We start from the raw sequence: 57,206 nt of genomic DNA, 5'->3' as shown, positions 1-57,206 counted from the left end.
TTCGTGACGGGCGGCGTGACGCATCTTTTGCCGCAGGCGCTCGGGCATCAAAGGGCGATGGAGTTGTGGCTGCTGGGCGAACGCCAGAACGCGCAAAAGCTCGCGTCGATGGGCCTCGTCAATCGCGTGGTGCCGCGCGATGCCGTGCTCGACACCGCGATGGAACTGGCGACGCGCGTGACGCAGCGCTCGGCGTCATCGGTATCGAAACTCAAGCGGCTGGTGGTGAGCGAGTTGTCGGATGCCCTCTCGCGCAGTCTCGACCTCGAAAGCGCGGCGACCATCGAGGCGTTTGCCGATCCCGACGCCGCCCGACGCGTCAAGGCGTTCGCCGCCAGAAAGGGAGCCTCGCGATGAACCCGAAAGCCCTGACCTTCGATTACTTCGGCACGCTCGTCGATGTCGATCGCGGCGGCACGGCCGGCATGGCCGAAGTGATGCGCAGGCTGTCGGTGGAAACGGACGACAGCGCGTTCGATGTGTATCTGGACTGGGACATCCGCAACGTGCGGTTGTATCGCGGGCAGGCGTACGCGCGCTATCGCGAGGTCGCGCAACAGGCGCTCGCGGCGTGTCTCGATGCACGCTGGCCCGGCGCGCGCAGCGGTCACGCCCTCGATGCGCTGACCGATCTGTTCCTCACGCATCTGGTCGAGGCCTCGCCCGCGCATGCGGACGCGCAACCGTTTCTCGACTGGGCGGCGTCGCGCTATCCGCTCATGCCGATCACCAACATGGACAGCGATCTGTGGCGGCGCACGCAACTCACGCGCTATTTCGAACACGTGACCACGGCGGAAATGGCGCGCGCCTACAAGCCCTCGCAGGCGATCTTCACGCTCGCGCTGGACCGTCTCGCGCTCGATGCCGCCGACGTGCTGCATTGCTCGCTCGCGAGCTGGGCCGATATCGACGGCGCGAAGCCGCTCGGCATGGCGGTGGCGTGGATCAATCGCGGCGGCGGCACGCTGGGCGACTGGCAGCCGCGTCCCGATTTCGAATTCGACACGCTCGCGCCGGTGCGCGACGTTCTGGAAGATCTGTCATTCACAGCGACTGGGGAAACGAGATGAAACCGATGAAAACGGCGTTGGCATTCGTTGCATGCATGGCCGCCATGTTCGGCATGGCGCGCGGCGTGACGGCGCAGGAAGTGGTGAAGATCGGCGTGGCCGGACCGCTGACGGGCAGCGGCGCGCAAAGCGGCAAGGACGACGAGCGCGGCGTGCGGCTCGCCATCGACGAACTGAACGCGAAAGCGTTCATGATCGCGGGCAAGCCCGTGCGTTTCGAACTGATCTCGATGGACGATCAGGGCGACCCCAAGGTCGGCGTGAACGTCGCTCAGAAGCTCGTGGACGACGGCGTGGCGGCGGTCATCGGCCATTACAACTCGGGCGTGAGCATTCCGGCGGCGCGCATCTACAACGATGCTCACGTCGTGATGATGACGGGCGCATCGTCGAATCCGCAACTCACGCATCTCGGCTATCCCTACGTGTTTCGCCTCGCCACCAACGACAACGTGATGGGCGGGCGCATGGCGCTCTATTCCGCGAAGGTGCTGGGCGCGCAGCGTGCCGCCGTGATCGACGATCGCACCGCGTACGGCGTGGGCGTCGCCGATGTCTTCGTCGAGAACGCGAAAAAGTCGGACATGCAGGTGGTCGCGCGGGAATACAGCACGGACAAGGCGACCGACTTCAAGGCGATTCTCACGCAGATCAAGTCGCGCAATCCACAAGTGGTGTTCTATGGCGGCTACTATGCGCAGGCCGCGACGCTCGCGCGGCAGATGAGCGAACTCGGCATCAATGCGACGCTGGTCGGCGGTGACGGCATTTGCTCGCCGGAGTTCGACAAGCTCTCGGCGGGTGTCTCGGACAAGCGCATGTTCTGCGCGCAGGGCGGCGCGCCGCTCGACACCTTGCCCGACGGCAAGAGCTTCCGCGCGCGCTTCAAGAGCGCCTTCAACGCGGATGTCGATACCTACGCGCCCGCCTTCTACGCCGCCACGCTGGTGGTCGCCGATGCGATGCAGAAGACCGGTTCCACCAAGCCCGAAGTCTTCGTCAAGGCGCTGCGCGAGCAGGCGTTCGCGAGCATTCTCGGACCCGTACGGTTCGATGCGAACGGCGACTGGGTCGATGCGCCGGTGACCGTGTACAAGCTCGACGGCGGCGCGCTCACGGCGATTGCGCAGAAGGATTGAATGCGTCGGCAGCCCTCGGGCGACGTGATTTTGTACTGATATAGTCGAAAGCGTTGCCCGACCCTTCGCAGGTTAGACATGGCCACCGTCGCGCCCGATCCCGACACCGCCACACTGGAGAGCGCACTGGCTTGCACGCGCTGGCGCAGCGCGCGCCGTCTCGCCGCCATCGAGGCGCGCGCGTGCGTGTTCACGCTGGATCGCGCCGGGCATGTGCTGGAAGGGTTCGATGAGATTGCCGCATCGCGGAGCTTGCTGGACGACTTGTTCGCGCAGTGTCCGGCCACGCGCCTCGCCGCGCTCGCGGAAGCGGCCACGTCGATGCCGGCCGAACGTTGCGCGACGCTCGCGTTGCCCGGCGGGCCCGAATCGGCGCCGCGCGCGTTTGCCTTGCGCGTCGAAGCCCACGGCCGCCGCGTGTTCCTGATCGCGCTGCACGCGAAGCCGGCCGGACCCGCGCTTGCGAATTGGATCACGCTGCTCGGCGCCACACTCGACGTGCTGTTGCAGCGCACCTTCGATCTCGCCGCCTACGACACGCTCGTCGAGGAGCAGCGCGCGATCATCGATCATATTGGCGACGGGCTGATGGTGGTCGGTCAGGGTCAGGTATTGCGGCATGTCAATTCGGTCGCGGGGCGTATTCTCGGCATCGATCCGAAAACGAGCATCGGCCGCACGCTGACCGAGGTGATCGACTTCGAGCCGATCATCGCGCCGATCTACCGGACCGGCGTGGGGTATGTGGACCGCGAGCTCATCATCGATTCGCCGGCGCGTCATCTGCATCTGCTGGATACGGCCATTCCCATCAAGAACCGCTGTGGCGAAGTGGTGTCCGTCGTCAACACCTTCCGCGAGATGCGGCGCGTGCGCAAGATCGCCGGCCGCTATGCGGGCAATCATGCGCGCTTCACCTTCGATAGCGTGGTGGGCTCGGCGGGCGGCATGCAGCACGCGCTCGATGCCGCGAGGAAGGCGGCGCGCGGTGCGTCGAACGTGCTGCTGTCGGGCGAGAGCGGCGTCGGCAAGGAAGTGTTCGCGCAGGCCATCCACAACGCGAGCGTGCGTGCCACGCAGCCGTTCATCGCGATCAATTGCGCGGCGCTGCCGCATGCGCTGATCGAAAGCGAGCTGTTCGGTCATGCGCCGGGCAGCTTCACGGGCGCGGCGCGCGACGGACGCCCGGGCAAGTTCGAATCCGCCGATGGCGGCACGGTGTTTCTCGACGAAATCTCGGAGCTGCCCATCGACGTGCAGGCGAAACTGCTGCGCGTGCTGCAGGAACGCGAAGTGACGCGCATCGGAGACACGCGCGGCATTCCGGTGGACGTGCGCATCGTGTGCGCGAGCAATCGCGATCTGGCGTCGATGGTGCGCGACAAGACGTTCCGTGAGGACCTTTACTATCGGTGCAATGTCATCGAGATCGTCATTCCGCCCTTGCGCGAGCGCAGCGCGGACATTCCCGCGATGGCCGCGTTCTTTCTCGAACGCTACTGCACGCGCATGCACAAGCCGACGCCGCTGCTGAGCGATCAGGCGATGAAACAACTTCAGGCGCACGACTGGCCGGGCAATGTCCGGGAGCTCGAGAATCTCGTCGAGAAACTAGTCAATTTCAACGAGGGCGAGTGCATCGCGGACGTGGCTTCGTTCCTGCATCGCGAGGCCGCGGCGGGTGTTGCTATCGATACGGCGCGCGAGCCTGCGCGCGCGGAACCCGTTTCATTGATGCACGCGGAAAGACAGGCGATCGAGACCGCGCTGGTCGCGTGCCGCTACAACGTCACGAATTGCGCGAAGCTGCTCGACGTGTCCAAACCAGCCTTGTACGCCAAGATGAAGCGGCATGGCATCCGGCTTGAAAGGTCGATCAAAAGCTGGACGTGAAACCTGCTCGAAATCATCCCTGCGCCCGGTTTAATTTTTTCGATTCCCTGTCGTTAACGAGAAAGTCTGCGCTGGGGAAAGAGGTTAGGCGGTAATCGTGTTCGATCCATGAGCCAACTTCGTTTCAACCCGTCATCGGCGCATATCGCCGCAACTCTTACTGGCGGGTGATGATGCTCAACAATCCGATCAAATACTCCTTTACCCCGGCCGACGCGCAAGCAATCGAGCGAAGCATGGGGCGAATCGCCTTCGCGCCCGATGGCAGCATTCTTCGCGTGAACGAGCGATTCCTGGACCTTTTCGACTACAAGGGTTGGGAACTCGTCGGACGCAATCGCAGCATCTTCAGGCCGCATGCAACGGGTGCGAGCGCGCCGGACCAGATCGACACCGTGCTGGAAACCGCCGAGGCGTTCTTCGGCGAGATGCAGCAGTTGAAGCGCGATGGCACGTCCTTCTGGACCGAAGTCTCCTGCATACCGATCGCAGCCAAGAACGGCGCGGTGGCCGAGATCGTCATGCTGGTGCGCGATGTCACCGCCCGCATGATGTCCGCCGCCGATGAAGCCGGCCAGATCGCCGCCATCAACACTTCGCAGGCCGTCATCCATTTCGCGATGGACGGCACGATCCTTCAGGCCAACGACAAGTTTCTCGATGCAACCGGCTACGGACTCGATGAAGTCGTCGGCCGGCATCACCGGATGTTCGTCGCCGCCGACGAGGCCATCGACCCGTCCTATGCCGCGTTCTGGGCGAGTTTGCGCGACGGCTCGCACGCGTCCGGCGAGTACCGGCGATTCCGCAAGGACGGGCAGGCCGTCTGGCTGCGCGCGACCTACAATCCCATTCTCGATCTAGAAGGGCGTCCGTTCAAGATCGTCAAATATGCCGTCGATGTCACATCGGAGAAGCAGCAGAACGCCGATTTCGAAGGCCAGATTGCCGCGATCGACAAGTCGCAATGTATCGTGACCTTCGCGCCGGACGGCACCATTCTCGATGCCAACCGAAACTTTCTCGAAGCAGTCGGTTACACGATGGAGGAACTCGAAGGCCGCCATCACCGCATGTTCGTCGATCCCGCCTACGCGCATAGCCTCGACTACGAGATCTTCTGGAGCGATCTGGCAGCCGGCCGTCATCGCAGCGGCGAGTTCCGGCGCATCGGCCGCGACAAGCGCGACATCTGGCTGCAGGCGATCTACAGCCCGGTGCTCGATCAGGAAGGCCGGCCCTTCAAGATCGTCAAATACGCGACGGTGGTCACGCGCGAGAAGCTGCGGCAGGCCGACCATCAAGGCCAGATTGCGGCGATCCACAAGTCGCAGAGCGTCGTTGCCTTCAATATCGACGGCACGGTTCTCGACGCCAACGACAACTTCCTCGACCTGACGGGCTACCGGCTGTCGCAAGTGATCGGCCGCCATCATTCCATGTTCGTCGCGCCCGAGGAAAGGGAAGGCGAAGACTACGGGAAGTTCTGGCAGGCGCTCGCCGCGGGTGAGTATCAGGCGGGCGAATTCAAGCGCGTGGGCCGCGATGGCCGGGAAATCTGGCTGCAGGCTTCCTACAATCCGATCCTCGACATGAACGGGCGCACCTTCAAGGTGGTCAAGAACGCCGTCGATGTGACCGAGCAGAAGTTGCGGCAAGGCGATTACGAAGGACAGATCGCCGCGATCAACAAGTCGCAGAGCGTGGTTTCGTTCGACATGGAAGGCAATGTGCTGGAAGCGAACGACAATTTCCTCACGCTGATGGGCTATACGCTCGCGCAGGTCATGGGCCGGCACCACAGCATGTTCGTCGACAAGGATTCCGCCGCGCACGCCGATTACGCGCGCTTCTGGGGCGATCTGCGCGAGGGCAAGTTCCTGTCCTCGAAGTTCAGGCGCATTGCCGCGAACGGGTCCGAAGTCTGGATTCAGGCGTCCTACAACCCGATCTACGACCTGAACGGCAAGCCCTTCAAGATCGTCAAGATCGCCACCGATATCACCGCCGACGTTTCGCTCGCCGCCGATCTCTCGCGCGCTCAGAAAGAGGTGCAGCACGACCCGGCGACCGGCCTGCCGAACCGGCTCGGCCTGCGCAAGTTCATGCGTCAGGTGCTCTCGGCGACCGATAGCGAGCTTGCGCTGTTCTACCTCGATCTCGATCACTTCAAGCCGATCAACGATACCTTCGGCCACGATATCGGCGACCTCGTGCTGCGCACCGTCGCGGCTCGCCTGACGGGCGAGGTGACGGAAGGCCAACTGGTCGCGCGGATCGGCGGCGACGAGTTCGTCGTCGCGGCCTCGAACCTTTCGCGGCCGCAGGTGGTCGAGCTTGCGGAGCGGCTCATCGAGTCGGTGTCGCAGCCGATCGCGCATGGCGAGCGGTGGCTCGAAGTCGGCCTGTCGATCGGCATCGCGTTGACGCCGCAGGATACGCTCGAAGAAGACGAACTGTTCCGCTTCGCCGATGTCGCGCTCTATCGTTCCAAGGGCAACCAGCGCGGCACCTTCACCTTCTACGCCGAGGACGCGGAAACCTCCGCCGAGACCGAGCGGCATCTCGCGCACGACATGCTGATCGGCATCAAGGCGCGCGAGTTCGATCTGGCCTGCAGCGTGCGCTGCTCGGCGACCCACGCGATCGCGGTCGAAGTCCAGCCGTGGTGGAATCACCCGACGCTCGGGCGGATCGGCAAGGAAACCTATCTGCGCGTGGCCGAGCAAAGCGGTCTGGTCGTTCCGCTTGGCGACTGGATCCTGCGCGAGGCCTGCATGCTCGCCACGCGCCAGCCCGAGATCACCGTTTGCGTGCCGGTCTATCCGAAGCAGCTTCTGACCAGTGACTTCGCCGAGACGCTCACGCTGGCGTTGCGAGAAAGTGGCGTGGACGCGCACCGTCTCGAACTGCGGCTCGAACGCGGCACCGCCCGCGTCAACACCGAAAGCCTTCGCTCCGATCTTCTGAAGCTCCGCGCGATGGGTCTGGAAGTCGTCGCCGATAGCGTGCTGGCCGGCGAGAATGCGCTTTCGAACCGCGCAAGCTGGAGCATGGACCGGGTGATGGTCGACGCGCGTCTGGGCGCCATCCTGAAGCGCCAGGGGCATCCGCTCGCCGCCGAGATCGCGAAGATCGAGGCGGACGACGTCAAAGCGACGATCCGTGGCAAGCGTTGCTTCGAGATCGACGCGAGGGCGGCGCTGCACAGCTTCGTGATGCTCGATACGACCAACATGTCCGACCTTGCGGCAGTGCTCGGCGTGAGGCAAGCGACTGCCGCGTGAGAGCAAGCGCTAGCGCTTATCGATCACCCGCGCGATCCGGCTTCCGGAGAACTGGATCGCCTGCACCAGCAGCACGATGACCACGATCGTGAACACCATCGTATCGGTCTCGAAGCGGAAGTATCCATAGCGGATCGCGAAGTCGCCGATGCCGCCTCCGCCCACCGCGCCGGCCAGCGTCGAGAAAGACAGGAAGCTGATCGTCGCGATCGTCAGCCCGTACACGATGCCCGAGCGCGCCTCCACGAGCAGCACCTTGAAGACGATCTCGGGCAAGGTGGCGCCCATCGAAACGGCAGCGGTAATCACGCCGCGATCCACATCGAGCAGCGATTGTTCGACGAGCCGCCCGTAATAGACGATCGCGACGATCGACAGCGGCACCGAAGCCGCGACCGTGCCGAGCGAGGTTCCCAGCAGAAAACGCGTCACCGGAATCAGCGCGACGATCAGGATCATGAACGGGAACGAGCGCACGATATTCACCAGCACGTCGAACAGCGCGAACAGCCGTGGACGTTCGATCAAACCGCCCTTGCGCGTGAGATACAGAAACGTGCCGACCGGTATGCCGATGAGAACCGCCGCGCCCAGCGCAATGCCCACCATCAAAAATGTTTCGCTCAGCGACACGAGCAATTCGGGCAGCCGGTGCGCGATATTCTCGACGGCTGCATGGATGGAATCAGGCATAAGCGCGCCTCGCTTCGAATGAGTTGTCGATAGCGCCATCGCGATGACGCGTGAGCAAACGGCCGATATCGCTCACCGGTCGATAGGCATGGTTGGCAAGCGCGAACGTCTCCACGAGCCGTCCCGCTTCCATCACGCCGACCTTGTTGCATATCTCGTTCACGATCGACATTTGATGCGTCACGATCACGACCGTCACGCCCAACTCGCGGTTCACCTTCAGCAGAAAATCGAGAATCTCCTGCGACGAGTGCGGATCGAGCGCCGATGTCGGCTCGTCGCACAGCAGCACCGAGGGACGATTCGCCATGGCGCGCGCGATCGCCACGCGTTGTTTCTGACCGCCGGAGAGCGTCGCCGGATAGGCATCGAGCTTATCGAGCAGACCGACGATGGACAGACACTCGCGCACCCGCGCCTCACGTTCGGCACGCGGAACGCGCGCTATTTCCAGCGGAAACGACACGTTCGCCGCGACCGTCTTGTTGTTGATGAGATTGAAGTGCTGAAAGATCATCGCGATGGATTGCCGCGTCCGGCGCAGTTCGGCGGGCGGCATGTCGGTCAGATCGCGGCCCTTGAGTCGCACGCTGCCGCTCGTCGGCCGATCGAGCAGGTTCATCAGGCGGATCAGCGAGGATTTGCCCGCGCCTGAAAAACCGACGATGCCGAAGATATCGCCTTCGCTCACCTTGAGCGATACATCGGCCACGGCTTCGACGCGTTGATCGCGCGTTTCATAAACCTTGCCGACTCTGTCTAGTTCGAACATGCGCGCCTCTCGAATGGAATGTCGAAATGTCGGTTGATCAGAACAGCGGCTTTACCGAGTCGCCGAATTTCTGCGTCATGAACTGGCGCACTTCCGGCGTGGTGAGCGCCTTGGCGAGCTTCTGCACGGCTTCGTCGTTCTTGTTGTCGGGACGGGCGACGAGACCGCTCGGGAAGCGATCGACTTTCTCGGTGATGAGCGCATCCTTCGCCGGGCTCATGCCGAGTTGCAGGATATAGGCGGCGTTGATCGCGACGAGATCGGCATCGTCGAGCGTGCGCGTGAGCATGAGCTGATCGACTTCGCGAAACTTGAAATGATGCGGATTGCTTGCGATATCCGCCTGCGTCGCCTTGATGCCCGCGCCGGGACGTAGGGTAATCAGGCCATAGTCCGCGAAGAGTGCCAGCGAACGGCCGCTGTTGGCGGGATCGTTGGGAAACACGATCAGGCTGCCGTCGGGTAAATCCTTGACCGATTTATAGCGCTTCGAGTAAGCACCGAACACCGACGTGAACACAGGAACCACCGGCACCAGATGCGTCTCATGATCGTGATTCGATTGATCGAGATAGGGGAAATGCTGGAAGAAATTCGCATCGAGTTGCTTCTGGTCGGTCAGCGGATTGATCTGCACGAAGTCCGTCATTTGCACGACCTGAACATCGACGCCTTGCTGCTTCAGATCGGAGTGATCCAGCGCAAACTTGAGAATATCGGCGTAGGGCGCCACGCCGCCGGTCGCCACTTTGAGCACACGCGGTTTGGTGGCTTGCGCGCTCGCGCTGGTCGCGAGCAGTCCGCTTACGAGTGTGGCGAGCGCGAGTTTGAGTACGGTGCGGTGGAGCATGAGCGTGTCCTATCGGCCTTTGATAAATAGTTAGAAATTTCGCCGATCCCGCGTCGGCACATCGAGCCCGAGATGGTCGCGCAACGTGGTGCCTTCGTATTCGGTGCGGAACAGGCCGCGCCGTTGAAGTTCGGGAATGACGTGATCGACGAAATCATCCAGACCGCCCGGCAGATACGGCGGAAGAATGTTGAAGCCATCGGCGGCATTGCTTTCGAACCAGTGCTGCAAGCGGTCGGCCACCTGCGCCGCAGTCCCGATAACCGTGTGATGCCCCGCGCCATTGCACACGTGTCCGTACAGTTGCCTGACCGTGAGATTGTTTCTGCGCGCCAGATCGAGAAGCAGCTTTTGCCGGCTGCGATGGCTTTCGGTGACGGGCAACTCGGGCACCGGGCCATCGAGCGGATACTCGGACATATCGACGCCGATCAGCGTCGATAAGATGCCGAGCCCCGCATCGGGATGAATGAGTTCGAGCAGCGCACGATGTTTCTCCGCGGCTTCTTGCTCCGTGCGCCCGATAAACGGCTGTATGCCCGGCAGAATCTTGACGGAAGAGGGCGCGCGGCCGAGCGCTGCGACCTTGTCTTTGAGGCGCGTGTAATACGCCTTGGCTTCATCGAGCGTTTGCGCGGCGACATACACGGCGTCCGCCGTGGCGGCGGCCAGTTCGAGACCGTCATCGGACGAACCCGCCTGAAAAAGCACCGGATGCCCTTGCGGCGAGCGCGCGATATTCAACGGACCGCGTACCGAAAAATGATCGCCACGATGATCGAGCACGTGCATCCTGGCGGGATCGAAATAGCGGCCGGTGTGTTTGTCGCGCACGAATGCATCGTCGTCCCAACTATCCCAGAGGCCTTGCACGACCGACACGAATTCGCGCGCGCGGCTGTAGCGGCTGGCATGATCCGGATGATGCTCGCGACTGAAGTTGCGCGCCTCGCCATCCGTGAAGGAAGTGACGACGTTCCAGCCCGCGCGCCCGTGACTCAAGTGATCGAGCGTGGCGAACTTGCGCGCGACGTGATACGGCTCGTTGTACGTGGTCGATGCCGTCGCCGCCAAACCGATTCGCGATGTGACCACGGACAGCGCGGACAGCAAGCCGAGCGGCTCCAGATTGACGGTGATCGGCGAGCGGCTCAGTTGCTCGGTGGTTTCGCGTTCGCGCAGGCCGACGGCATCGGCGAGAAACAATACGTCGAACTTGCCGCGCTCGGCCGTCTGCGCGAGTGTGCGATAGACGTCGAAATCATGGTCGCCGCCGAGTTTCGCATCGGGATGACGCCAACCCGCCGTGTGATGGCCGTTGGGTTGAAGCAGCGTCGCAAGATGCATGCGACGATTCCGCGCGTCGGTCATGGAGTCGGTCTCGTGGAAGAAGCGGGGCGGGGAGAGGGTCTTTCAAGACTGAAATTGCAGGATGGGTTCAAAGTCTAGGCAAGGGATACGCGTGACCCAACCAAGCAATTTCGCTTAGCTTTGCGATGCCAAAGGAATGTCCACGGAGTCGAAGCGGGGCTTAAGAATCCACGCAAGCAGCGATAAGCTTTTCGCTCATCGCACTTAGCGTGGTTATCGCAACTAGCGTGACGCCGATATCACGCTCTCGCGAGCGGTTCGTATGCCTTTTCGGGTATGTCTGCGAGTCTGGACGTGTGAATCTGCCGGCTGACGCCATAGAACTTCTGGAAGCTCATGATCAGCGGCGACCACTTGTCGGGATCGATTCGATTGGCGTGACCTTCCATAAGCAGGTCGGGATGAACATGCACGCGCTTGATTCGCACTTCGATCAGACTCAGGAAGCCGCGCAGTTCGTCATTGTCTTCACCCATGCCATGTGTCGCGGCGACGACCGCTTCGAGCTGGATAGGGCACTCGAGCGCGCGCGAAGCGCCGACGGTGTCCGACGCCACTTTCGTCATGCCCGCGCGGCCGAATTTGTCGGGCTCGTAGACATAGCCCAAGGCTCGTTTGAAGTCGGAAACAGGATACGTGCCGGTCGTGCGCGCGATGCGATCGACCGCGCCCACTTCGCTGACCGATGGAAGATTCAGCACGCATTCGCCGGTGCGAAGCAGGTTGCGCGTGGTCTGCGATGCGGACGCGATACCCAGCACGCCTCGCCAGCCGAGCCAGAAAGCCGACGAGTTGGGCGCAAGATTGTGCGTACCGTCTTCGTTGACGGTGCTGATCAGAACAACGGGGGTGCCGAGATAGAGGATGTGCGGTTCGGCGACGACGTGGGGTGCATTCATGGGTTTCGTTCTCCGAGAGTGGATGGTTCATGATGCGGCCGGGTCTCGCCGGATACGCTCCGGTTCTTGCTGTGTTAATTCGTTCAGAACGGAGCAGCGTTGCCGTTAACATGAACAGGAAGCACGATCACGGCTTCCGTTTCAAGAATGTTCAGCCCGCCTCGTGCGGGCTGTTTTTTTGAGTGCGAGACGAAAGCGTTCGTAAATTGACATAAGACAAATTAGCGGTAATTTTGATTATCTCAGCCACATTGAAATGTCCCATCTCACCGAGGCTCGCGTTCTCCCTCGACCAACCCCGACAGCCAGTCCCGAAACGTCCTCAACGATTTCATCCCCGCCGAAGCCTCCGGATAAACAAGGTAATAAGCCTTGGGATAAAGCCAGACCCGATCCGACAACACAACGAGCCGTCCCGCCGCCGTCTGATCCGCCGCCATGTATCCGGGCAGCAACGTCACGCCGAGTCCCGCCGCCGCCGCGTTCATCGCCATCGACATGATTTCGTAGCGCGGTCCTTCCTGTCCCGCTTCGCCCGCGATGCCTTCGCGCTCGAACCAGCCTTGCCACGCATCCGGCAAGGTCAGATGCTGAATGAGATCAGCGCGCGGCGTGCTCGCGCCGAGCCTCGCGCCATGCCGCTCGATCCACGACGGCGCGGCATACGGCAAAAGCTCCAGCGGCGCGATGAATTCGCAGTGCAATCCCGGCCGCTGCCCATCGCCGAATTCGAGCGATGCATCCACGTTCGTCGAGGCGAAATCCACCGCGCCCACCCGAGTGCGCAGATTGAGCGTGATCTCGCCATGTTCCCGCGTGAACGCAGGCAGGCGCGGAATCAGCCAGTAATTGCCGATCGACGAACCCACCGACAGCGATAACGCGCCGCCACGCCCTTTGAGCGCCATCACGTTGACGGTGGCCCGTTCGAGCCGTTTGAGCAGCGGCTCGATTTCCGCGATGTACTCGCGCCCGGCGTCGGTGAGCGTCATCGCGTCGCGGCGGCGCACGAACAGCGCCACGCCCAGACGGTCTTCGAGCATCTGAATCTGCCGGCTCACGGCACCTTGCGTGAGATGCAGTTCGCGCGCCGCCGCCGTGAAGGAACGCAGGCGCGCGCTGGCTTCGAAACACAGCAAGGACTGCGTGGATGGCGCGTGGAACATGAGATGGGATCAAAAATAAAACTCATGTTAGCGCGGACAAAAAAGCCTGCTTCCGGCCTCCCGCCCGCAGTTGCATGATTTTTTCTCACGCTGACCGCAGAATTAATGGTTTGTCGCGCGCTTATTGCCGCTCCATCATCGTTTCCATCTGCCACACGGAAGCCATGAAGACATGCTGGATCTCGTCATAGAAAACGGCACGCTGATCGACGGAACGGGCGAGGCGCGTCGCGCGTGCGACATCGGCGTTTCAAACGGGCGCATCGCGATAGTCGGCCATCTGCGCGCAACGCCCGCGCGTCATCGCTTCAATGCGGAGGCGCGCATCGTCGCGCCCGGTTTCATCGACGTTCACACGCACGACGACCGTCTGCTGCTCGATCCGGTCACGGGCGCGCATCCCAAACTCTCGCAGGGCGTGACCACGGTCATTACCGGGAATTGCGGCATCAGTCTGGCGCCGCTCGTCACGCAGCGTCCGCCCGCCCCGCTCGACTTGCTCGGCGACGACGCCTGGCGCTTCACGCGTTTCGCCGATTACCTCGATGCCCTCGAAGCCTCGCAACCCGCGCTCAACGCCGCGTGTCTCGTCGGCCATTCGACCTTGCGCGTGCGCCACGTCGCGGACCTGGACCGCCCCGCTACGTCCGACGAAACCGCGCACATGGCGCACGATCTCGCCGATGCACTCGAAGCCGGCGCGCTCGGTCTTTCGACCGGCCTCTACTATCCACCCGCACGCGCGGCCAGCACGCAGGAAGTGATCGACGTGGGCCGTCCGCTGAGCGCCGCACGCGGCATCGTGACCATGCATCTGCGCGACGAAGCCAACGCCATCGACGACGCATTGCGCGAGGCGCTGCATATCGGCCGGGAACTGGCCATCGACACCGTTGTTTCGCATCACAAACTAGTTGGCCGCGACAATCACGGCCGCTCCGCCGCGACGCTCGCGATGTTCGAGGACGCGGCCACGCATCAGTCCGTCTGCTTCGACTGTTATCCGTACAACGCGTCATCGACCATGCTGCTGCCCGCGCGTGTGAAGCAGTCCGACGACGTGCTCATCACGTGGTCGAAAGCCGATCCGTCCGCCGCCGGGCAATCGCTGTTCAAGCTCGCTGAGACCCGCGACGTGCCGCCCGAAGAACTCGCGCGCCGCCTCGCGCCTGCGGGCGCGGTGTACTTCGCCATGAGCGAGGAGGACGTGAGCCGCATCCTCGCGCATCCCATGAGCATGGTCGGCTCGGATGGTCTCGCGCACGATATTCAGCCGCATCCGCGTTTGTGGGGCGCTTTTCCGCGCGTGCTCGGCCATTACGCGCGCGAGCGGCAGTTGTTTTCGCTCGAAACCGCGATCCACAAGATGACGGGCTTGAGCGCGCGCCGTTTCGGGCTGCACGAACGCGGCGTGATCGCGGCGGGCCGCTGCGCGGACATCGTCGTGTTCGATGAACAGCGTATCGCGGATCGCGCCACGTTCGAGCATCCGACGCGTGAGAGCGCGGGCATCGACGCGGTGTTCGTCAACGGGCGCCTGGCCTATCGCGATGGCGAACCGTGCGACGTGCATGCAGGACAAGTCATTCGCCGCAATCGCTGAAACTTTTATTCGGAACGCTAAATGTCCTCAACAAGCGAACACGCCGCCCTCGCGGTTTCCGGCACGCGTCTGTCGCCCGCTTATTCGGGCGCGCGCAAAGCCTTCCTGCTCGTGATGCTCCTTGCATCGTGGATACTCGCCAACGCCGACCGCATGGCGATGAGCATTTCCATCGTGCCGATCACGCAGGACTTCAATCTCGATGCACGCTCGGCGGGCCTCGTGCTGAGCGCGTTCTACGTGAGCTATTCGCTGATGCAACTCGCCGCCGGATGGCTCGGCGACCGCTTCGGTTCGCGCATCGTGCTGGTGTTCTCGGTCGCGTGCTGGTCGGTTTTCACGAGCATGACCGGCTTCGCCTCGACGTTCGCGGCGCTGTTCGCCATTCGCGTGTTGTTCGGCATCGGCGAAGGCGGTTTCGGACCGGCCAGCACGGTGACGATCGCGGAAGCGTTTCCGCTGGCCGAACGTGCGCGCGCCAAGTCGCTCGTGATCGGCGCGACGTTTCTCGGCAGCGCGGTCGGGTCCAGCGCGATTGCCGCGTTGATCCACGCTCATGGATGGCGCTATGCGTATCACGTGTTCGGGGTCATCGGCATCGCGGTTGCAATCGTGCTGTGGATGGCGATCAAGCCAGCGTCACGTCGCGTTCGCACGTCCTCGCAGCCGGGGTTCCGCGCGCTGTTCAAAACGCCCGTGCTGCGCAAGACCATGCTGATCTTTTTCTTCAGCAACATCGTCTATATCGCGCTGATCTCGTGGATGCCCGCGTTCCTCATCCGCACGCGCCATATCGATATCCTGCACGCGGGGCTGGCATCGTCGGTGCCGTATCTCGTTGCCTTCGCGTGTCTGAACGGCGTGGGCTGGCTATTGGACAAGGCAGGCGCGGGCCGCGAACGCCAATTCATGGTGACGGGCGGCGCGATCATGACCGTCTTTCTCGCCGCGATGGCGCTGGCCGATTCCCTCACCTCGCTGCTTGTTTTATGGACCTTGTGCCTCGTCGGCTACACGATGGTGTACGCCACCGTGTTCGCGATTCCGCTCAAGCATGTTCAGGATGCATCGATCGGCACGGCGGCGGGCATCATCAATTTTGGCGGACAGGTCGCGGCGGCGATTGCACCGTTCATGATCGGCGCGCTGGTCGATCTCACGCCGGGCCGCTATCTGTGCGCGTACGCGGCGTTGCTGGTCGCGGCCCTCGGCACCGTGCTGGTGGCGCTGACGTGGCGGCCGGGCAGCGCGTCATGAAGCACGAATGGCCGATGGTCGAAATCATCAGTTATCCGGACGATGCGCATGCCGCGTTTCATCTGCTGCGCACGTGCCGGACGCTCATCGCGCGCGGCACAGATGCAATCGTTCTTTCCGGCGCTTCGGAGCCTGCCCTGATCGCGGCATTGCAAACCGAACTCGATGTCCCGGTGCGCGATATGCACGCGCCGCTGAGTCACGGCGACTTGCAAAGCTGGGCGAGACACGCGCTTGCCGAACGCGCGGCGCAACGCTTTCGGCTGGGCATCGTCGGGGGAATCGGTCCGGCGGCGACGGTCGATTTCATGGCCAAGATCGTGCGCCATACCCCGGCGCGCACGGACCAGCAACACGTGCGGATGCTGGTCGATCACAACCCGCAGATTCCCGACCGCACCGCGCATTTGCTGCATCGTGCCGCCGATCCGTCGATGGCGTTGTTCGCAGCATGCGTGCGGCTGGAAGACGGCGGCGCGAACGCGATTGCCATGCCGTGCAATACCGCGCACGCGTTCGTCGGCCGGATTCAGCCGCATCTCGGCGTGCCCATCGTCAACATGCTCGATGAAACCATCGCGCATATCGTCCGACGTCACGGCGAAGGAATCCGCGTGGGTCTGCTGGCGACATCCGGCACGATCGAAAGCCGCGTCTATCCCGACGCGGCGGGTTCGCGTCTCACGATCATCACACCGGATGCGCCCTTCCAGCGGCGCGTGATGAACGCGATCTACGGCCCGAACGGCGTGAAAGCAGGCGCGAGCGTTGATGCATGCCGCGCCGACATCGACGCCGCCATCGCGCATCTCGCCGCACGTGGCGCGCAGGTCATCGTGCTCGGATGCACGGAGCTTCCGCTCGTCATCGCCGAAACCGATGCTCACGCGGTGAACGGCGCCACGGTCGCGCTCGTGGACCCGACGAGCGTGCTCGCTCGGCGTTGCGTGCAGTTGGCGACGAACGCGCCCTGACGCATTTGTTCTTTTTTTAAACCAGGCGATGCAATTCGGCGTGGCACGATCACGGGACAATCGCGAGTAGAAACCCAGCCAACGGAACAAGCGAATCGATATGCGGATCATGGTTTTGGGCGCGGGCGTCATTGGCCTGACGAGCGCTTATTTTTTGAATCGCGCCGGACACGACGTGCTCGTCGTGGACCGGAATTCAAGCGTCGCGAGCGAAACGAGCTTCGGCAATGGCGGCCAGCTTTCGTATAGCTATGTCGCGCCGCTGGCGGGTCCGGGCGTGCTTTCGAAACTCCCCGCATGGCTGATGCGCGCGGATTCGCCTGTGCGCTTGCGCCCTTCCATCGCGCCGGAACAATGGTCGTGGTGCATGCAGTTCGCGCTCGCCTGTACGCGCAAGCGAAGCGAACTGACCACGCGCGCCCTGCTCTCGCTGTCGTTTCTGAGCCGCGAACTCATGCATGAAATTGTCCGCGATGAACCTTCGCTCGATTTCGATTTTCGGCGCTCCGGCAAGCTCGTCGTGCATCGCGATGCACACGCCATGCAAGGCGCGATCGATCAACTCGCGTTCCAACGCGCGCTTGGCTGCGAGCAGGAAGCGCTGGATGCCGATGGCTGCATCGCGCTGGAACCGGCGCTCGCGGGCATTCATGCGCAGATCGCGGGCGGCATTCTGACGCGCAGCGAGGACAGCGCCGATTGCCATTTATTCTGCACGGGGCTCGAAGCGATTCTGCGCGCGCGTGGCGTGCAATTCGCGCTCGATACACCCGTTGACGCGCTGACCGTTTCCCGCGCGGGGCATGTCGTGGCGCACAGCGGCGCGAGCGCGCTCGACGCCGAGCAGATCGTCGTCGCGACCGGCGCGGCGGCGCGGCAGTTGCTTCGTCCGCTCGGCGTGCGTGTTCCGGTCTATCCGCTCAAGGGCTACAGCCTGACGTTCGCACTTGGCGATGACACGCGCGCGCCATCGATGAGCGTCACCGATTTTTCGCGCAAAGTCGTCTATGCGCGCCTCGGCGACCGGCTGCGCGTGGCCGGCATGGCGGATCTCGAAGGCTATTCGCTGGCAGTCGATGCCGCGCGCATCGCCACGCTGTACAAAGAGACGGCCGCGCTGTTTCCGGAAGCGGCGGCATCGGCCGGACACGTGCGGGAATGGGCTGGGTTGCGGCCTGCCACGCCGCGCGGCACGCCTGTCATCGGTCCCACGCGGTATCGAAACCTGTGGCTGAACGTGGGGCACGGTGCGCTCGGCTTCACGCTCGCGGCTGGCTCGGCTGCTTTGCTGACCGATTGGCTCGGTTCACGTCAGGATGCATCGATGGCTGAGTTGTTTGCTGTCGCGCCTTAATGGCCCATGCGTTTGCGCATCGCCCGGCAATGATCGACGAGATTCGCTTGCGTGAGGACGTAGCGCTTCAGCGGTGTATCGATATCGTAGAAATAGATGCTCGCGATGAAACCATAAAGGCCCGCGTCCGTGCTTGATGGCTCCGCGCCGAACACGAACGGCCCCTTTCCGAGCACATGCGCGATCGCCTGTAGATCCGCCAGTCCGCGCGCATAGACGCCTTCAGGCTCATAACGTCCGATGCCCTGATAGCGGTAGCGCTCGAAGTTATAGCGGCGTGCGTTTTCCAGCATGTCTGCTGTCAATTCGGGATGAGTCGTGAGCAATGCGTCGCGGAACGCAGGCCAGAAGCGGTCGTCGCGCCAGCGTGAATACGACATCACCCAGTAGAGATCGTCGAGCGTGCGCCGCAAAAGCAGATCGACCGAAAGCTGTTCTGGTGTCGATGCATCGTTTAGCCGCGATCCGTGGCGTTGATTGATGTGCGCGATGATCGCATCGCTATCGCCGATGATTTCGCCGTTGTCGTCGATATAGGGGAGTTGGCCGCGCGGTGCGGCGCTTGTGTCTAATACATGTTGATGAGTGAATGGCAGGCGGCTCAAGGTCAGGAACGCGAAGACTTTCAGGCCATAGGGGTTGTTGTCTTCCAGGCCGAACAGATGAGGGTATGAGTAGAGTGTGAGCATGATGTATTCGTGGTTTGCTGTTTTGTCGTGGAAGGGGCTTCTGTTGTTTGTGATGTTTATTCAGTAGCCGCCTCCCCGGCGGGGGGGTAACTTTCTTTGCTGCTACAAAGAAAGTCACCAAAGAAAGCAGCTTTTTACCCCATGCACGATGGCTGGAAAGGGTTGGTCTGGATTAACGATACAGTGGCCGCGTTAGGATGTCCCACGTTTCGTTAAGCGTGTGGGCAACCTCGCGATTACGCGCTCTATTCCTTGAGTCTTAGTGGCCCGCAGTCATTCTTTCGGCCATGCGCTGCGCGCGCCGAGAACTTTAGAACGGAATCCCGCAGCCTATCAGCGCCCAGCCACCTCACACTTCCCCGCAAGATTGCTATTCGGCCCTACCTTGGTTAGTGCTCCGACTAAAAGGTGGCGCGCATTGGTATGCACACTTTGCCCAGAAGCGCTTACCAAGCTAGGGCCCAATGGGAGAGGTGCGATGCGGTGTGAGGTGACTGGGCACTCATACGCTGCGGGATTCCGTTCTTAAGTTCTCGGCGCGCGAAGCGCATGGCCGAAAGAATGACTGCGGGCCACTAAGACTAGAGAGTTGGAGCGATCAATCGCTAGGTTGCCTAAGCGGCAAGTCATGCGTGGCAAGTCCTATTGCGGCCACTGCATCGTTAATTCAGACCACCCTTTCCAGCCAGCGTGCGGAGGGGTAAAAGCTGCTTTCTTTGGTGACTTTCTTTGCAGCAGCAAAGAAAGTTACCCCCCCGCCGGGGAGGCGGCTACTGAATACAAAGCACAACCAACAGCAGCCCTTTGCGCGAAAGAACAAAAAAACCAAGTCAGCAACGGCTTCTGATTTATCGACCTGTTCGAATCGAGCATTCAGTTTGCCTAGCGTGTGTTGGCTCGGCGCGCTCACTCTCACACGCGGTCGATGTATGAGCATTCCTGATTATTTCGGCCAATAAAAATATTTTCATTTATTTTCAATGGCCTACGTATAAAAAAGCACCGTGCCATTCACCCTGGCATACCTCTCGCATTAGAGTCCTCGAGCGCAAAAAACCAACCGCTCTCACCCAAACCCAACCTGCTTAAAGGAGCTTCAAAATGATCACGATCGCCAACATCGCCGCTGAAAAAGACCTCGACCGTGCCGACATGGCTGCCGTCAAGGGCGGTACGTCGTTCTTCTCGAATTCCGCTGTCAACGCCAACGCGCAAATCGGCGGCGTGTCCTTCGGTTCGGCTCAGTCGAACATCGCGCCGGTCACGCAAGTCGACGCTTCGCAACACACCAGCGTCGATGCAACGACCATCAACAAGTCGCTCACCTCCATCGGCAGCCTGATGGCTGGCGTGAAGCTCTAATTCAAGGCTCCAAAGGAGACCATCATGCTGACGATCAAAAACCTGTCTGCCGAAAAAGACCTCGACCGCGCCGAAATGGATGCTGTGAAGGGCGGCTCCTCGCTGTTCTCGAACAGCGCCTTCAACGGCAATCTGCAAAGCGGCGTGTCGTTCGCCAGCCCGCAGATCAACGTCGCGCCGGTCACGCAAGTCGATGCATCGCAACACACGAATGTGGACGTGAAGAACGTCACGAAGTCGGTGGACTCGCTCGGCAGCATGCTGGGTGGATTGAAGCTGTAATGCAAACGAGAGGGAAAGCCAGCGCGCCTTCCCTCTTCTCCATTCAGTCAGCAAAATCCGTGGATGACGACAGCGCCCTCCACGCTTGCGTTTCCTGCGTCACATAAGCGTTTTTCGCGGCGATGGCCGCCAGCGTGTCCGTGCCGAGCGGGAGACGCAGCGGCGGTTCCGCTGCATCGACGAGTGTGATCAACGCCGCCGCGAGCTTGCTCGGATCGCCGGGCTGATTGTGATTCATCTGCACGGCCTTGCGGCGAACTGCGCCCGAGGTTTCGTCGTAGTCATCGATCACGTCGGGCGCGACCAGCAGCGAAGACGCATCCAGAAAATCCGTGCGGAAATAGCCCGGTTCGACGACCGTCGCGTGAATGCCGAGCGGCTTCAGTTCGGCATGCATCGCTTCCGTGATGCCTTCGACCGCAAATTTCGTCGACGAATACACGCCAAAACCCGCCGCCGCCCGATAGCCGCCGACAGATGAAATATTGATGACGTGGCCCGAGTGGTTCGCGCGCATCGACGGCAAGACGGCGCGCGTGACATTCAGCAGACCGAATACGTTCGTGTCGAACATGCGGCGGACATCCTTGTCGGCGGATTCTTCGACCGCGCCCAGCAGACCAAAACCGGCGTTGTTCACCAGCACATCGATTCCGCCAAATTTTTCGACGGCCAACTGCACAGCGGCCTTTGCCTGCGCCTCGTCGGTCACGTCGAGCGCAACAGGCAGCAGCGCGGGCGAGTCGCCCAGACGCTCGACGATGGCCGCGACGTTACGCCCTGCGGCCACGACCGCGTTGCCATCCGCGAGCGCGGCTTCGGCGATCAACGCACCGATGCCGCGCGATGCGCCGGTAATGAACCATACGCGCTTGAATGCTCCCATGATGTTTCTCCCGTGTGTGTCGATGAAGTGATGCCATCGTAGGCGCGCCGATTGACACGGACTAGCCGTATATTGACGGAGAGATAATCAACGTTTGTTTGCGAATCGGGGCTTCCGGCATGAATGAAATCCGTGCGATCACCACCTTTGTGCGTGCCGCCGCGCTCGGCAGCCTGCGCGCGGCAGCGGTCGATCAGGGCATCTCGCCGCAGGCCGCGAGCCACGCGGTCATGCAACTGGAAAAGGAACTGGGCGTGCGGCTCTTTCATCGGACCACGCGCAAGCTGAGTCTTACCGAGGAAGGCCAGCGGCTGCTCGACAGCGCGGAACCGGCGCTCGCGATTTTGTCGTCCGCGCTCGACGAGGCCCGTCGTTCGAAGGAGGAAGTGGCTGGCGCATTGCGCGTGAGCGCGCCGCGCGCGTTCGGTCTGCCGGTGCTGTGGCCGTACTTCGAGGAATTTCATCGGCGCTATCCGAACGTGCAACTCGAAGTGCAATTCGACGATCATTTCACCGATCTCGTGACCGACCGCTCCGACGTAGGATTTCGCGGCGGTCCGCCGCCTTCGGGCGGTTCGATCGCGCGGCGGCTGGTGCCGATTCAGTTGATCGTGTGTGCATCGCCGGACTATATCGAGCGTCATGGCGCGCCGCAGAGCATCGATGAACTGGCGCGGCATCGCTGCACCGGATATCGGCGTGCGAACACCGGCAAGCTCGCTCAATGGCAGTTTCTTGTCGGTGATGAGATCGTCTATCGCGACGTGGCCGCCGCCATTTGCGTCAACGATACGGAACTGGAAACGCAGGCTGTGCTATCGGGTTTGGGTATCGGGCAACTGGGCAGTTTCAATGCCGCAACGCATATTCGAAGCGGTCGTCTCGTTCCCTTGCTGGTGCCGCATGTCACGGAGTACGGAGCGATTTATATTTACTACAAGCATCGGACCGAACAGTCTTTGCGCGTGAGGAGGTTTATCGACTTCATGGTCGAGGGCATGGTGGGGAATCGAGACTTTTTTCTTGAGGCCTCGGAGCTTTGCGCGGGGTGAATGGGGTTGGGGTTTGTGTCGAATGTCTTGGAGAGCTGCTGTGGTTTGCAGCGGATATATGTCGTGCAAGGGGCTTCTCTTTTTTGTGCTGTTTATTCAGTAGCCGCCTCCCCGGCGGGGGGGTAACTTTCTTTGCTGCTGCAAAGAAAGTCACCAAAGAAAGCAGCTTTTTACCCCATGCACGATGGCTGGAAAGTGTGATCTGGATTAACGATGCAGTGGCCGCAATAGAACTTTCCACGCATATCTGATCGCTTAGGCAACCTCGCGATCACGCGCTCGAATCCTTTGGCCTTAGTGGACCGCATTCATTCTTTCGGCCACGCGCTGCGCGCGCCGAGAGCTCTAGAACGGAATCCCGCAGCGTATCAGCGCCCAGCCACATCACACCGCATCGCACCTCTCCCATTGGGCCCAACCTTGGTAAGCGCTTCTGGGCAAAGCTCGCACACCAACGCAAGTCACCTTTTGTCGGAGCACTAACCAAGGTAGGACCGAATAGCAATCTTGCGGGGAAGCGTGAGGTGGCTGGGCGCTAATAAGCTGCGGGATTCCGTTCTTACGTTCTCGGCGCGCGAAGCGCATGGCCGAAGGAATGAATGCGGTCCACTGTGCGTTGGTTATTCGAGCGCGTAATCGCAGGTTGCCTAAGGGGCAAGTTAAGCGTGGCACGCCCTATTGCGGCCACTGCATCGTTAATCCAGACCAACCCTTTCCAGCCATCGTGCATGGGGTAAAAAGCTGCTTTCTTTGGTGACTTTCTTTGCAGCAGCAAAGAAAGTTACCCCCCCGCCGGGGAGGCGGCTACTGAATAAAAAGCCCAAAAACCAGCAGCCCCTTGCGCAACGGTCTGTTATGCGTGGAAGGTCCTATTGCGGCCACTGTATCGGTTAATCCAGACCAACCCTCTCCAGCCAGCGAGCATGGTGTAAAAAGCTGCTTTCTTTGGTGACTTTCTTTGCAGCAGCAAAGAAAGTTACCCCCCCCGCCGGGGAGGCGGCTACTGCAATAAAACCCCAAAAACCAGCAGCCCCTTGCGCGCAAGAACCGAGCACTGCCGCCTACACCGCGCGCCGAACATCACCCCGGCAACAACCCCGCCGCGCGGTATGTCGCAATCAACGAGTCATACACCCCGATGTCCCCACGACTCCGCGCCATAAGCTGCGCCCCCGCCACCGCCGCGAAAATAGCCCGCGCCCGCGCTTCCGCTTCCTTCGCAGCAACGAAACGCCCTTTGATGAGCATGCGCCTGAGCCACGCAACGTTCACATCCCCAAACGCCTGCACTTCCACTTTGACGAGATCCGGCAAATCATCGATTTCCGCCGCCATGAAACTGCACAGACAAATCCGGTTCTCGCTTTCAAGCGCACGGCGGAACGTCCCCGGATACGCATGCAAACACGCAGCCGCATCTTCCGACTCGACCCACATACTCTCCAGATGCGCACCCGCATCTTCCCAGTAACGCCTGGCGACCGCCGCCGCAAGATCGGCCTTGCTCGGGAAATGGTGATACACGCTCGCCGCCTTGATGCCGACTTCATCGGCGAGATCGCGGATATTCAATCCGCCATAACCGTGCGCCTGCGCAATCTTCGTAGCCGCCGCGAGCAATCTGTCGCTTGAATTCGTGCTGGTCTCGTTCTTCACGACGCGCATCCTCGATCAAATTCGGTGTTGACGTCTCGAATTATAGCGCCTATCGTTCACCCTAACGAACGTTAGGTAGGACTGGCCGCTTGCTTCTTCATGCGGCCGTTCGTTGCCACTCAACCGAATTTGAGGAACACACCATGACCGCCGAACTGACTCGCCTCGACGCGACCCGGCTTGCCGAACTGATCCGCACGCGCGAAGTGTCGCCCGTCGAAGTCGTGCAAGCCCATCTCGATCGAATCGATGCAGTCGATCCGAAAATCAACGCCATCGTCGCGCGTGCGGACGATGCGCTCATCGCCGCGAAATCCGCCGAAGCCGCCGTGATGTCGGGCGCGGAACTCGGCCCGCTGCATGGCGTGCCGTTCACCGTGAAAGATTCGATCGATACCGCAGGCGTGCTCACGCAACGCGGCTCGCCCATCTTTCGCGGCCGCATTCCGGATACCGATGCCACGAGCGTCGCGCGCCTAAAAAACGCAGGCGGCATCCTGCTCGCCAAGACGAATCTGCCCGAGTTCTCCTATTGGGTCGAGAGCGACAACTTGCTCAGCGGCCGCACGAATAACCCGTGGAATCTGGCGCGCACGCCGGGCGGTTCGAGCGGCGGGGAATCGGCGGCGATCGCGGCGGGCATGTCGCCGCTCGGGCTCGGCACGGACCTCGCCATTTCGGTGCGCGGGCCCGCTGCGATGACGGGTATCGTTTCGCTGAAGGCCACGCACGGACGCGTTCCGATGACCGGCATCTGGCCGCGCGTGCCGCGCCGCTTTTGGCATGTCGGGCCGATGGCGCGCTCCATCCGCGATCTCGCGCTGGCGTTCTCGCAACTCGCAGGACCGGACGGACACGATGCATTCGCGTCCATGGCCGCGCCCTTCGATAACGGCGTGGGCCGCGCGCCGTATCGTCAGCTTCGGGTGGGCTGGCTGGTCGAGCCGGGCTTCGGGCCGATCGATCGCGAAGTCGCGGCGACCGTCGAAGCCGCTGCCGCCGCGTTGAAGGACGCGGGATGTATCGTCGAGCCGGTGCGCATTCCCGCGCTGGAACGCGACTTCGCGCTGGACGTGTTCAGCCGCCTGCATGTGATGGAGATGAAGCCAGCCTTCGTCGAAGCCACCGAAGGCCGCAGCGACAACGAGCTGTACCTCATGGCGAAAACGATGCTCGGCTTACCCGATACATCGATGAAGGATTACATCGATGCGGAACACGCCGCCGAGCGCCTGCGCGATGGCTACGCCGAATACTTCAGCCGCTACGATGCGCTCATCACGCCCGTGGTGCCGATTACTGCGCATGAGCATGGCATCGGCAGTTACACGGTCAACGGTCAGACCGTCGATATCACGCATGTGATGGGCGCAACGGTGCCGCTGAACGTGACCGGCCTGCCCGGCTTGTCGATGCGCTTCGGCACCAGCAAGGATGGTCTGCCGATCAATGTGCAACTCGTGGGCAACTGGCTGGCGGAATCGACGATCCTGCATCTGGCGTCGCTGCTGGAATCGATGTCTCCCGTTCGCGATCTTCATCCTGCAATCTGAGCGCGCGAAGCGGAACGACGGCATCGCGCCGCCGTTCCGCTTCGTTCGGACTACCGATGCTTCACTGCTTCGTCGCTTGCCATTGAAGGACCGGATGCGTGACGCCCGCGGGCATCGCCCAGACGCCGCCTGAGCCGAATTCATATCCGCTGAAGCTGGATGGCTGACTCATCTGCGCCGTGGTGAGGCCATTGGCATTCGAGACAGGCGTGCCGGTGTTCGTGACGACTCCATTCGCCTGCTGCGTCGTTTGCTTGTTCCAATAGACGTTCGGCGCGATGCTCCCCTCGTTCGACACCGCGATGCCGGCAGTCTGCGCGCCCGCCGCGTTATCCGAGGTGACCGCGCCAGTCGCGAAGGACTCGCTGATGACGCCGCCCGGACCGTTTTCGTTCACGAGGCCGCCCGCGCGGAAAACGTTCGTGCCGCCGGGAACCGCCGTCACGGCTGCCGTGGAATACGACTGCGAGATCACGCCTGCGTTGTATTGGACGAGGCCGCCCGCCGCGTAGCCGGTCGCGCTGCCGGTCGAAAACGATTGCACGATGGTGCCAAAGTTCGAGACGACCAGACCGCCCGCGTAACCCGCCGTTCCTGCATCCGCGCTGCTGGAAGAACGTTCGATCAGCCCGAGATTGACGCCCACGAGACCGCCGGTTTCGTTGAAAGTCGGCCCGCCGACGTGACCGCTCGAATTCGCGTAAGCGATCGTGCCAAAGTTCTCGCCGGCGATCATGCCCATGGCCGTATCGATAGAAAGCGCGCTGGTGGCGGAGCCGGACACGTTGATGTCTCGCACTACGCCATTCTTGCCGACCACGCCGAACAGACCACCGAAGGCGCATCCACAGATCGGCGAGAGATAGCTGGTGACTGCATTGATGGTCAACGAATGACCGAAGCCATCGAACTGTCCGGTAAACGACGTCGCGTCCGTGCCGATCGGCGCCATCGGGCTTGCCGTGAAGTCCTGTCCGAGCGCGAAGTTACCCGACAAATTGCCGTACACCTTCTGCAAGTCCGCGGTGTTGTTCACGAGCTTGTAGCCCGTGATTTGCGTGACTTCGCCGCTGTACGGTTGCGCGCTCCATTGCGTGTTCGACAGCATCGTGCCCGGCGTGTAGCTGCCGGTCATGTCGTACAACGCGCTGACTAAGCCCGTGCTCTTCGACCAGTCGATCTTGCCGAGATTCACGACGCTCCCGCCATTGTCGATGCTGCCCGAATCCGCGCGCAGCACGAGATCGCCGCTGCTCGTATTGCTGATCGAACCCGTCTTCGCGATGCCCACATTGCGCCCCGCGCCAAGCGTCAACGTGGCGTCGCTGTTCCAGCCGATCGCGCCATTCAGCGCGACGCTCGACCCGCTGCCTTTCGATTCGAGATCCACCGATGTGCCTTTATTCAGGCTTGCCGACAATGCATTCGCCGTCGTCTGATCGATGGTGTAGCTCACCGGCACCGTGAAATTCCATTGGCCCGCCGTCACCGTCGAATCGCCGATGTTCAGCGTCGTGCCGCTCGAATCGACCGTGCCGCCGCTGCCGTCCGCATTCGTCGCCGTCACGCTGTCGTGGATTTGAACGTGGCCCTTGTCGGCGACGAGCCAGACGTGGCCATCGCGCGTGGCGGTGCCGGTTGCGCGGATCGCGGAGGTGTTTCCGGCCAGCGCGTAGACATTGCCATCCGCCGCCTGAAGATTCACTTGCGCCGCGTTGATCGCGCCTGCGTTCGATACCGTGCCGCCGCTGCCTGCCTGAACGAAAACTTGCTGACCGCTCGCGCTGTCCTGAAGCAAAACTTGCGAACCCGCCGCGAGTTCAGCCGTGCCCTTGGGCGCGCTGATCGTGCCTTGATTCGATACCGTCGAGCGCGCGATGAGGAACACATCGCCGCCGGTCGAACCAATCTTGCCCATGTTCACGACCGCGCCATTGCCGCCATTCGCAAACGTTAGCGCGCCGCCGCTCATGAAAGCCGCGTTGGTCGTATCGAGCGCAGACGCCACGAATCGCCCGCCCGTCGTCACCACGCCGCTCGTGCCGATCACCACGCCTTGCGGGTTGATGACATACACGCTGCCGGTCGCATTGAGCGCCCCGAGTATCGACGATGCCGCGCCGCCGCCCGTCACGCGATTGAGCGTCGCGCCGCTGCCGTTGTTGATGTTGACCGTCTTGCCCGCGCCGATGTCGAAGCTGTTCCACGTAATCACGCCACGCGTGGACGTTTGCCCGATGTCGACCGACTGCGCTCCGGTCGTAATCGCACCCGTACCCGCGACGAATGCGCCGCCCACGGGCAAAGGTTGCGCGGCATGAGCGCCGGCGCTTGCAAAACCAAGCGTCAACGGAACCAGCACGGCGAGCGGCCGCAGCGATAAAACCGAAAGGGATGAAAGCCGCGATTGCGGTTTGAAATGCGCCAGCACACTCGTAACGGAACTACGCTGCATAGGCCCTCCGGGCGATGTCGATCGTGTGTCGCTTTCTTTGTCCACCGATCGAGGGCATCCGCTACACATCAAAGCGGGATCATCGACGTACGAGCAGGCGCACGATGTTAGCACCTGCATAAGTCCGATGAGTGGGTGCTGAACTTTTATTTGCCCGCCGCTGGCGCAAGCCGGAATGACCGCTCCGCTTACTGCGGAACCACGCCGTAATACGTGTGGCATGTCTTGCTGCTGTCGAAGTCGGCCGCCAGTTCGAGCAGTTCGGAACCATCCACGGAAGGCAGCAGCGTGTCGGAATAGTTAGGACACGGATTGGAATAGGCGTCGGGAACCGGAACGGGCGCGGGCTCGACGGACCAGTTGCCCGCGCCATCGACCGATGAGTTCACGAACAAAAGCTGTCCGTTGCCGGGCGAAACCGTTCCATTCGCTTCGTATAGCACCTGACCGACAGCCAGCAACGCGCCGTTGCCGCCGCCCTTCGGCGTCCAGACACTCGACGGCGCATGCTCGAAATACTGCCCCGTCGATGACACGATCTTGCTGCCCAGGTCCGACGGCGTGCCGAAGTTCCAGCCATCGGTCGATGTTCGCGAATACGCGGCGCATTGTTGGGGCACGCCGCACACCTCGTAACTCATGAAGTAATGTCCGTTGGGCAACTTGCTGACGCGGGCCATGCCCGGCCGCGTGGCAGGAGTCGTGGCGGCGACCGTGTCGCGCATGTCCTGCCACGTCTTGCCGTCGTACGTGCGCATCTGGACCAGTTTCTGGCTGCAACAGGGATCGGTCTCGTCGGAGTAGAACATCACGAGCGCGCCATCGCTGGCGATGCTTAATTCGGGCTCCCATAAGCCGCCGGTTTTGCCCGCGCCGCGAATGGCCGGGGTGTGGTAATACGACCAGTTCGCGCCCTGATCCGTGCTGATATAAATTTCGATGGCGGGCGTCGTCCCCGAAAAATACGACCCCGCGCTCAGCAACGTGCCCGCCGGAAGCGCGCCGACCGCGACCGGCAGTTCGAAGAGCGTGGAGCAGCAGCGCTCGCTGTTGCCCGCCGCCGCCGCGACGCTGCCGAGCGGCGTAAAGGTCGCGCCGTTGTCCACGCTCTGAAAGACGCTGTGCGCGCTCAGACCTGCGCTCACGTCTGCGCCGACGCCCGTGCTCGCGATCAATTTGCCGTTGGAGGACGCCGGACCGTGGCTCAGCCGGATCACGCGGGGATACCAGCCGCTGCCGGCAATCGCGGTCTTGGCAACCGTGACGGGTTGAGCGGTTCCGGTGGCTTCGCCCGGGCCGAAAGAAACCGAACCGCCGCATGCGGCCATGACAGCGAACAGACAGGCCAATGCAACGAGGAAGATTCGCTTCACGATCATGCTTTCACCTCCTGTCATGAGCGATGCACGCTGAACTCAGCGTGCGGTCGCGTCGAAGGGAATCATTCGAGCACGGATGCGCGTGGCGAGAGCGTCATTGATCGCGGCTTTCGTGCCAGCTTCAGAGAGGTGCCGGTATGTCGTGAAGAAACGGCGCGATGTTGGTCATCGCGCGGGACACGTATTCGTCCTTTTCTCCGACCGGCGCGACGTAATGCATCGCGCTCCTGGCTTCCTCCACTCCGGCCAGACGCGCGATGATCCACGCCGCGAGATACTGCGACGCGAGACATCCGCCCGCCGTCGCCACATTGCCATTGACGAAGAACGGTTGATTCAACACTTCGACGCCCGCTTCCTGCACCCACGGCTTCGTCGTCAGGTCCGTGCAGGCCGGCACGCCAACAAGCAAGCCGAGTTTGGCGAGGATCAGCGTGCCCGAGCACTGCGCCGCGAGCAGTTGACGCGCCGGGTCAAACTGAAGCTGGCCGAGCAGCTCCGGATTAGCCACGACCTCGCGCGTCTTCATCCCGCTGCCGACGATCACCGCGTCCGCCTTGCCCGCCTCTTCAAGCGAAATATGCCGTTCGATGACTACGCCATTCATCGACCTTACATGCTGCGCCGGACTGGCGATCGAAACGCGCCAGCCTGCATGCTTGACCCGGTTGAGGATACCGAGCGCGATGAGCGAATCGAGTTCATTGAAACCGTCGAAGGTCAGGATGGCGATGTGCATGGCGTTCTTCGTTTTTCCGCGCTTGGATCGGGACAGCATAGCGGATGGAATGAAATCGCCGCAAACGTCAAATAGTTCGGCCCGAGCCTAAACTCCGCCCGTTTTAGTCCGATGACCAGATATGTCGCGGTCATCCGATCCGCGGCCGACAGCGCCAAAAGCGTTCGAACCGGGTCGAGGACATCATGGATATCAGTCAAATGGCGGCGCTTTACAGAGAGCTTCAGGCGCGGGCGGTGGCCGCGGAATTGTCGCGGAGGGATGCTGAAAGTGCTGGAGCGCTTCGCGCGGAGGCTTCGGGAATTGAAAAGATGCTCAAGGCTGCGGGGTATGATTTGAATTCGCTTGTGGTTTTGTAGGGGGCTTTTGTTGTTCTTGTCGTGCGAGGGGCTGCTGTTGTTTGTGCTTTTTATTCAGTAGCCGCCTCCCCGGCGGGGGGGTAACTTTCTTTGCTGCTGCAAAGAAAGTCACCAAAGAAAGCAGCTTTTTACCCCATGCACGATGGCTGGAAAGGGTTGGTCTGGATTAACGGGTGCAGTGGCCGCAATAGGACTTTCCACGCATAACGAGCCGCTTAGGCAACCTGGCGATTGCGCGCTCCAATCCCTAAGTCTTAGTGGACCGCATTCATCCTTTCGGCCATGCGCTGCGCGCGCCGAGAGAGTAAGAACGGAATCCCGCAGCGTATCGGCGCCCAGCCACCTCACGCTTCCCCGCTAGATTGCTATTCGGCCCTACCTTGGTTAGTGCTCCGACTAAAAGGTGACTCGCGTTGGTATGCACGCCTTGCCCAGAAGCGCTTACCAAGGTAGGGCCCAATGGGAGAGGTGCGATGCGGTGTGATGTGGCTGGGCGCCCATACGCTGCGGGATTCCGTTCTTACTCTCTCGGCGCGCGTAGCGCATGGCCGAAAGAATGAACGTGATCCACTAAGACTGAAGGATTCGAGCGCGAAATCGTTAGGTTGCCCACACGCTTAACGAAACGTAGGACGTCCTAACGCGGCCACTGCATCGTTAATTCAGACCACCCTTTCCAGCCAGCGTGCATGGGGGTAAAAGCTGCTTTCTTTGGTGACTTTCTTTGCAGCAGCAAAGAAAGTTACCCCCCCGCCGGGGAGGCGGCTACTGAATAAAAAGCACAAACACCAGCAGCCCCTTGCACGACACATAAACAGCAAACCTCACCCCCTCCCCATCATCGCCCCCCGCAGCATATCAATCAACCGCCTATCCTCCTCAATCCGCGCCTGCTCGAATGCAATCTGAGCCTGATTGCCCACCCGCTCGGCCCAGCGCTGCCGTTCCTGCGCGAAGATCACACGTTCATGCACCGCACGGATAGCGGGCCAAAGCGCTTCTTCTGAACGCGCCGCATAGCCCTCTTCGAGCGAGCGCTGCGTGAAGGCATGTCCCATGTGACACCGGTAACGCAGCGGCAGATCGTGGCGGATGCGCCAGAGCGTGCCGCCGCAGACGGGACACGTCAACGCCGAACGCTCGCCCAGATCGTCGAGTTCTTCGGGCGTGGCAAGACCATTGGCGGCAATACGCGCCTCCAAATCAAACATATCGAAGGGTTTGTGCGGCGTACTCTCCGAGGTCTGCGCCACGACCTCCCGCGTCGAATCGACGATGCAGCTCGCCAGATCGCGCGCCTCGCAGATCACGTCCGCCCCGCACGATTCGAGCGCCGCGCGCGGCATGCTCGGCGCTTCGCAATCGGCCGGGTCCTGCACGATCGCAAAGCCGCCGCGCGCGCGAATGGCAGCGAGCCCGGCCGCGCCATCATCGAGATCGCCGCTCAAGACCACGCCGACCACCCGAGGCCCGAACGCGACGGCAGCACTTCGAAACAACGGGTCCGCCGCCGGCCGCGAGAAATTCTCCTTCGCGCCATCGCTGAGCCAGGTGCGAGAACGATCGATCACGAGATGCCGGTCCGGCGGCGCGACGCGTATCGCGCCATATTCGACCGGCTCGCCGTCGCCCGCGTAACGCGCGCCGAGCGGTCCCCAGGCGGTGATCAGTTCGGGCAGAACGCTGCCGTGCCGCCCAATGTGCAGCACGACGAACACCGCCGCCGCGAGGTCCGCCGGCAAGCTCTCCGCGAGGCGCTTCAACACTTCGAAGCCACCGCGCGAAGCCGCGATAACGACGATATTCCTCGTTTCCATGATGCTCCCGAACGCCGCTCACGACTCACATCGCAACGACACGCGCGCTCATTGATCGATATCGCGCCGCGTCAGGGGCGCCCCCCGCTGCGCCACGGCCGCCTTTCCGCCCGGCCGCGCCGTGATGTCGATCAGCGTGAGCACCGCGCCGTCGATGCGATCGTCCGAAGTGCGATACGGCAAGAGCCGCATGAGATACCAGCGGCCATCGGAACTCTCCACTTCGCGCTCGATCAGCTTGAGCGATTCGAAGGCCATCTTCACGTCCTCGGCCAGCGACGAATACATCAGCGAGTGCGAAATATCGAACAGCGAACGGCCGATATCGACATCGATCAGCTTGAACACACGCGTCGCGCTGATCGTGAAACGCTTCACGCGAATCTGTTTGTCGACGAAAACCGTGGCGATCTCCGTCGAGGCAATGATGTTCTGCAGATCGTCGTTGGCTTTCGCGGAGTCTTCCACGCGCACCTGCAATTCGGTGTTGACCGTGGTCAGTTCCTCGTTCACCGACTGAAGCTCTTCCTTGCTGCTTTCGAGTTCCTCGGTCGCCGAACGCAGTTCTTCGTTGATCGCCTGCAATTCTTCGTTCGACGCCTTCAACTCCTCGACCGTGATTTCGTGCTGCTCGATGATCGTCATCAATTGCTCGCGCGCGTGCTGCAGTTCGCGTTCGAGTTGCACGAGCATCGGGTCCTGACCGCGGCCATCGGGCGAACCCTCGTCGGCCATGTGATCCTGAACCTTGTCGAACAGCACGAGGAAAAAGTCCGAGTTGACGCCCGCGTCGTGAAACGGCCGCACGGTCATGTTCACCCAGATCAGTTGCCCGTCGAGCGTGAGCTTCACGCGCCGCGCCTCGACGCTGCCGCCGGTCTGATGCGCGCGAAACAGCGTCGTGCGCAGGTCCAGCCGCAGTTCGGGCAACACCAGCGCCATGATGTTCGACGACAACTCGCCGCCGCCGTGCCGCAAAAACACGCCCGCGTTGGCCGACAGATGAACGATGTTCGAATCCCGATCCACCACGACGCTCGGCGGCGCGTATTCCTCCAGCACTCGCTGATGCAGCGCCGCGAACGAAAAGCCCCGCCGCTCCGGCGATTGCGGACCGGATGGCATGGGCATGGGCGTCATCGCGACGGACAATTCATCGCGCGTGCGGTTGTCGTTCACGCCGAGCGGCGGAAAAGAAACCGGCGAGCGGGCGCGATTCGGAATCGCGCGGGCGCGGTAGATGCGGCTTTTTTTATCGACGACCACGAACAGATCGTCGGCCGTGTCCGCGGATTCCGCCGTGCCGAGGAACAGATAACCGCCCCGGCGCAAAGCGAAGTGGAACAGTTCCAGCACTTGCCGCTGCACCGCGCGGTCGAGGTAGATCAGCACGTTGCGGCAGGAAATCAGATCGAGATGCGAGAACGGCGGATCGCGCAGGAGACTGTGCATGGCGAACAGAATGCGCTCGCGTACCGGCTTGATGATCTGATAGTGGTTGCCGTTCTTCTTGAAGTAGCGGCGCAACACTTCGCCCGGCATGTCTCCCGCGATGGAGCCGATATACGACCCCGCGCGCGCCTGCGAGATGGCCGGTTCGTCGATATCGGTCGCGAAAATCTGAAAGCCCGGCTCGGTCCCGAGCCCGTCACGGGCCTGCGCGAGCAGGATGGCGATGGTGTACGCCTCCTCGCCGGTCGAGCAGCCCGGCACCCAGATGCGCGCCTGCTTCTCGCCTCGCGACGAATCGCTCAAGGCCGGCACGACTTCGCGTTTCAACGCGTCGAAGGCCTCGCGGTCGCGGAAGAACTGCGTCACGCCGATCAGCATGTCGCCCAGGAGCGACGTGGTTTCCTCGGGATTGAGGCGCAGGAAATCGCGGTAGGCGGTGAGGTCGCGCACGCTGTTGACCTGCATGCGGCGCTCGATACGTCTTAGCACCGTCGCCAGCTTGTAATGCCGGAAGTCGTGTCCGGTGCGCACGCGCAGTTGCATCAGCACATCGCTGAGCGCGCGTTCGATGGCGACCACGCTGGGTGCCGGGTCCGTCACCGACCGCTCGCCATGCTCGGTAATCTGCAACGGCGTGCGCCTTGCATTGCGCCATAGTTCGAGCAACTTGTCCGGCATCTCGCTGGCGGGCAACACGAAGTCCACCTGCCGCGTCACGATCGCGTGTTGCGGCATCTCGGCGAACTCCGCATCTTCCGGTTTCTGCGCGAAGGTAATGCCGCCCATCTCCTTGATCCGATGCAAACCCGCCGCGCCGTCCGAGCCCGTTCCCGACATCACGACGCCGATCGAGCGCACGCCATGCGTCTGCGCCAGCGTGCCGAAGAAGTGATCGATGGTCGTCGGCACGCTGGAGCGCGCGCCGATCTTGGTGGCGTTCAGCAAGCCGTCCACAATCTCCAGACGCTTGCCGGGCGCGTTGATATAAACACGGCTCCTTTCGATGGCCGTGGTCTCGGCGACCTGACTCACGTGCATGCGGGTCACGCGTTGGATCACCTGATCCAGATGACTCATCTGATCCGGCGGAAGATGCATGATGACGACGAACGCCATGTCCATGTCGCCCGGCGCGTGCTCGAAGAAATTGAGCAGCGCGGGAATGCCGCCCGCGGATGCGCCCAGCCCTACCACGGCGAAAGGCAGCGGTTCGGGTCGCGTGGAATCGGCGTCCGCGATTTTCGGGTCCGTCATTGCGGGTGTTCTCCACCATTTTTATCGGAATGAAGCGCACGATTGTAGTGTATGCAATGCGTGCCGAACCTTGGCGTCCAGCGTTCGCGCTGTCGATTCGTGCAGCGAAACAATCGCCGTGCCCGTGGCTTGGATACGCGCCAATGGCCGCGTGTTCAGGACGTGACGCTTTCGCTGGCGTGCGTTGGAACGGAAGGCGTTTCTTCCATTTCGATGGTTGTCAGCGGGCCGTGCGCGCTGCGCAGACGCATGATGGTCTGCCGTGAGGTATGCAGATTCCGGGCGATGGCCGTGACTGACGACCCCGCGCCCAGCGCCTTCAGCGCCTGACGCTGCTGTTCGTCCGAAAGCGAGTTCGGACGTCCCTGCGCAACGCCGCGTTCGCGCGCCACGCTGGCCGCCGAACGCGCCCGGTGGCGGCGGGTGACGCGCTCGAGTTCGTCGGCGAGCTTGAGCCCGTGTACGAAACTCTGCCCGGCTTCCGAACACAGATCCACGTGTCCGCAAGCCAGACAAATGGCTGAAATGCGCCGCCGTTCCAGCACGTTGAGCGTGGCGACCACTTCCGCCACGCTGTTTCCGAAGGCCCAGAGCTTGGTGGTGACGAGCGTGTCGCCGGGCTGCAGGCGGCGAGACACGGCTTGAAAGGCATCGCGCAAGGCGACCGAAACCATGCAATCGCAATGCTCGACATAGACCGCGCTCATGTCGACGCAATATCCGGCCGAATCGATTTCGAACAGGTCACGCTCGTGGGTGGGCGTGTCGTCGCTTTCCTCGAAAACATAAACGAGCCGTGGCATGCGGGTGTTCCTTTCGGTTTGGTTCTTTCGTTTCGCTATGCAGCACAGGGAGATTCCGGTTTGTGCCCTCGCAGTATTGCACGGCGTGGAAAGGAGGTGTTTAGTACGCAATACACGAGTTACGGACAGGTGGTTGCCGTGTTTGGGATTTCGTACGGGTTGCATCGTGGGGGGTGTGTTTTTTGTTGTGCAAGGGGCTTCTTCTGGTTGTGCTTTTATTGCAGTAGCCGCCTCCCCGGCGGGGGGGTAACTTTCTTTGCTGCTGCAAAGAAAGTCACCAAAGAAAGCAGCTTTTACCCCTCCGCACGCTGGCTGGAAAGTGTTGGTCTGGATTAACGATGCAGTGGCCGCAATAGGATGTCCTTCGGTTGGTTTAGCGTGTGGGCAACCTCGCGATTACGCGCTCGAATCCTTTGGTCTTAGTGGACCGCATTCATTCTTTCGGCCATGCGCTGCGCGCGCCGAGAGCTTTAGAACGGAACCCCGCAGCCTATCAGCGCCCAGCCACCTCACACTTCCCCGCTAGATTGCTATTCGGCCCTACCTTGGTTAGCGCTCCGACTAAAAGGTGACTTGCGTTGGTGTGCGCGCGTTGCCGAGAAGCGCTTACCAAGGTAGGGCCCAATGGGAGAGGTGCGATGCGGTGTGATGTGACTGGGCGCTCATACGCTGCGGGATTCCGTTCTTACGTTCTCGGCGCGCGCAGCGCATGGCCGAAAGCATGAGTGCGATCCACTAAGACTCAAGGATTCGAGCACGAAATCGCTAGGTTGCCTAAGCGGCAAGTTATGCGTGGAAAGTCCTATTGCGGCCACTGCATCGGTTAATCCAGACCAACACTCTCCAGCCAGCGTGCATGGGGTAAAAAGCTGCTTTCTTTGGTGACTTTCTTTGCAGCAGCAAAAAAAGTTACCCCCCCGCCGGGGAGGCGGCTACTGCAATAAAGACACCAAAAACAGCAGCCCCTTGCACGATAAAAACCATCACCCCCCCCGAACATACCGCGCCAAAAACCGATCCAACTCCCCCGCAAACGCCTTCGCATCCCCTTGCGAATAAGGCGCCGGCCCACCCGTCTCAATCCCCGTACTCCGCAACTGATCCATCACATCCCGCATCGTCAGCCGCTCGCGGATATTTTCCCGATTGAACCAGTTCCCTCGTGGATCAAGCACCCGCGCCCCCTTATCAAGCGCCGCCGCAGCAAGCGGAATATCCGCCGTAACAACGAGATCACCGTTCTGAACCATCTCCACGATCCGCGCATCCGCCACATCAAATCCCGACGGCACCTGCACAGCCTTGATAAACGCCGACGGCGGCGTGCGCAGATACTGATTCGCCACCAGCGTGACGCAAACCTCCACTCGCCGCGCCGCACGAAACAGCATTTCCTTGACGACCACGGGGCAGGCGTCTGCATCGACGAGCACTTGCATAACAAAATGTCCGGTTGAGTTTCTAATCCGTCATCTTACTGCCTTCAAATCACGCTAAAGAATCGCCCGCGTTTCGCCGTCAAAGCGTCAATAGATGATGAGGCGCATGATGCAAGTTCGCTCCCCTTTCCAGATTTGTCTGCCTGCCGCGATCTTCGCGCTCGCGGCGGTCGTTTCCATCCCGACTTTCATTTTCGCGCTAACGTGGCTGATGATCGGCCTGTGCTCGATCGGCTATCTCACGCTCGACGATCTCCCCACCGCCGGCATTCCGCGCAAATGGCGTCGCGGTCCGCTAAGCATCGTCGTGTGGATCTACCATCTCGCGTGGTGGCCGTGGCATATGCGCATCGAACTGCGCGCGGTAGCCGCACAACTCGGCCGCGTGATCGGAAAAAAGCCGGACGCTTAATTCGCCGGATCGGCTTCGACCAGATAAGGCGGCAACGGCTCGGCCAGATGCGACTGCACCTGATGCCAATGCTCGATCCAGAACGCGCACGATTCCTTGAGATGCCGCCTCAACGTCTGCGCCGCACGCTCGTGCTTGTTCTTCAATAAAAGTTCGAGCACTTCGAGATGCTGATGCAGGCTCTCGTACACATGCGTTTCCGGCTCGTCGATATACGAATGCACGCGATGCGGATTCGACACCAGCAGCAAATGCGTGCGTTCCAGCACCCGCAGCAATTCGGCATTCGGACACGCCGCGAGCAGCCGCACATGCAGATCGTTTTCCAGATCGATATGCGTGTGACTGCCGAGCGTGGGGACATCGGTGAGGGCATCGCGGAGCTTGTCGCGGGCTAGTCGCACGACGTCAACCGGCGTCGCTTGAGCTGACTGCACCAGCGCTTCCGGCTCGATCAGCCAGCGCAATTCATATAGCGCGCGAATCCGCGCCGAGGTAATACGTTCGGCGACCCATCGCCCTTGCCGGTCCTTATCGACCACACCACTGCTGTGCAAACGCGCCAACGCATCGCGCGCGACGGTGCGGCTTACATCAAAATGCTCGGCCACGCGATCCTCGGTGATCCGCAACGAGCGATACACCACCGCCACGCAAATCTCGCGCTCCAGTTCTGCGTGAACCTGCTTCCAGCGCGGCGACGATTCCAGACTGATCTCGCCGATGGTCGCGATCTCGCCGTCATGTCCATTGCCGCGCCGCCCGACCACCACATACCCGCGCCCGTCCGCCTCGCGCACGGTCTTGTCGATGCACAACGCCTGCAACGCACGCCGCGCAGGCGAACGGCTCACCGCGAACGCGCGCGCCACATGTGCTTCGAGCAAACGCTCGCCGGGACGGATGCGGCCATCCCGGATCATGTCCTTGATCATCGTGTAGACGCGTTCCTGCATGGGCGCGTGATCGTCGTTACGCGGAGTGCTGGGCTTCGTGCTCATGTCTGGCATGGGTTCGTTTCTCGATCCGTGTTCCGTGCTTAAAGGAGAGCTCAAAGAACCTTCAGGGAAACCACGGATTGGGGTCAACTGTACATCGTGTACATTGTTCATCGTACATCGTATGCAAAAGACAGTCACGTTCTCACTTACACCTAAGACGGCTTGCCAGAGCGGTCTGTAAAAGGAATGGAGGAGTCGCATCGTGTCGCATGTCACTTCGGAGGTGCCGGGCCGGCGCCGCTTCGTGAGCCGCTCGGGCCGCGAACTCGATTTCACTTCACTCGGCTTCGGCAGCGCGCCGCTCGGCAATCTCTATCGCGCGATCAGCAATGACGATGCACGCGCCACCGTCAACGAAGCGTGGAGTCAAGGTCTGCGCTACTACGACACCGCCCCGCTCTACGGCTACGGCCTCGCCGAAGTGCGCGTCGGCTCGTGTCTGCGCGAACAGCCGCGCGATGATTTTCTGCTTTCCACCAAGGTCGGACGCGTGCTCGAACGTTGCGCGCCGGATGAGCGCGACGGCATCGGCAAATTCTTCGATGTGCCTTCGCGCCGCGTGATCTACGACTATTCATACGATGGCGTGATGCGCAGCTTCGAGATGTCCTTCGAGCGGCTCGGCTTCGATCGAATCGATATCGTGTATGGACACGACATCGATATTTTCACGCATGGCAGCAAGGAAGCGAGCGCGCAACGCACGCGCGAATTTCTCGATGGCGGCATTCGCGCGCTCACCGATCTGCGTTCGCAAGGCGTGGTGAGCGCGATTGGCATTGGCGTGAACGAATGGGAAGTGTGCGAGACCGTCGCGCGCAATGCCGATGTCGATCTGTTCCTGCTCGCGGGACGTTACACGCTGCTCGAACAGGAAGCGCTCGAAACGTTTTTGCCGCTGTGCGAAGCGAAAGGCATGGGCATCGTCGTGGGCGGGCCGCTGAATTCCGGCATTCTCGCGACGGGCGCGAAACCGGGCGCGTGGTTCAACTACATGCCCGCGCCCGAGGACGTGCTGCAACGCGTCGCGCGCATCGAACGCGTGTGCGCGGCGCATGACGTGAGTTTGCGCGATGCCGCACTGCAATTTCCGCTGATGCATCCGTGCGTGGTCAGCATGATTCCCGGCGCGGTGACGCCCGAGGAAGTGCGCGGCAACGTCCGTTCCCTGATGACGCCGATTCCGCCGCAACTCTGGGCTGATCTCAAGCGCGAAGGATTGATGCGTCAGGACGCGCCGGTCGAAGCTGCCGCGCACCGGTTCGCATGATTCACCCTTTCCAACGCATTCAGGAGACAGGTCATGAACACCGCGCAAGCGCTGGCCGCGCTCGGCATTGACGAAACGGCCGTGACACCCGAACAACTCGCCTCGTTCGATGAACTCGGCTACTGCATCTTTCCCGATGTCTTCACCGGCGACGATCTCGAAGCCATGCGCGCGGAAGTGGATCGACTGCAAGCGATCGAAGGCGCGTATGGCGGGCATGAAGTACATATCGAACCCGGCGCGATGCGTCTGTCGAATCTCTTTAATAAGTCATCCGAATTTGATCGCTGTCTGCGCTGCGGACCGACGCTCACGCTCGCGCATCAGTTGATGGGCGAGATTCGCGTCTACTCGCTCAACGCGCGCAATCCCGCCAAGGGACAAGGCCAGCAATTGCTGCACAGCGACGTGCCGCGCGCGCATGCCACCGACTGGCGGCTCGTCAACACCATGGTCATGCTCGATGACATGACCGAGGACAACGGCCCGACGCGCGTGGTGCCAGGTTCCCACAAGCTCGTGCCGATCAATGTGCCCGACATCAACATGTGCGAGTTCGATCGCATTCTGACCACGCCGGAAGACGAAGCGATCATGCCTAAAGACCCGATGGCGACGCATCCGAAAGAGGTTCATCTGACGGGCAAGGCGGGTTCCATCGCGGTGATCAATGCGCGCATCTGGCATGGCGGCACGATCAATCATTCGGGCGCGCGGCGGCGCGTGCTGCATCTGGCCATCGGACGGCGCGATGTGCCGCAGCAGTTCAACGAACGCGAGCATCTCACGCGCGGACTGCATGCGCGCACGGGTCCGGCCGAACGCTTTCTGCTCGATATCGAAGGCGCGGAGCCGAAGGATATCGATCCGCTGGAATTGCCCAAGGAAGCGCGGCTTTGGAAAGCAGCGGATGTCGAACGCGTCGAACGTTATTGACCGTCGCTCATATCAAGGAGAACAAGAATGGAGCGCATGGGATTCGTGCTGAAGCTCAAGGCGGAAGCGATACCGGAATACAAGCGGCTGCATCGCGAAACGTGGCCCGAGATTCTGGAGATCATCACGCGGGCGAATATCCGCAATTATTCGATCTTTCTTAAAGAGCCGGAGAACCTGCTGTTCGCCTACTGGGAATATGCCGGCGACGACTTCACGGGCGATCAGGCGAAGCTCGCGCAAGAGCCGCGCATGAAGGACTGGTGGGCCCTCTGCGATCCGATGCAGGAGCCGCTCGATACGCGCAAGCCTGGTGAATGGTGGGCGCGCATGGAGAGCGTGTTTCTCAATCCGTGACATAGAACACAAACTACAAAACAAGTGGTGGAGACGATCATGCAGACATGGAAAACCGCAGCGGCGTGCGTGGCCTTCGGCGTCGCGGCGATGGCAACGCTCAGCACGCCCGCGCAGGCCGACGACAAGCATCCGCTGATCGCCGTCGCGATGAAAACGCAAGTGCAGCGCCGCTGGACCTTCGATTACGCCGCGATGGAACGCGAAGCGAAAGCGCAAGGTGCGAAGCTCATCGTGCAATGGGCGAACGACGATCCGACCTTGCAGTCATCGCAAGTAGAAAACCTGTTGAGCCAGCAGCCAGACGCGCTGATTATCGTACCGGTGGACAGTCAGGCGGCGGGACGTATCGTGAATTCGGCGCATTCGTCGGGCGTGCCGGTGGTGGGTTATGACATCGGCGTATCGACGGCCAAGCTAGATTATTTTGTCATGCGTAACAATAATCTGGTCGGCGAGTTGCAGGCGAAAGGCGCGCTCGCCAAAGCGCCCAAAGGCACGTTCGCGCTCATCAAGGGCGATCCGGGCAACGATGTCGCGCAGGCCATCTCGAAGCAATACGATGCGCTGCTTGTGAAGAATGGCAACGTCAAGATTGTGTTCAATCAGTTCGTCGGCGGCTGGGACCCAAAGGCCGCGCTCTCGAATGCGGAGAACGTGCTCAGCGCTCAGAACGATAAGGTGGATGGCTTCGTCACGTCGAACGATGGCATGGCGCTGAGTGTCGTTCAGGCGTTGAAGGCGCGCAATCTGCAAGGCAAGGTCTACGTGTCCGGTCTCGATGCCGAACCCGCGAACCTGCAATTGATCGCACAGGGCATGCAGACGATGTCGGTCTGGACCGATCTCGACGAAGCCGGCAGTTCGGCCGTGAAAGCCGCCGTGGCGCTCGCCCGCAAGCAGAAGCCAGCGGTGGCCACGACCGATGTGAATCTCGGCGCAGGCCCCGTTCCCACGCATCTGGTGAACGTCGTCGCGGTCACGCAAGACAACCTCTGCAAGTTCGTCAATCACGATGCCCCTCGCGGCTGGGTCACGGCCGATCAGGTCTACGGTGCGGGCGAATCGCCGTGTCAATGAGCGGAGCGCGCCATGTGGCAGGAAGATGATGCGCCCGTTGTGTCCGCGACAGCACAGGCCGACGCCGTGCTGTCCTTGCGGCATGTGAGCAAATCCTTCGGCGGCATTCTCGCCGTGAGCGACGTGAGTCTGGACGTCGCCCCCGGCGAAGTGGTCGCGCTGATCGGCGAGAACGGCGCGGGCAAATCGACGCTCATGAAGATCATCTCGGGCGTCTATTCCGGCGACAGCTTCGAAGGCGAGATGCTGCTCGATGGCACGCCCGCGCGTTTTCGGAATGTGCGCGAGGCGGAAAGCGCGGGCATCGTGCTCGTGCCGCAGGAGTTGCATATCGCGCCGAATCTCAGCATCGCGGAAAACATGTTCATGGGCATGCTGCCGTCCAAACGCGGCTTTGTCGATGAACGCGCGCTGCACAAGATTGCGAAGGAGCGTCTCGCCTTCTTCGGTGTCGATGCGCGGCCCAACGCGCCTGTGGGCGAACTCAGTCCTTCAGCGCAACGGCTCGTGACCATCGCGGCGGCGCTCTCGAAGTCCGCGGCGCGCGTGTTGATTCTCGATGAACCCACGGCCTCGCTCACGCAAGGCGAAGCGGTGCATCTGTTCGAACGGCTGCGTCAGGTCAAGGCGCAGAACGTGGGCTGCATCTACATCACGCATCGGCTGGACGAGATCGCGGAAGTGGCCGATCGCGTCGTGGTGATGCGCAATGGTCAGGTCGTCGCGCATTTCGAATCGGCGCGCGAGCGGCTTTCCGACATGGTGCGCGCGATGATCGTACGCGATCCCGCGCCCCGCCCTCCGCGCGAACGACGCGCCCGCGCCGAACCCATTCTCAGCGTGCGCGATTTCTGTGTGGATGAACATTTCGGCGCGAAGCGGCGGCGCGTGGACAACGTGAGTTTCGATCTGTGCCGTGGCGAAGTGCTCGGTGTGTTCGGGCTGGTCGGCGCGGGCCGCACGGAACTGGCGAAAGCGATTTTCGGTGCGTGGCCAGGCGCGGTGTCGGGCGATATTCGCATTGCAGGTGAAGCCGTGCGGCCTTCGTCGCCGGGTGCGGCAATCAAGCTCGGCATCGGCATGTTGACGGAGGATCGCAAGCAGACGGGGCTCATCGAAGGACATAGCGTGTTGCGCAACATCAGCGCAGCGAGCATTCACGCGGTGTCGCGCGGGCCGTTCATTCAGAGCGGCGACGAAGTGCGGCGCAATCTCGAACTCGTCACGCGTTTCGATTTGCGGCCGCCGAAACTCGCCGCAAAAGTCGAGGCGTTCAGCGGCGGCAATCAACAGAAGGTGCTGCTGGCGCGGTGGGTCGCCATCGGCCCGCGCATTCTGATCGTCGATGAACCGACCTATGGCGTCGATGTCGGCGCGCGTGCCGAGATTTATCGTCTGCTGCACGAACTCGCGGCCAACGGCACCGCCGTGCTGATGATTTCGAGCGACATGAACGAAGTGCTCGACGAGAGCGACCGCATTCTCGCGATGTACAAAGGACGCATCACGCAGACCTTCGAAGGCGGCGAAGTCACGCGCCACGAACTCATGGCCGCAGCAACCGGAGAGGCACACTGATGAAGTATCCCTCGCAGACTCATGCGCAACCGCTCACGGCGCCGCCTGCGCGGCGTGAACTCGGGCAGCTTGTCAGCGCGCGCACGCTGAGCATGGCGGTCGTGTTCGTGCTGCTCGCGATTGCCTTCAATATTGCGTCCAACGAAATATTTCTCACGCCGCGTAACTTGTCGCTGCTGTTCCGGCAGGCGTCGATTGTCGCGCTGGTGTCGGCGGGCGTGTCGATCCTCATGATCATGGGCGAGATCGATTTGTCGATTGGCAGCGCGGTGTATTTGAGTGGCGTGGTTGCGGCGAGTCTTTCGGTCACGCATGGGCTTGGGATTTTGCCGACCTTCGCCGTGGTGCTCGCGGTCGGCGTGTTGATGGGACTGTGGCAAGGCTTCTGGACCGTGACCGTGGGCGTGCCATCGTTCATCGTGACGCTGGCGGGATTGCTCGCGTTTCGCGGCATCGGCTATTACACGACGAATGCGGCGACGATTGCGCCGGTGTCTACCGAGTTCTCCGCGATCAGCGAAGGCTTCGTGCCGATTGTTGCGTCCATCATCGGGCTTGTGGTTGCGTGGGCCGCGTGCGGGTATTACATCTTCAGGCGGCATCGCGCGCTCGAAGCGCTTGGGGAGCCGCAAGGAATGTCGGCGCTTGCCATCAAGCTCGGCGTGCTGACCGCTATTGCTGCGTTTCTGATTTGGGTATTTTCGGGTTTTCGCGGCATTCCCACTGCGTTATTGTGGGTCGCGGCCATCGGTATCGCGCTGTGGGTGCTCATGACCAAGACCATCTTCGGACGCAACGCCTATCTCACCGGATCGAACCGCGAAGCCTCGATTCTCGCGGGCATTCCGCTCGCACGCCAACTGTACGTCGGCTTCGTGCTGATGGGCGCGATGTACGGCATCGCCGGCATGTTGATGACCGCGCGTCTGGGCGCGTCCACGCCGACCACGGGCATGTATCTCGAACTCGATGCCATCGCGGGCGCGGTCATTGGCGGAACCGCACTGAAGGGCGGCGTGGGCACGGTGCCGGGCGCGATCATCGGCGCGGTACTGCTTGCGACCATCGACAACGGCATGAGCATTCTCAACGTTTCGTCGTTCATTCAACTGGTCATCAAGGGCTTGGTGCTGTTATTCGCGCTGGCCTTCGATTCCTACATCACCAAGCGCCAGGGACGCCGCTGATATGTCCACTCTCACCGAACAGGCCGTGCGTGCGCCGCGCGTGATCCGGCTCAATCCAAAGGACGATGTGGTGATCGCGCTCGATCAGCTTGTCGCGGGCACGCGTATCGAGAAGGAAGGCATTACCGTGTCGGGGCTGATTCCACCGGGCCACAAGATGGCGACGCGCGATATCGCTGTCGGCGATGCGGTGCGGCGCTACGGCCAGATCATCGGCTTCGCGACGCAGCCGATTCGCGCGGGACAACATGTACATGTGCAGAACGTGGCCATTGGCGATTTCGCGCGCGATTACGCCTTCGCGGAAGATGCGCATGCCGTGCGTCCCGTGGATTCACCGGCTTTCTTCGAAGGCATCGTGCGCGAGGATGGACGTGTCGCCACGCGTAATTATGTCGGTATCCTGACTTCCGTGAATTGCTCGGCGACGGTGGCGCGCGCCATCGCCGATCATTTCCGGCGCGATATTCATCCCGAGCGCATGGCGGCGTATCCGAACGTGGATGGCGTGGTCGCGCTCACGCATAGTTCCGGCTGCGCGGTGGATTCCGAAGGCGAAGCGCTTGCGATGCTTCAGCGCACACTGGGCGGTTATGCCATTCACCCGAATTTCGCGGCGGTCATCATGGTCGGGCTCGGCTGCGAGACCAATCAGATTCCGAAGCTGCTTGCCGCGCAAGGCCTCAAGAATCATGCGCGGCTTAAGACCTTCACGATTCAGGAGACGGGCGGAACGACGCAGACGATTGCGCGCGGCATCGAATATGTCGAGCAGATGTTGCCTGTGGCGAACGATGTGAAGCGTGAGAAGGTGAGCGCGAGTGAACTCGTCGTCGGGCTGCAATGCGGCGGCTCGGATGGGTATTCGGGTATCTCGGCGAACCCGGTGCTCGGGGCGGCGGTGGATCTGCTCGTCGCGCATGGCGGGACCGCGATTCTCTCGGAGACGCCGGAAATTTACGGCGCGGAGCACTTGCTCACGCGACGCGCGCAGACCGAAGCCATCGGCCGAAAACTCGTGGACCGGATTCATTGGTGGGAAGATCACGTTGCGCGCAATGGCGCGGCGCTGAGTAACAACCCATCGGCGGGAAACAAGGCTGGAGGACTGACGACGATTCTGGAAAAGTCGCTTGGCGCGGTCGCGAAAGGAGGCACGACGAATCTCGTCGAAGTCTATGAATACGCGCAGCCGGTGCGGGCCAAGGGCCTCGTTTTCATGGATACGCCGGGCTACGATCCCGTTTCCGCGACGGGACAGGTCGCGGGTGGCGCGAACCTCATCTGCTTCACGACGGGCCGTGGATCGGCGTATGGCTGCGCGCCCTCGCCTTCGCTCAAGCTCGCGACCAATACCGCGCTGTGGGAACGCCAGTCCGACGACATGGACTTCAATTGCGGTCAGGTGTTGAGCGGCGAAGGGTCCATCGAAGAACTTGGCAGACGCATGTTCGAACTGATGCTTGCGACGGCATCCGGCAAGCGCTCGCGCAGTGAGACGCATGGCTATGGGCAGCAGGAGTTCGTGCCGTGGCAGATCAGCGTGATTACGTGATTGGGAAGGATGCGTGATCGTCGATGCGGTGACGCCCGCTGCCGTGTGCACGGAAATATCCGCCACGATGTCTCGCGAAAGTGCCGATGCGGCGGTGTTCGATCTGTCGGGCGGACGGTCTACCTCTTGAGCTTTTTTAGCCGGGGATTTCAGGCTCGACTAAGTTTGCCAGTTGCAAGAGGGATTCCTGCCAGCCGAGATAACACATCTCCACGGGGATGACATCGGGTAAGCCTTCCTGCACGATGTTCAACTCCGTTCCGCACAACACCTTGCGCAGTGTCACGGTGACTTGAATTTCGCCGGGGAGATTCGTGTCGTCGAAGCGGTCCGTGTAGCGAATTTTTTCCGATGGGATGAGTTCGAGATATTCGCCGCCGAAGGAATGGCCGGTGCCGGTGCTGAAATTGCGAAAGGACATGGCGTGTTTGCCGCCGACTTTTGCTTCCAGTTCGTGGACTTGGCAGGTGAAGCCATAAGGGGGAAGCCATTTCGCGATGGCGTCGGGTTCGAGGAAGGCGCGGTAGACGCGGTCGGGGGTCGCGCGGAGGACGCGGTGGAGGTGGATGGTGTTGGGCATGGATTTGGGCTCTTTAAGGGTTGGGTTGTGTTTATACGACGAGGGGTGGTGGTTTGAATCGACAGGGGTGGGGTTGGGGGAAACCATAGGTTGCTGGGTTCGTTTCGTGCAAGGGGCTTCTTCTTGTTGTGCTGTTTATGCAGTAGCCGCCTCCCCGGCGGGGGGGTAACTTTCTTTGCTGCTGCAAAGAAAGTCACCAAAGAAAGCAGCTTTTACCCCGTGCCCGCTGGCTGGAAAGTGTGGCCTGAATTAACGATACAGTGGCCGCGTTAGGATGTCCCACGTTCGGTTAGGCGCGTGGGCAACCTAACGATTACGCGCACGAATCCTTTGATCTTAGTGGACCGCGCTCATTCTTTCGGCCATGCGCTTCGCGCGCCGAGAGCTTTAGAACGGAACCCCGCAGCCTATCAGCGCCCAGCCACATCACGCTTCTCCGCTAGATTGCTATTCGGCCCTACCTTGATTAGTGCTCCGACTAAAAGGTGACTTGCGTAGGTGTGCACGCTCTGTCCAGAAGCACTTATCAAGGTAGGGCCAAATGACGACATAGCGGTGACGTGTAAGGTGGCTGGGCGCTGATACGCTGCGGGATTCCGTTCTAAAGCTCTCGGCGCGCGTAGCGCATGGCCGAAGGAATGAATGCGGACCACTAAGAGTCAAGTATTCGAACGCGAAATCGCAAGGTTGCCCACGCGCTTAACGAAACGCGGGACATCCTAACGCGGCCACTGCATGGTTAATTCAGACCACACTTTCCAGCCAGCGTGCGGAGGGGTAAAAGCTGCTTTCTTTGGTGACTTTCTTTGCAGCAGCAAAGAAAGTTACCCCCCCGCCGGGGAGGCGGCTACTGCAATAAAAGCCCAACCAAGACCAGCCCTCAACCTTTATCCCCCTCTTCCAACACCAAAAGATTCTCATACGAGAACCCGAGCGTAACTCGCGCTCCCCGCTCCGGCAACACCCGATTCGGATCATTAAACACATCAAGCGAAACCACCTCATCGCTAACCCGTGCCCGAATCCGCACGACAGAGCCCAAAAAACTAATCTCCTCCACCGTAGCCGCAAGCGAATTCCGTCCGCTCACCGGCGGCTCAAGCAAAATCGCTTCAGGCCGCAAGGCCATTTGCCGCTCCCGTCCAGCATCATCAGCCGCAAGCGGTCGAGACGTGACAAGCTCCTGCCCATGCACCGCAATACGCCCCGCAGCAGGATCAACCACACGCCCGGAAAGAATATTCAGTGTTCCTACAAACGAAGCCACAAACCGCGTACGCGGAAAGTTATAAATCTCAAGCGGCGTCCCGGCCTGCTCCACACGCCCGTCATTCATCACGACGATGCGATCGGAAATAGAAAGCGCCTCCTCCTGATCGTGCGTGACAAAGATCGACGTAATACCAAGCTCCCGCTGCAACGCGCGAATATCCTCGCGCAAAGAAACGCGGATCTTCGCATCGAGCGCGGATAAGGGTTCATCGAGCAAGAGCACTTGCGGCTCGCTCGCCAGCGCCCGCGCCAAGGCCACACGCTGTTGCTGACCACCCGACAATTGCCACGGATAACGCGTCGCCAAATGCGGCAACTTGATAAGTTCAAGCATCTTCACGACGCGCGCATCGATCTCTTTCTGCGAACGTTTCGCCACCTTCAGCGCAAAGCCGATGTTCTGCGCTACGGTCATGTTCGGAAACAACGCATACGACTGAAACACCATGCCAACCGCGCGTTCACGCGTGCGCAGATGCGTCACATCACGTCCATCGAGCCGAATCGTGCCGCGCGTGGGCGTCTCGAATCCCGCGATCATTCGGAGTACGGTGGTTTTTCCGCAACCGGAAGGCCCGAGAAACGTGACGAATTCTCCACGCTCGATTTTCATGTCGAAGTGATGAAGCGCCACATGCGGCCCAAAAGCCTTATGCAGATTATCGATCTCCAAGAATGCCATGCGTCGCGACCTCGCGGCTCAGGTTTTTTGACCGGCAAGCGCACGCGCGGAGCCGAATACTTGTATCAATCCCATCGATGCCCACGTCACCGCGAACGCAATGATTGCCAGCGCAGAAGGCTCGTACGCACGATTCGCCCCGATCAGTTGAAGGTACGGTCCGAACGCCGGACGATCGAGCAAGCTCGCCAGCGTGAACTCGCCAATGACGACCGCGAATGTCAGAAACGCACCGGACAAGATGCCCGAACGCACATTAGGAAAGATCACGCGAAAGAGAATGGTCATCCATCCAGCGCCGAGACATTCGGCCGCTTCGGTGAGCGAGCGCACATCGACGGCGCGCATGCCGGCATCGACGGCACGGTACATATAGGGCAACGACAGTGTCACGTAACCGAACACGAGCAGCAGATCGGTCGCACGCTCGTTGCCCGTGAGCGGCAGAATGGAACTGCTGTTAAAGATGCGCAAATAACCGAACACAATGACAATGGCCGGAATCACCAGCGGTAATAAGGTAATGAATTCCACCACGGGTCGCAGCTTCGGAAGACGCAATTGCACCCAATACGCAGTAGGTACAACGAGCAATACGCCAATCACGATAGTCAGTATTCCCATCAATACAGAATAGCCGAATGAGGCTTGAAAATGCGGGTCTGCAAGCACGACGCGGTAGGCATCGAAACTATAGGAATCACGACGCATGCGCAGACTGAATTCGAATGTGGCGGCAAGCGGGATCACGAAATACAGTGTGCCGAGGATCATCGCGACCCAAGCGCCCGCGCGCGATTGTGTCCTCATCGACGTCCCCTTTCGGCGCGTGCGCGTAAATAGATATAGCCGCCGTTCGACAAACCCGTCACCACGATCATGCCCAGCGCCAGCGCATAGCCGAGATTCTGGTTATGCAACACGTCGCCGCGAATCTGCGCATAAAGAAGAATGGGCACGATGTTGAGCGAGCTACCGGTCAGTGCATAAGCGGTCGCCACCGCACCGAACGCGTTGGCGAATAAAAGCAACGTCGCGCCCAGCAGGCTCGGCCATAAAACGGGCAAAGCAACATAGCGCCAGTATTGCGCCGCCGTACCGCCCAGACAATCGCATGCTTCACGCCATTCGCGCTTAAGTCCATCGAGTGCGGGCGTGATAATCAGCACCATCAAGGGAATCTGGAAATACAAATACGTCAGCGTCAGCCCAAAGAAACTCAGAATGCTAAAGCCCGTGGAATAGAGATTGAATCCAAGGTATTTCCTTGCAAGCACCGTGACGAGCCCGACGCGTCCCAATGTACAGATGAACGCAAACGCCAGCGGCACACCCGCGAAGTTCGACGCCACGCCCGAAAACGTCATGAGCGTCGGTCTGATCCATTCAGGAAGCTTTCCCTGCACCGCCGCCCACGCAAGCAAGCTGCCGATGATCGCACCGCCCGCCGCTGACGCGACGCTCACTTTCACGCTGATCCAATAAGCATCCAGCACGGAGGGCTGAATGAGTTCGCGCAGATTGCCAAGCGTGAAATGCCCGTGCGCGTCCTGAAACGCGCCGATCATTAAAAACGCAGTCGGCAGAATGAGAAAGAGCAATGCAAACGCAAAGAAAGGCACGACGCCCGCGTAAGACAACCATCGAGCGCCATCGCTCACACGCGCCGGGCCGGACTGCGGCGCGGGCGCGGCGGGCGTCACCAAGTCAGGACCGGAAGCGCCTGGCTGCGGAGATGAACTCATTCGGATGACTCGTGAGCGCTTATTTCACGTTCGCGCCGACGACCTGATCCCAACCTTTGGTCACGCTGTCCTTCGTCGCATTCTGCTGATCGAGCGTGGGAAACACAGCATGGCTATACGACGATGCAGGCGGCAGCTTCGCCAACAATGCGGGCGGCACTTTCTTCTGCGCGACAAGTTCGTTATAGCGCATCGGATGACAATAACCCGCCAGCCAGCCGAGTTGGCCTTCGTCGGAATAAAGGTATTCCATCCAGAGTTTCGCCGCGTTCGGATGAGGCGCGAATGCGCTTATCGCCTGCACATAGACGCCTGCGACCACACCTGTCTTCGGTACGATCACCTGAACTTTGGGATTGCCCTTGAGCGTGTCGCGGTCGGCCAGCGCGTTGTAATCCCAGCGCACGATGATCGGCGTCGTGCCTTGCGCCAGCGACGCCGCCTTGCCGATCACCGGAACGAAGTTGCCGCTCTTGTTCATATCGGCGAAGAACTTGAGACCGGCCTGATCGGCTTTGGTGGCATCGCCTGTGGCTTGCGAGAGACCTGCCGCATAAACGGCTTGAATGGCCTGATTGGCCGAACGCGGATCGCCCGCCAAGGACACGGCGTTGCGATACTCCGATTTGAGCAGATCGCCCCAATCCGCAGGCGGTTTGTCGATCATGTCCGAATTGAGGCAAAGCTGATCAAGTCCACCACATGGCTACTCCGGGCGTTATAGATTGGAGTGAATAAGGAAGGCGGAACAGGATGAAGCAGCAGACGCTGGCGATGGCAAGTGATGAAGGTGCGGGCTTCGAGACGCACCGCAAACGGACGCGGCGCGATGAATTTCTCGATACGATGAATGCAATTACGCCGTGGGCAGAGTTGTGTGCGGTGGTCGAGCCGTATTACCCGAAGCGCGGCAATGGCCGCCCGCCGATTGGCCTGGAGCGCATGCTGCGCATCCATTTCCTCCAGCACTGGTTCAACCTGGCCGATTTCGCGTGTGAAGAGGCGCTTTACGATAGCGCCAGCCTGCGTCGGTTTGCAGGAATTGATCTGGGCTGCGAGGCGGTACCGGACGCCACCACGCTGCTCAAATTTCGCCGTCTTCTTGAGACCCACAAACTGGGCGAGAAGCTGTTTGCCGAAGTCGGCCGGGTGCTTCAGGCAAGCGGCATGAAACTCAAGAGCGGCACGATTGTGGATGCCACGATCATCGGTGCACCGAGTTCGACGAAGAACGGGCAGAAGTCGCGCGACCCTGAAATGCACCAGACGCGCAAAGGCAAGCAATGGTACTTCGGCGCGAAGCTGCACATCGGCGTGGACAGCCGGAGCGGCCTGGCGCACAGCGCAGTGCTCACGCCGGCCAACGTGCACGACAAGCATCCGCTGCCGCAATTGCTGCACGGCCAGGAGCGGCGGGTCTACGGCGACAGCGCATACGCCAGCCAGAAGGCGCTGATCCACAGCAAAGCGCCGAAGGCACGCGACTTCACAAATCAGCGCACCCGCCGCGCGGGTGAAGTCGATGAGGTTCAACGCAGCAAGAACCGCAACAAGTCGAGGATACGCGCACGCGTGGAGCATGTCTTCGCGGTGGTCAAACGACTGTGGGGGTTCACGAAGGTGCGCTATCGCGGGTTGGCGAAGAATGCGAACCGGGCCTTCGTCGCATTGGCGCTTGCCAACGTGTACCTGTCGCGCAGGCGATTGATGGCATAGGTGCGCCCGTAATGGGCGAATGGCGGGCAAAGCGCCCGTGTGCAATGCCTGCAAGGGCCAAAAATCAAGGGGCGACCGTCGGCTTCATGACCTGAACACCGACACATCGCCGACACGGCGAAAATTCGGCGACTTGTTCAGCTTAGCCTTGACTTCGAACGAAAGCACACCGTAATAATCGCCGTACCAATAGCCTTCCGCATCTTTGGATGAGGCGGGAATGGAATCCCACGTCGAAACCTTATAAGGCTGCAAAAGGCCGTCTTTCTTGGCCGTCGGACCGAAAGATAAACCGACATCGATGACATCCGGCGCCTGCGGGCCTTTATTGCCCTTGTTCGCCTTGATGGCTTCCACTTCATCGCCCGAACCCGCATCCGGATTGAGTTCGTTCACATGGATGCCATATTTCGTCTGGAACGCCGTGATCAGCGCGCCGTAGCCGCACCAGTCATGCGGCAAGGCGATGGTGGTCAGTTGCCCTTCCTGCTTCGCGGCGGCGACAAGCGCATCGGATGGCGCGGCCGACGCAACGTTCGCGTTGCCTAAGGCAATTGCCACTGACACTGCAATCGGAGAGACACGGCTCGTGCGGATAAGCATCATCGTCATCGCTGTTCCAAAGAAAGGGTTTTGCGTGAGGTGAATCGCCAATGCCGAAGGAGGCTAAATTCAAAACCCTAAATTTGCAAGCTGACAAAAACGCACGCAAAAAGTGCAAAGCCCCGGCCGGTTTCCCGGTTCGGGGCTTCACGTCTTCAATTGCTCTTGCTACTTGCTTGTTTCCTGCTCTTGAAACGATGAGTAAGGCGTTACGGCCACAGCGGCATGCGGTGCTGCGTTGCGTCGCTACTTGCATCGGTTACCACTACGTTCACGTCTGTTAAGGCTCGGAAGGCTCATGGTACGTCTTTGCTCGTCAAACGTCATTGCGGGTGAAACATCTGGAACGAAAGGCATTGCTCCATGGCGACTGCTTGAGCACGATTCGATCCAGCGCGTCACTGCACAACGGTCAAGGGTTGGAGTTAGGACCGTGTATTCAGTAAGACTACTGCGCTGGCGTTTGCGTTGAGTCGTGTTCTTTGCCATGTGAAGCAGTCTACCGCCGCATTCGTCATTTCAATTCGCCTGTATGAAGGCGGGATTGGGCTTTGATCGCGGAATAGGCGGGTATAAAGAAATTGCCAAAAGGTCATTGCGCTGCTGAAGCCTTGGCCGACTCGACCACGGCAAGCGTGGCGGCAAGCGTGCGCGCGGCGTCATGTCCGTCTATCAAAGGCGGTGCCTCGCCCTTTACGACCTCGACGAAGTGCCGTAGCTGATTCGCGTAGACGTTTTCCTGAGCGACGGCCGGGTGTGTATCGTGGATCGGCAAATGCCGGCCCCGTTCGCCGGAATACGACCATATCGTCATGTCGGGGAGCGTGATCGCGCCTTGCGTGCCCGCGAAAAAATGCGTGGGGACCGGACGAAAGTCGAATAACTTTCGGTCCTCACCTGCGGCCGTGTCCCAACTCCACGGCGTGGCCGCAGTATCGGACAGAGTGATCGTGGCGAGCATGCCGTTCGCGAGTCTGAGCGTGCATGCGGCCGAATCTTCCACGTCGTGCCCGCGCACCTTGTTGGACGACGCGGCCTGCACCGACACGATCTCGCCACAGAGATGCCTTAAAAGGTCGATCTCATGAATCAGATTGATGAGGATCGGACCGCCGCCCGCCTGCCTGCGCCACGGCGCGTCGAAATACGCGGCGGGCTTATATAGCAGGCACATGATGTTGGCGACGACGAGTTCGCCAAGCCTGCCGCTCGCGATGATTTCCTTCGCCATCCGAACGACCGGATTGTGCCTTCGATGATGACCGACCAGCATCGGCACGCCATGGCGTTGCGCGGCATCGGCAAGCGCCTGCGCGGACTTCACATCGTCCGCCACGGGCTTTTCCATGAGCAAGGGCACGCCGCGTTCGATACACGCCAGCCCTGCTTCGAGATGCGTGTGATTGGGCGTGCAGACGATGGCGGCGTCGGGACGTGCTTTGTCCAGCAAGTCCCGATAGTCAAGGTAAAGCGGCACGGACAGCGAATGTGCGTAGTTTCCGGCTTCCGGAGACGGATCGGACAGCGCCACGAGCCTGCAAGCGTCGTTGTCCAGAATTTCCTGAACATGACGCTTGCCGATCACGCCTGCACCGATCACGGCAATTTCTATCCTTTGCATGCCTTAATTCCTGTTCTCGACAAAAGGTTGCGACAAAAACGGAATGAGGTCGTGCAGCACGTCCTCATGCGATTCCTCAGGCTGCAAGTGCCCGCCTTCGATGCCGCGACCGCTCACGTCATCAGCCCATTCGCGCCATATTTCCAGCGGAGTGCTCGTCTGGCCTTTGCGTTCCGCGTGGCTCCACAGCACGAGCACCGGACACGCGAGCTTCTTGCCTGCTGCGCGATCGGCGGCGTCGTGCGCCGAATCTTCATAAGCCGCCGCGCGATAGTCTTCGCACATCGCATGACGCACGGCAGGGTTGCGAAACGCGCGGCGATAGGCGTCGAGCGCATCCGCGTCGATACGATCGAGGCCGCCCGCCATAGTCGACAATGCGCGTTCGATGAACGCGTCCGGGTCCGCCGCCAGCATGCGTTCGGGCAGATCTTCCGTTTGCGCGAGAAAGAACCAGTGGAAGGCATGGAGTGCGAACGATTTATCGACGCCAGCGAAAGCATCGAGCGTCGGCACGACAGTCAACGACGCATAAGCCGACACGCGCGCAGGATGATCCAGCGCGAGACGATAGCCCGCCCGCGCGCCCCGGTCGTGTCCAACGATGCCGAAGCGCTCATGCCCGAGACCGCGCATCAATTCGACGAGGGAGCCCGCCACGCGCCGCTTCGTCCAGCGTTCGTCGTGATCGAGTGTGAGGCTATCGCCGTAGCCGGGAAGATCCGGTGCGATGACTGTGTGCGAGCGCGCCAGCACGGGCGCGATGTAGCGCCATGCGACATGCGTTTGCGGATAACCGTGCAGCAGCAACACGGGCGGTCCAGAACCGCCTGTTACGCCTTTGAAACGTACGTCGCCTGCTTCGATATCGAGCAGCGAAAAGCCTTCGAACATGGCGTGCTCCCTTAGCGCTGCACCGATGCACCGTTCCAGTCGAACGCATCCGGCAGACCAAAGAAGGATGCCGCAGCCACCATGCCGTGATTCATCATGTTGCGGCCGTTGTGAATGCCGAGCCCTGCGGCGCGGGCACGCTCGAGCAGCGCGGTGACACGCGGCTCCATGATGACGTCGGCGACGGTCGCGTGAGCGGGCAATGCATCGATAGAGAACGGAAGCGCATCGTCGGCATTGAGTCCGAGTGGCGACGCATTGATCGCGATATCGATCAGCTGCATGTCCGGCGTGCCTGCCGTGATGCGCGCATTGCTTTCGCGGGCGATGGCATCGGCGAGATCCTGTGCGCGCGCAGCATCGATATCGAATACGGTGAGACTCGCGATCCTTTCCAGACCGAGCGACCAGCCGATCGCGCGCCCCACTCCGCCACCGCCATTCAGAAACACATGCGCGCCTTCGAGCCGCACGCCATCCGCAAGCAAGCCCGCGACGAAACCGGCGCCATCCACGTTGTCGCCTTGCCAGCTTCCATCGGCGCAACGTCGCAACAGATTGATCGAGCCGATACGTCGTGCGCGGTCTGTCAGTGTGTCTGCATGGCGCATCGCCGCGAACTTGTGCGGCATGGTGAAGATGACGCCATCGACGTTATCGATCTGCTTCATGCCTTGCAATGCGTCATCGAAATGCTCGCTGCGCACGTCCGCGGGAACCATCACCGCGTTGATGTCATATCGCTTCATCAGCGCGCTCCACACGACCGGTGCGCGCACATGCGCAATGGGCGAGCCGAAAATCGCGTAGAGCCGCGTCAGGGCATCGACAGGTGAATCGAGTCTTGCACGTTCTTCCGCTAATTGTTCTGATGCCGTCATGCTTCGTTCTCCGTTTCAATGTCATGCGCCGCTGCGTTGCTGATTCAATGATTCATCGTGGCGCATGTGTCCGCGTATCTCTTCATTGCGCAAACGTTCGTATTCTTCGATACCGACAGGAACCGCATCACGTGTTCCCAGATCGTCCATGTGGATGCGATACGTCTCGCGCGCCGACCACGCCGCGATCGAACAGATGATGGTGATGCCGAACGTAATGCCGCCCACCGTCAGCCAGATATGCTGCGCACCGGGCGGCGCAACGGTCGTGAACAACGCAGGCAACAAGGCGGAGATCGCCACGCCTATATTCTGCGAAATCGCCATC

At 61.2% G+C, this 57,206-nt stretch carries 48 protein-coding genes and 2 pseudogenes (2 of these 50 only partly in view); 23 read left to right on the top strand and 27 right to left on the bottom strand.

Annotated elements, in window-relative coordinates; all coding sequences use genetic code 11:
- The 5 genes from ACZCWR_RS29695 to ACZCWR_RS29675 form a co-directional block, all read left to right on the top strand.
- Positions 1 to 357 carry the final stretch of an enoyl-CoA hydratase/isomerase family protein gene (locus ACZCWR_RS29695; protein ID WP_487305243.1) on the top strand. The gene continues 414 nt to the left of window position 1, outside the view, so the window shows 357 of its 771 coding nt (coding positions 415-771); its start codon lies off the left edge, out of view; the stop codon is at positions 355 to 357.
- Complete coding sequence (locus ACZCWR_RS29690; RefSeq protein ID WP_487305242.1) at positions 354 to 1,073, top strand: HAD family hydrolase; 720 nt, start codon at positions 354 to 356, stop codon at positions 1,071 to 1,073. The genes ACZCWR_RS29695 and ACZCWR_RS29690 overlap by 4 nt, the downstream gene beginning before the upstream one ends.
- A complete protein-coding gene (locus ACZCWR_RS29685) occupies positions 1,070 to 2,212 on the top strand; it encodes a branched-chain amino acid ABC transporter substrate-binding protein (protein ID WP_487305241.1) in 1,143 nt (380 codons plus the stop codon). Before ACZCWR_RS29690 ends, ACZCWR_RS29685 begins: the two co-directional genes overlap by 4 nt.
- 78 nt (positions 2,213 to 2,290) lie before the next feature.
- On the top strand, positions 2,291 to 4,105 hold the full coding sequence (locus tag ACZCWR_RS29680) for a sigma-54 interaction domain-containing protein (RefSeq protein WP_487305240.1): 1,815 nt from the start codon (positions 2,291 to 2,293) through the stop codon (positions 4,103 to 4,105).
- 236 nt (positions 4,106 to 4,341) lie between these two features.
- Positions 4,342 to 7,392, top strand: coding sequence for a sensor domain-containing protein (locus tag ACZCWR_RS29675; RefSeq protein WP_487305239.1), 3,051 nt, complete (start codon positions 4,342 to 4,344; stop codon positions 7,390 to 7,392).
- 9 nt (positions 7,393 to 7,401) lie between these two features.
- On the opposite strand, the gene ACZCWR_RS29670 is transcribed toward ACZCWR_RS29675, so the two are convergent.
- From ACZCWR_RS29670 to ACZCWR_RS29645, 6 genes are all read right to left on the bottom strand, one after another.
- Complete coding sequence (locus tag ACZCWR_RS29670) at positions 7,402 to 8,085, bottom strand: methionine ABC transporter permease (protein WP_487305238.1); 684 nt, start codon at positions 8,083 to 8,085, stop codon at positions 7,402 to 7,404.
- Positions 8,078 to 8,857 carry a methionine ABC transporter ATP-binding protein gene (locus tag ACZCWR_RS29665; RefSeq protein WP_487305237.1) on the bottom strand — a complete coding sequence of 260 codons (780 nt, stop codon included), beginning with the start codon at positions 8,855 to 8,857 and terminating at the stop codon, positions 8,078 to 8,080. Before ACZCWR_RS29665 ends, ACZCWR_RS29670 begins: the two co-directional genes overlap by 8 nt.
- Before the next feature lie 37 nt (positions 8,858 to 8,894).
- The gene (locus ACZCWR_RS29660) at positions 8,895 to 9,707 is read right to left on the bottom strand and encodes a MetQ/NlpA family ABC transporter substrate-binding protein (protein WP_487305236.1); all 813 of its coding nucleotides are present in this window, start codon (positions 9,705 to 9,707) and stop codon (positions 8,895 to 8,897) included.
- 30 nt (positions 9,708 to 9,737) lie between these two features.
- Entirely contained in the window at positions 9,738 to 11,078 is a 1,341-nt protein-coding gene (locus ACZCWR_RS29655; protein ID WP_487305235.1) for an LLM class flavin-dependent oxidoreductase, read from the bottom strand.
- Positions 11,079 to 11,317: 239 nt separating this feature from the next.
- A complete protein-coding gene (locus tag ACZCWR_RS29650; RefSeq protein ID WP_487305234.1) occupies positions 11,318 to 11,977 on the bottom strand; it encodes a flavin reductase family protein in 660 nt (219 codons plus the stop codon).
- A gap of 266 nt (positions 11,978 to 12,243) precedes the next feature.
- Positions 12,244 to 13,143, bottom strand: coding sequence for a LysR substrate-binding domain-containing protein (locus ACZCWR_RS29645; protein WP_487305233.1), 900 nt, complete (start codon positions 13,141 to 13,143; stop codon positions 12,244 to 12,246).
- Between the two features lie 172 nt (positions 13,144 to 13,315).
- On the opposite strand from ACZCWR_RS29645, the gene ACZCWR_RS29640 reads away from it, so the two are divergent.
- The 4 genes from ACZCWR_RS29640 to ACZCWR_RS29625 all read left to right on the top strand — a co-directional run bounded on the left by ACZCWR_RS29640 (position 13,316) and on the right by ACZCWR_RS29625 (position 18,331).
- Entirely contained in the window at positions 13,316 to 14,746 is a 1,431-nt protein-coding gene (locus tag ACZCWR_RS29640; protein WP_487305232.1) for an N-acyl-D-amino-acid deacylase family protein, read from the top strand.
- A 21-nt stretch (positions 14,747 to 14,767) separates the two neighbouring features.
- Complete coding sequence (locus ACZCWR_RS29635) at positions 14,768 to 16,003, top strand: MFS transporter (protein ID WP_487305231.1); 1,236 nt, start codon at positions 14,768 to 14,770, stop codon at positions 16,001 to 16,003.
- Positions 16,000 to 16,977: a cysteate racemase gene (cuyB, locus tag ACZCWR_RS29630; protein WP_487305230.1), complete on the top strand. Its 978-nt coding sequence runs from the start codon at positions 16,000 to 16,002 to the stop codon at positions 16,975 to 16,977. The genes ACZCWR_RS29635 and cuyB overlap by 4 nt, the downstream gene beginning before the upstream one ends.
- A gap of 100 nt (positions 16,978 to 17,077) precedes the next feature.
- Positions 17,078 to 18,331 (top strand): D-amino acid dehydrogenase, encoded by a 1,254-nt coding sequence (locus ACZCWR_RS29625; protein WP_487305229.1) that lies wholly within the window; start codon positions 17,078 to 17,080, stop codon positions 18,329 to 18,331.
- Here the strand turns inward: ACZCWR_RS29625 and ACZCWR_RS29620 are convergent.
- Entirely contained in the window at positions 18,328 to 19,020 is a 693-nt protein-coding gene (locus tag ACZCWR_RS29620; protein ID WP_487305228.1) for a glutathione S-transferase C-terminal domain-containing protein, read from the bottom strand. The two genes, ACZCWR_RS29625 and ACZCWR_RS29620, sit on opposite strands and share 4 nt — an antisense overlap.
- Before the next feature lie 1,101 nt (positions 19,021 to 20,121).
- Between ACZCWR_RS29620 and ACZCWR_RS29615 the strand changes: the two genes are divergently transcribed.
- The gene (locus ACZCWR_RS29615) at positions 20,122 to 20,382 is read left to right on the top strand and encodes a hypothetical protein (protein WP_487305227.1); all 261 of its coding nucleotides are present in this window, start codon (positions 20,122 to 20,124) and stop codon (positions 20,380 to 20,382) included.
- A 24-nt stretch (positions 20,383 to 20,406) separates the two neighbouring features.
- Positions 20,407 to 20,664 (top strand): hypothetical protein, encoded by a 258-nt coding sequence (locus ACZCWR_RS29610; protein WP_487305226.1) that lies wholly within the window; start codon positions 20,407 to 20,409, stop codon positions 20,662 to 20,664.
- Positions 20,665 to 20,707: 43 nt separating this feature from the next.
- Here the strand turns inward: ACZCWR_RS29610 and ACZCWR_RS29605 are convergent, their stop codons facing one another.
- On the bottom strand, positions 20,708 to 21,550 hold the full coding sequence (locus ACZCWR_RS29605; RefSeq protein WP_487305225.1) for an oxidoreductase: 843 nt from the start codon (positions 21,548 to 21,550) through the stop codon (positions 20,708 to 20,710).
- Positions 21,551 to 21,669: 119 nt separating this feature from the next.
- Between ACZCWR_RS29605 and ACZCWR_RS29600 the strand changes: the two genes are divergently transcribed.
- Positions 21,670 to 22,602, top strand: coding sequence for a LysR family transcriptional regulator (locus tag ACZCWR_RS29600; RefSeq protein WP_487305224.1), 933 nt, complete (start codon positions 21,670 to 21,672; stop codon positions 22,600 to 22,602).
- A 1,080-nt stretch (positions 22,603 to 23,682) separates the two neighbouring features.
- Here the strand turns inward: ACZCWR_RS29600 and ACZCWR_RS29595 are convergent.
- Positions 23,683 to 24,258, bottom strand: coding sequence for a TetR/AcrR family transcriptional regulator (locus tag ACZCWR_RS29595; RefSeq protein WP_487305223.1), 576 nt, complete (start codon positions 24,256 to 24,258; stop codon positions 23,683 to 23,685).
- Positions 24,259 to 24,401: 143 nt separating this feature from the next.
- Between ACZCWR_RS29595 and ACZCWR_RS29590 the strand changes: the two genes are divergently transcribed.
- The gene (locus ACZCWR_RS29590) at positions 24,402 to 25,811 is read left to right on the top strand and encodes an amidase (RefSeq protein ID WP_487305222.1); all 1,410 of its coding nucleotides are present in this window, start codon (positions 24,402 to 24,404) and stop codon (positions 25,809 to 25,811) included.
- Between the two features lie 61 nt (positions 25,812 to 25,872).
- Here the strand turns inward: ACZCWR_RS29590 and ACZCWR_RS29585 are convergent, their stop codons facing one another.
- From ACZCWR_RS29585 to ACZCWR_RS29575, 3 genes are all read right to left on the bottom strand, one after another.
- Entirely contained in the window at positions 25,873 to 28,266 is a 2,394-nt protein-coding gene (locus ACZCWR_RS29585; RefSeq protein ID WP_487305221.1) for a beta strand repeat-containing protein, read from the bottom strand.
- A gap of 188 nt (positions 28,267 to 28,454) precedes the next feature.
- Positions 28,455 to 29,645, bottom strand: coding sequence for a sialidase family protein (locus tag ACZCWR_RS29580; protein ID WP_487305220.1), 1,191 nt, complete (start codon positions 29,643 to 29,645; stop codon positions 28,455 to 28,457).
- 121 nt (positions 29,646 to 29,766) lie between these two features.
- Entirely contained in the window at positions 29,767 to 30,384 is a 618-nt protein-coding gene (locus tag ACZCWR_RS29575) for a DJ-1/PfpI family protein (RefSeq protein ID WP_487305219.1), read from the bottom strand.
- Positions 30,385 to 30,569: 185 nt separating this feature from the next.
- Between ACZCWR_RS29575 and ACZCWR_RS29570 the strand changes: the two genes are divergently transcribed.
- Positions 30,570 to 30,743: a hypothetical protein gene (locus ACZCWR_RS29570; protein ID WP_487305218.1), complete on the top strand. Its 174-nt coding sequence runs from the start codon at positions 30,570 to 30,572 to the stop codon at positions 30,741 to 30,743.
- An 824-nt stretch (positions 30,744 to 31,567) separates the two neighbouring features.
- On the opposite strand, the gene ACZCWR_RS29565 is transcribed toward ACZCWR_RS29570, so the two are convergent.
- From ACZCWR_RS29565 to ACZCWR_RS29550, 4 genes are all read right to left on the bottom strand, one after another.
- Positions 31,568 to 32,560, bottom strand: coding sequence for a chemotaxis protein CheB (locus ACZCWR_RS29565; RefSeq protein ID WP_487305217.1), 993 nt, complete (start codon positions 32,558 to 32,560; stop codon positions 31,568 to 31,570).
- A gap of 48 nt (positions 32,561 to 32,608) precedes the next feature.
- The gene (locus ACZCWR_RS29560; protein WP_488876506.1) at positions 32,609 to 35,266 is read right to left on the bottom strand and encodes a CheR family methyltransferase; all 2,658 of its coding nucleotides are present in this window, start codon (positions 35,264 to 35,266) and stop codon (positions 32,609 to 32,611) included.
- 155 nt (positions 35,267 to 35,421) lie between these two features.
- Positions 35,422 to 36,069 carry a recombinase family protein gene (locus ACZCWR_RS29555; RefSeq protein ID WP_487305216.1) on the bottom strand — a complete coding sequence of 216 codons (648 nt, stop codon included), beginning with the start codon at positions 36,067 to 36,069 and terminating at the stop codon, positions 35,422 to 35,424.
- Between the two features lie 983 nt (positions 36,070 to 37,052).
- Positions 37,053 to 37,508, bottom strand: coding sequence for a YaiI/YqxD family protein (locus tag ACZCWR_RS29550; RefSeq protein ID WP_487305215.1), 456 nt, complete (start codon positions 37,506 to 37,508; stop codon positions 37,053 to 37,055).
- A 106-nt stretch (positions 37,509 to 37,614) separates the two neighbouring features.
- Here ACZCWR_RS29550 and ACZCWR_RS29545 point away from each other — a divergent pair, with 106 nt between their 5' ends.
- A complete protein-coding gene (locus tag ACZCWR_RS29545) occupies positions 37,615 to 37,920 on the top strand; it encodes a hypothetical protein (protein ID WP_487305214.1) in 306 nt (101 codons plus the stop codon).
- On the opposite strand, the gene ACZCWR_RS29540 is transcribed toward ACZCWR_RS29545, so the two are convergent.
- On the bottom strand, positions 37,917 to 38,921 hold the full coding sequence (locus tag ACZCWR_RS29540; RefSeq protein ID WP_487305213.1) for a GntR family transcriptional regulator: 1,005 nt from the start codon (positions 38,919 to 38,921) through the stop codon (positions 37,917 to 37,919). The two genes, ACZCWR_RS29545 and ACZCWR_RS29540, sit on opposite strands and share 4 nt — an antisense overlap.
- Positions 38,922 to 39,123: 202 nt before the next feature.
- Here ACZCWR_RS29540 and ACZCWR_RS29535 point away from each other — a divergent pair, with 202 nt between their 5' ends.
- From ACZCWR_RS29535 to ACZCWR_RS29505, 7 genes are read left to right on the top strand one after another with little or no spacing between them, the layout of a single operon-like run.
- Complete coding sequence (locus tag ACZCWR_RS29535) at positions 39,124 to 40,191, top strand: aldo/keto reductase (RefSeq protein ID WP_488876505.1); 1,068 nt, start codon at positions 39,124 to 39,126, stop codon at positions 40,189 to 40,191.
- Between the two features lie 33 nt (positions 40,192 to 40,224).
- Positions 40,225 to 41,127: a phytanoyl-CoA dioxygenase family protein gene (locus tag ACZCWR_RS29530; protein WP_487305212.1), complete on the top strand. Its 903-nt coding sequence runs from the start codon at positions 40,225 to 40,227 to the stop codon at positions 41,125 to 41,127.
- Positions 41,128 to 41,154: 27 nt separating this feature from the next.
- Positions 41,155 to 41,484 (top strand): L-rhamnose mutarotase, encoded by a 330-nt coding sequence (locus tag ACZCWR_RS29525; RefSeq protein WP_487305211.1) that lies wholly within the window; start codon positions 41,155 to 41,157, stop codon positions 41,482 to 41,484.
- A 39-nt stretch (positions 41,485 to 41,523) separates the two neighbouring features.
- Positions 41,524 to 42,564 (top strand): sugar ABC transporter substrate-binding protein, encoded by a 1,041-nt coding sequence (locus ACZCWR_RS29520; protein WP_487305210.1) that lies wholly within the window; start codon positions 41,524 to 41,526, stop codon positions 42,562 to 42,564.
- Positions 42,565 to 42,576: 12 nt separating this feature from the next.
- Positions 42,577 to 44,142, top strand: a complete 1,566-nt coding sequence (locus ACZCWR_RS29515) for a sugar ABC transporter ATP-binding protein (protein WP_487305209.1) — start codon at positions 42,577 to 42,579, stop codon at positions 44,140 to 44,142.
- On the top strand, positions 44,142 to 45,329 hold the full coding sequence (locus tag ACZCWR_RS29510) for a sugar ABC transporter permease (protein ID WP_487305208.1): 1,188 nt from the start codon (positions 44,142 to 44,144) through the stop codon (positions 45,327 to 45,329). The genes ACZCWR_RS29515 and ACZCWR_RS29510 overlap by 1 nt, the downstream gene beginning before the upstream one ends.
- Before the next feature lies 1 nt (position 45,330).
- A complete protein-coding gene (locus tag ACZCWR_RS29505) occupies positions 45,331 to 46,884 on the top strand; it encodes a UxaA family hydrolase (protein ID WP_487305207.1) in 1,554 nt (517 codons plus the stop codon).
- 136 nt (positions 46,885 to 47,020) lie between these two features.
- Here the strand turns inward: ACZCWR_RS29505 and ACZCWR_RS29500 are convergent, their stop codons facing one another.
- The 5 genes and pseudogenes from ACZCWR_RS29500 to ACZCWR_RS29480 all read right to left on the bottom strand — a co-directional run.
- On the bottom strand, positions 47,021 to 47,464 hold the full coding sequence (locus tag ACZCWR_RS29500; protein ID WP_487305206.1) for an SRPBCC family protein: 444 nt from the start codon (positions 47,462 to 47,464) through the stop codon (positions 47,021 to 47,023).
- 880 nt (positions 47,465 to 48,344) lie between these two features.
- The gene (locus tag ACZCWR_RS29495; RefSeq protein WP_487305205.1) at positions 48,345 to 49,418 is read right to left on the bottom strand and encodes an ABC transporter ATP-binding protein; all 1,074 of its coding nucleotides are present in this window, start codon (positions 49,416 to 49,418) and stop codon (positions 48,345 to 48,347) included.
- A gap of 18 nt (positions 49,419 to 49,436) precedes the next feature.
- Positions 49,437 to 50,228: an ABC transporter permease gene (locus ACZCWR_RS29490; protein ID WP_487305204.1), complete on the bottom strand. Its 792-nt coding sequence runs from the start codon at positions 50,226 to 50,228 to the stop codon at positions 49,437 to 49,439.
- Entirely contained in the window at positions 50,225 to 51,163 is a 939-nt protein-coding gene (locus tag ACZCWR_RS29485) for an ABC transporter permease (protein WP_487305203.1), read from the bottom strand. The genes ACZCWR_RS29490 and ACZCWR_RS29485 overlap by 4 nt, the downstream gene beginning before the upstream one ends.
- A 19-nt stretch (positions 51,164 to 51,182) precedes the next feature.
- A pseudogene (locus ACZCWR_RS29480) lies at positions 51,183 to 51,842 on the bottom strand (ABC transporter substrate-binding protein); the annotation flags it as partial.
- A 74-nt stretch (positions 51,843 to 51,916) separates the two neighbouring features.
- Here ACZCWR_RS29480 and ACZCWR_RS29475 point away from each other — a divergent pair.
- Entirely contained in the window at positions 51,917 to 52,879 is a 963-nt protein-coding gene (locus tag ACZCWR_RS29475; RefSeq protein ID WP_487300625.1) for an IS5 family transposase, read from the top strand.
- Positions 52,880 to 53,005: 126 nt separating this feature from the next.
- On the opposite strand, the pseudogene ACZCWR_RS29470 reads toward ACZCWR_RS29475, so the two are convergent.
- The 5 genes and pseudogenes from ACZCWR_RS29470 to ACZCWR_RS29450 form a co-directional block, all read right to left on the bottom strand.
- A pseudogene (locus tag ACZCWR_RS29470) lies at positions 53,006 to 53,482 on the bottom strand (ABC transporter substrate-binding protein); the annotation flags it as partial.
- Positions 53,483 to 54,074: 592 nt separating this feature from the next.
- Positions 54,075 to 55,103 carry a Gfo/Idh/MocA family protein gene (locus tag ACZCWR_RS29465; protein WP_487305202.1) on the bottom strand — a complete coding sequence of 343 codons (1,029 nt, stop codon included), beginning with the start codon at positions 55,101 to 55,103 and terminating at the stop codon, positions 54,075 to 54,077.
- A 3-nt stretch (positions 55,104 to 55,106) separates the two neighbouring features.
- Positions 55,107 to 55,997: an alpha/beta fold hydrolase gene (locus ACZCWR_RS29460; protein ID WP_487305201.1), complete on the bottom strand. Its 891-nt coding sequence runs from the start codon at positions 55,995 to 55,997 to the stop codon at positions 55,107 to 55,109.
- Positions 55,998 to 56,008: 11 nt separating this feature from the next.
- Complete coding sequence (locus ACZCWR_RS29455; protein ID WP_487305200.1) at positions 56,009 to 56,878, bottom strand: shikimate dehydrogenase family protein; 870 nt, start codon at positions 56,876 to 56,878, stop codon at positions 56,009 to 56,011.
- 21 nt (positions 56,879 to 56,899) lie between these two features.
- Positions 56,900 to 57,206, bottom strand: the final stretch of a protein-coding gene (locus ACZCWR_RS29450) for an MFS transporter (RefSeq protein ID WP_487305199.1). Its footprint extends 1,133 nt past the window's final position; only the last 307 of its 1,440 coding nucleotides appear in the window; its start codon lies off the right edge, out of view; the stop codon is at positions 56,900 to 56,902.

This window comes from Caballeronia sp. A2-2 (assembly GCF_057612605.2).
Note: the sequence above shows the minus strand (reverse complement) of the source record. Positions and strands in the feature narration are given on the sequence as shown.

What these genes read in the sequence shown, in the direction of transcription:
- ACZCWR_RS29505 (WP_487305207.1), top strand. Translation starts at nt 45,331, where the DNA reads ATGTCCACTCTCACCGAACAGGCCGTGCGTGCGCCGCGCGTGATCCGG.
- ACZCWR_RS29640 (WP_487305232.1), top strand. Translation starts at nt 13,316, where the DNA reads ATGCTGGATCTCGTCATAGAAAACGGCACGCTGATCGACGGAACGGGC.
- ACZCWR_RS29680 (WP_487305240.1), top strand. Translation starts at nt 2,291, where the DNA reads ATGGCCACCGTCGCGCCCGATCCCGACACCGCCACACTGGAGAGCGCA.
- ACZCWR_RS29545 (WP_487305214.1), top strand. Translation starts at nt 37,615, where the DNA reads ATGATGCAAGTTCGCTCCCCTTTCCAGATTTGTCTGCCTGCCGCGATC.
- ACZCWR_RS29590 (WP_487305222.1), top strand. Translation starts at nt 24,402, where the DNA reads ATGACCGCCGAACTGACTCGCCTCGACGCGACCCGGCTTGCCGAACTG.
- ACZCWR_RS29585 (WP_487305221.1), bottom strand. Translation starts at nt 28,266, where the DNA reads ATGCAGCGTAGTTCCGTTACGAGTGTGCTGGCGCATTTCAAACCGCAA.
- ACZCWR_RS29520 (WP_487305210.1), top strand. Translation starts at nt 41,524, where the DNA reads ATGCAGACATGGAAAACCGCAGCGGCGTGCGTGGCCTTCGGCGTCGCG.
- ACZCWR_RS29605 (WP_487305225.1), bottom strand. Translation starts at nt 21,550, where the DNA reads ATGGGAGCATTCAAGCGCGTATGGTTCATTACCGGCGCATCGCGCGGC.
- ACZCWR_RS29575 (WP_487305219.1), bottom strand. Translation starts at nt 30,384, where the DNA reads ATGCACATCGCCATCCTGACCTTCGACGGTTTCAATGAACTCGATTCG.
- ACZCWR_RS29560 (WP_488876506.1), bottom strand. Translation starts at nt 35,266, where the DNA reads ATGACGGACCCGAAAATCGCGGACGCCGATTCCACGCGACCCGAACCG.
- ACZCWR_RS29610 (WP_487305226.1), top strand. Translation starts at nt 20,407, where the DNA reads ATGCTGACGATCAAAAACCTGTCTGCCGAAAAAGACCTCGACCGCGCC.
- ACZCWR_RS29455 (WP_487305200.1), bottom strand. Translation starts at nt 56,878, where the DNA reads ATGACGGCATCAGAACAATTAGCGGAAGAACGTGCAAGACTCGATTCA.
- ACZCWR_RS29510 (WP_487305208.1), top strand. Translation starts at nt 44,142, where the DNA reads ATGAAGTATCCCTCGCAGACTCATGCGCAACCGCTCACGGCGCCGCCT.
- ACZCWR_RS29675 (WP_487305239.1), top strand. Translation starts at nt 4,342, where the DNA reads ATGGGGCGAATCGCCTTCGCGCCCGATGGCAGCATTCTTCGCGTGAAC.
- ACZCWR_RS29475 (WP_487300625.1), top strand. Translation starts at nt 51,917, where the DNA reads ATGAAGCAGCAGACGCTGGCGATGGCAAGTGATGAAGGTGCGGGCTTC.
- ACZCWR_RS29690 (WP_487305242.1), top strand. Translation starts at nt 354, where the DNA reads ATGAACCCGAAAGCCCTGACCTTCGATTACTTCGGCACGCTCGTCGAT.
- ACZCWR_RS29465 (WP_487305202.1), bottom strand. Translation starts at nt 55,103, where the DNA reads ATGCAAAGGATAGAAATTGCCGTGATCGGTGCAGGCGTGATCGGCAAG.
- ACZCWR_RS29635 (WP_487305231.1), top strand. Translation starts at nt 14,768, where the DNA reads ATGTCCTCAACAAGCGAACACGCCGCCCTCGCGGTTTCCGGCACGCGT.
- ACZCWR_RS29580 (WP_487305220.1), bottom strand. Translation starts at nt 29,645, where the DNA reads ATGATCGTGAAGCGAATCTTCCTCGTTGCATTGGCCTGTCTGTTCGCT.
- ACZCWR_RS29485 (WP_487305203.1), bottom strand. Translation starts at nt 51,163, where the DNA reads ATGAGTTCATCTCCGCAGCCAGGCGCTTCCGGTCCTGACTTGGTGACG.
- ACZCWR_RS29550 (WP_487305215.1), bottom strand. Translation starts at nt 37,508, where the DNA reads ATGCAAGTGCTCGTCGATGCAGACGCCTGCCCCGTGGTCGTCAAGGAA.
- ACZCWR_RS29525 (WP_487305211.1), top strand. Translation starts at nt 41,155, where the DNA reads ATGGAGCGCATGGGATTCGTGCTGAAGCTCAAGGCGGAAGCGATACCG.
- ACZCWR_RS29655 (WP_487305235.1), bottom strand. Translation starts at nt 11,078, where the DNA reads ATGACCGACGCGCGGAATCGTCGCATGCATCTTGCGACGCTGCTTCAA.
- ACZCWR_RS29620 (WP_487305228.1), bottom strand. Translation starts at nt 19,020, where the DNA reads ATGCTCACACTCTACTCATACCCTCATCTGTTCGGCCTGGAAGACAAC.
- ACZCWR_RS29530 (WP_487305212.1), top strand. Translation starts at nt 40,225, where the DNA reads ATGAACACCGCGCAAGCGCTGGCCGCGCTCGGCATTGACGAAACGGCC.
- ACZCWR_RS29645 (WP_487305233.1), bottom strand. Translation starts at nt 13,143, where the DNA reads ATGTTCCACGCGCCATCCACGCAGTCCTTGCTGTGTTTCGAAGCCAGC.
- ACZCWR_RS29665 (WP_487305237.1), bottom strand. Translation starts at nt 8,857, where the DNA reads ATGTTCGAACTAGACAGAGTCGGCAAGGTTTATGAAACGCGCGATCAA.
- ACZCWR_RS29600 (WP_487305224.1), top strand. Translation starts at nt 21,670, where the DNA reads ATGAATGAAATCCGTGCGATCACCACCTTTGTGCGTGCCGCCGCGCTC.
- ACZCWR_RS29490 (WP_487305204.1), bottom strand. Translation starts at nt 50,228, where the DNA reads ATGAGGACACAATCGCGCGCGGGCGCTTGGGTCGCGATGATCCTCGGC.
- ACZCWR_RS29460 (WP_487305201.1), bottom strand. Translation starts at nt 55,997, where the DNA reads ATGTTCGAAGGCTTTTCGCTGCTCGATATCGAAGCAGGCGACGTACGT.
- ACZCWR_RS29555 (WP_487305216.1), bottom strand. Translation starts at nt 36,069, where the DNA reads ATGCCACGGCTCGTTTATGTTTTCGAGGAAAGCGACGACACGCCCACC.
- ACZCWR_RS29565 (WP_487305217.1), bottom strand. Translation starts at nt 32,560, where the DNA reads ATGGAAACGAGGAATATCGTCGTTATCGCGGCTTCGCGCGGTGGCTTC.
- ACZCWR_RS29685 (WP_487305241.1), top strand. Translation starts at nt 1,070, where the DNA reads ATGAAACCGATGAAAACGGCGTTGGCATTCGTTGCATGCATGGCCGCC.
- ACZCWR_RS29615 (WP_487305227.1), top strand. Translation starts at nt 20,122, where the DNA reads ATGATCACGATCGCCAACATCGCCGCTGAAAAAGACCTCGACCGTGCC.
- ACZCWR_RS29660 (WP_487305236.1), bottom strand. Translation starts at nt 9,707, where the DNA reads ATGCTCCACCGCACCGTACTCAAACTCGCGCTCGCCACACTCGTAAGC.
- ACZCWR_RS29670 (WP_487305238.1), bottom strand. Translation starts at nt 8,085, where the DNA reads ATGCCTGATTCCATCCATGCAGCCGTCGAGAATATCGCGCACCGGCTG.
- ACZCWR_RS29495 (WP_487305205.1), bottom strand. Translation starts at nt 49,418, where the DNA reads ATGGCATTCTTGGAGATCGATAATCTGCATAAGGCTTTTGGGCCGCAT.
- ACZCWR_RS29540 (WP_487305213.1), bottom strand. Translation starts at nt 38,921, where the DNA reads ATGAGCACGAAGCCCAGCACTCCGCGTAACGACGATCACGCGCCCATG.
- ACZCWR_RS29500 (WP_487305206.1), bottom strand. Translation starts at nt 47,464, where the DNA reads ATGCCCAACACCATCCACCTCCACCGCGTCCTCCGCGCGACCCCCGAC.
- ACZCWR_RS29625 (WP_487305229.1), top strand. Translation starts at nt 17,078, where the DNA reads ATGCGGATCATGGTTTTGGGCGCGGGCGTCATTGGCCTGACGAGCGCT.
- cuyB (WP_487305230.1), top strand. Translation starts at nt 16,000, where the DNA reads ATGAAGCACGAATGGCCGATGGTCGAAATCATCAGTTATCCGGACGAT.
- ACZCWR_RS29650 (WP_487305234.1), bottom strand. Translation starts at nt 11,977, where the DNA reads ATGAATGCACCCCACGTCGTCGCCGAACCGCACATCCTCTATCTCGGC.
- ACZCWR_RS29515 (WP_487305209.1), top strand. Translation starts at nt 42,577, where the DNA reads ATGTGGCAGGAAGATGATGCGCCCGTTGTGTCCGCGACAGCACAGGCC.
- ACZCWR_RS29570 (WP_487305218.1), top strand. Translation starts at nt 30,570, where the DNA reads ATGGATATCAGTCAAATGGCGGCGCTTTACAGAGAGCTTCAGGCGCGG.